The sequence below is a fragment of the Bacillus norwichensis genome (assembly GCF_014836955.1).
Lineage (GTDB): Bacteria > Bacillota > Bacilli > Bacillales > Bacillaceae_C > Siminovitchia > Siminovitchia norwichensis.
Genome location: NZ_JACSPV010000028.1, coordinates 1 through 56258, shown reverse-complemented (window position 1 = coordinate 56258; position 56258 = coordinate 1). Strand labels below are relative to the sequence as shown.

Sequence of the window (56258 nt, the reverse complement as noted above, 5' to 3'; positions counted from 1 at the left end):
GTAACACATGAAATGGACTTTGCCCGAGAAATCTCTGATCGTGTCGTCTTCATCGACAAGGGGAAGATCGTGGAGCAAGGGCCACCAGAGCAGATATTGGAAAATCCGAAGACGGAGAGACTGAATACATTTTTAAAGCATTTTCGCCATGGATATTGAAAGAAAGCATGCAAGGGAAAGTTATAATTTTTCCTTGTATGCTTTTTTGCTGTGAAATTTTTGAGAATATCCACATATTGTTATAACGCACAGGAGAGCATAAAACGTTAATTCATGCTGAATCATAAAGAAATATTATATACTTGTCTAAGGGGATAAAATATCAAAGGTGGTTCCAATGGACAATTTGTCACTTTTAAATGTGATCGGAGAGCTGTTTTCCGATGAAATTTCTATTGCTGTAGCAAATACAAAGGAATATATATACTATCGTCCAAGCAAGCGGATTGATTTGAAAGTCAAGCCGGGCGACCCGATTAAAGAAGGAACGATCACATATAAAGCTCTAACCACTAGGCAGAAGGTTTCTGAATTTATTGATCGAGAGGTATACGGGGTGCCTTATCATGGAATGGCTGTCCCTTTTCAATATGGCGGAAGCCTAGAAGGATGCGTTACAGCTATTTATCCTGTTCTTACAGAGGGACAATCAGCCGTGACGGTTAAGACGCATGATGGGTGGATTCCAGTTTCCTTTGAAAAGGTAAAATATTTGGAGGTAAAAGACAGGAAAACTCACGTTTATGCTGATGGAATTTCTGGAACACACAAAGACACTTTACAGGAATTCGAATATCTATTGCCGAGGGAGTCTTTTATCCGCTGTCATCGATCCTTTATTGTCAATGTCCATCACATTCAGGCGATTTATCCTGATACTCATTCAACATTTGTATTGGAAATGAATAATCAGACAAGGATCCCAGTCAGTCAATCTTATTCCAGTTATTTTCGGAAGCTTCTCGGTTTTTAAAAATGTTCTGTTTTAAACAAATATTTACTTGCTTCAAGCATTGAATCCCCCATTCTAGTCCCTTTTTCTCATTATACCTGCATAGTGATCTAAAATGATTTTTAACTATAGATTCTGAGAAAGAGGGATTATTCATGGGGAAACTATATGATCGCATAAGAGACCCTCGTTTGAAAAATCGTGTCGTATCGGCTGAAGAAGCAGCATCTTGGATAAAAGATGGAATGACGTTGGGACTAAGCGGCTTCACTCGCGCAGGAGATGTGAAAGCGGTTCCCTTTGCGTTGCTTGAAAGGGCAAAAGAAGAACAGATCAAGGTAAATATTTTTACCGGGGCATCTCTGGGATCAGATATAGATAAAGTTTTTGCTGAAGCAGGTATCATTCATAAACGACTACCATTTCAAGCAGATTCTACTATGCGGAAGAAAATTAATGAAGGTGAGCTACTTTTTGTCGATCACCATTTATCCCATACCGCTGAGTATGTACGGGAGAATACGATCAACCCGATTGATATTGCAATCTTGGAAGCGATTTCGATTACAGAGGATGGAATGGTCATCCCTACGACGTCCATTGGAAACTCTTTGTCATTCGCTAAGCATGCTAAGGCAGTCATTATTGAAATTAATATGGCTCAGCCGGAATTGCTGGAAGGGTTACATGATTTATATGACCCGGAAAAACAAGGGGAACGCTTCCCCATACCGTTGACAACTGTGGCTGATCGGATTGGAACGATCGGGATTCCCGTAGATCCGGAAAAAGTGATAGGGATTGTGTTCACGGATCAATTGGATTCTCCGTCCAACATAGTCCCTCCAGATCACGAAACAGAGATCATGGCTCAACATCTAATTTCGTTTTTAAGAAGCGAAGTCAAGAAAGGCAGGCTCACGGAGCGCCTGGCTCCTCTACAGTCGGGCATCGGTTCTGTTGCCAATGCAGTCCTATATGGAATGCTTAATTCGGAATTCAAAGATTTGGAGGTATACTCTGAGGTATTACAAGATGCTGTCTTTGATTTGATCGACGCAGGGAAGGTCAACTTTGCATCGTGCTGTTCTATTACCTTGTCAGAAGAGAAGATGAAGCAGGTCTTCGGCAATTTTGAAATATACCGTGATAAACTGATCATGCGGCCTCAAGAGTTGTCGAACCATCCGGAAATCATTCGGAGGCTTGGTTTGATATCCATCAACACGGCTCTGGAATTTGACATATACGGCAACGTCAATTCGACGCATGTTTCCGGAACCAAAATGATGAACGGAATTGGAGGATCTGGAGATTTTGCTAGAAATGCTCGCCTTGCTATTTTTGTGACAAAGTCGACTGCGAAAAATGGAGATATTTCCAGCATTGTTCCATTCGTATCACATGTGGACCACACTGAACACGATGTAGATATTGTTGTGACGGAACAGGGTTATGCGGATTTAAGGGGGCTGGCCCCAAGAGAGAGGGCACCGCTGATCATCCAAAATTGTGCTCATCCACTGTATCGCGATCAGCTTTTGGCATATTATGAGGAAGCCCTTGAACACGGCGGACAAACACCGCACGTACTGGAAAAAGCTTTCTCTTGGCATGCGAATTACAGCAAGTACGGAACGATGTTAGAAAAGCAGCAGAATTACGACGAACTAAGGCTACAATACTCATTTTAAGTCTACTGATCATCCGCAGCGAACAATGAAATGTGGTTGACACTCCATAAATAAGCGCTTACAATAAAGGAAGTTATTAGTCTTTAGATTCTAGATGAGCGGTAAATGGAAAGAGTTGTTTAGATGACTTTGAATAAAGATCTTCGTATTGGTCGTCACGCCATTCTTCTTTTGCTGTCTGACCACCCATCTGAACAGTTGAAAAAGCTGGAGCTGGCCAATTGGAAGGGCTGCGTTGGAAAAGTTGGTTCAATGGATGCTCATAAAGTCGTTGCTGCGATTGAAACAGCGGCCAAGAAAAATGGAATTATCCAAGCGGATATTTACCGTGAATCGCATGCATTATATCATGCTATTATTGAGGCTTTGCATGGAGTTACACGTGGCCAGGTACAATTAGGGTCTATACTGAGGACGGTTGGCTTGACTTTTGCCGTGTTGCGGGGAAACCCGTATACAAAGGAGGAAGAAGGAGAGTGGATTGCCGTTTCTTTGTATGGGACAATTGGTGCACCTGTCAAGGGTTCCGAGCACGAAACGATTGGTTTAGGAATTAATCACATATGACTTGCCCATAGTTTACTAGTTAATAGGGGGCTATATCATGAAATCATTATTGATTTCATGATATAGCCCCCTTTCTATTGTAGCTTTATTCAACTAAAGGAAAATGAAAGGAGCCAATAAAATGATTAAATTAAATGGTCAATCACTCTCTTTTTCTGAGGTTCGTCAGGTTCTTTTTGACCGGAAGAAGGTGGGATTCACCGAAGAAAGTATAAAACTAGTCCAAAAAAGCCGAGAAGCTGTTGAAAGAATTGTTGCTGAAGAAAAAGTTGTCTATGGTATCAATACAGGCTTTGGAAAGTTTAGTGATGTATTGATTGGCAAAGAGAATGTGGAAGAATTACAGTTGAATTTAATCCGCTCCCATGCCTGTGGGATCGGTGACCCTTTTCCGGAAATGGTCTCACGGGCCATGCTCCTACTCCGAGCAAATGCATTGCTAAAGGGTTTCTCTGGTGTACGCCCTGTTGTTATTGAAAGACTTCTGGATTTAGTCAATGCAGAGATTCATCCTGTAATCCCGCAGCAAGGGTCTCTTGGTGCCAGCGGAGACTTGGCTCCGCTCTCACATTTGGCTCTTGTGTTAATGGGAGAAGGAGAGGTGTTTTATAAGGGTGAAAGAATTTCAGGGATAGATGCCTTGACAAAAGAAGGTATTTTCCCGATTACCCTGACGGCCAAAGAGGGGCTTGCTCTAATAAATGGAACACAGGCGATGACAGCGATGGGAGTGGTTGCATACTTAGAAGCGGAAAAAATGGCCTATCAATCCGAAATCATCTCGGCTGTCACGATAGAAGGGTTGCGGGGAATCAGGGATGCATTTGATGAAGATATTCACTTGGCACGTGGCTATAAAGAACAAGTGGAAGTGGCTGAAAGGTTCCGCGCTTATTTGAAAGGTAGTTATTTAACGACAAGACAAGGAGAGTTGCGCGTCCAGGATGCCTATTCGATCCGATGCATACCACAAGTTCATGGTGCGACATGGCAGGCGTTACATTATGCGAAGGAAAAATTAGAAATTGAAATGAATGCGGCTACTGACAACCCATTAATCTTTGAAAACGGTGAAAAAGTTTTATCAGGCGGCAACTTTCATGGACAGCCGATTGCATTAGCTATGGATTTCATGTCGATTGCGGTGGCGGAATTAGCAAATATCTCAGAAAGAAGGATCGAACGCTTGGTGAATCCGCAATTAAATGATTTACCTCCCTTTTTAAGTCCAGAACCTGGCCTGCAATCAGGAGCAATGATTATGCAGTATGTTGCCGCTTCTTTAGTTTCTGAAAACAAAACACTAGCTCATCCGGCAAGCGTTGACTCAATTCCATCCTCTGCAAATCAGGAGGATCATGTGAGTATGGGAACAATCGGGGCCAGACATGCCTATCAAATTATCACCAATACACGTCGTGTACTGGCCATTGAGGCGATATGCAGTATGCAGGCGGCTGAAATACGGGGAAAAGACAAGATGGCAACTGTTACAAGAAGCTTTTTAGAAAATGGTCGGAAGATTGTACCGTTTATACAGTCAGATCGTGTGTTTTCCAAAGATATTGAAAAGATGGCTGAGTGGTTGAAAAAAGAAGGGATGCAATTTGATGCCAAAGGAGTGGCAGAGCTTCGAACATAAGAAAGCAGATTTCATATCAGGAGGATAAAAGATTGCAAGCTTGCCGCTAATAACATCCATGCTGATGAATCATGGATATCACCTATCATTTTTCAGCCAGCTGTTAAAAGTTTGGCCCAACCCATGAAAGAATCACGCTTTCTAAAGTGATTAAAGCTTACACATCCGGTTCAGCTTACGGGACTTTACGGGAAATCGAGCTGGGAACACTTGAAGAGGGGAAACTGGCTGATATCGTAGTACTGGAGCAAAAATTTTTTGAGATACTAGCCGAGGATATTCAGAACACAGGCGTCGAGTTGACAATAGCTGACGGGAGGCTCCAAGGAAGCAGTACATCCATCATAGAAAAGAACAGGCGAGCTCCTGTTCTTTTTTTATCAATGAATTACTAGCTTACCTCTCATTAAAAATGCCAGTATGAGATTCGACTACAGGAAGTGCAAGCACACGCAGTTTGAGACCCAGCAGGGTGCCCGTCTCCTCAAGCTAAGCCAATAAACAGCTATCCATTGCTTTCTTCACTTAGAAGACCCTCTCTTATGAAATACATCGAATCGCTCCCAGGCCTCTTCTATTTTCTCCAAGCGTGACTCGGCTTCTTTCATGCGTCCTTTCCCGATACTGACTACTAGCGCGTTAATCAGGCTGAGTGGAGCAGTGAATGAATCAATGAATGTCGGCATCTGACTTGTTGCAGTCAACGCAACATCAGAATGAGGCATTAAGGGGGAAAGCAGGCTATCCGTAATGCAAATGGTTCTTGACCCTCTTTCTTTAGCAAAGGCTAGTGTTTGAATTGTGCTGTTCGGATAACGTGGAAAACTGATGCCGATGACCACATCTTTCTCATTGAGGCTATACAATTGTTCAGACAGATTTTCGACAGAACGAACCATCTCCGCATGCCCCAGAATGATGTTCAAATAATATTGAAGGAAAATCCCCAAAGCTGCAGCACTTCGATTGGCTGCGATATATATTTTATCCGCTTCCTGTAAAAGGTCGACTGCCTGATGAAATTGTTCTATATCCAATGTTGCCATAGTCGCCTTGATATTCTCCATGTCATCATAAAAAATATCGTATATCCATTGGGTACGGTCATCATAAACATCTGTTGTCATCTTTAGTCGTTCCGTTGTGGTCAATTGTTTCTGAATGGAGCTTTGCATCCTGGATTGCAGCTCGGGATAGCCCGAATATCCGAGAAAGGAAGCGAACCGTACGACTGTAGCTTCGCTCACATCGGCTTTTTTGGCTAGAGTTGCCACATTAAAAAAAGGAACGACATTTGTGTTGTTCAAAATATAACTGGCAATTTTTTTATGTGATTTGCTCATTTCAGGTATTTTGTCAGCAATATGGTTATATACGTTATAGTTTTCCATTTATTCCACCCTTCAATTCTGTTGAATAAATTTGTTTGTAATGAGGATGCGGCTTAATATGACAATCCGTGTAATACAGTGGATGGTTTTTCAAAACTCCCGAATATGTTCCCTTTAGAGAGCTTACTTCTCTTTTGTAAAAGGCTCTTATCAAAACGCTGAAAAGTGGTTGATTAGAGCGCCCTATGTCATTAAAGATATTACATTTAAGATCTATATGCAATATTTATTACATTTATATTAAAAAAAGAAATTTTTATTTAAAATAGGTGTTTATAGGATATAATGAAATAAATATTTCATAATATGTTTAATAAAGAAATAAAAATTACTCAAAAGAGGTGCTGATCAGTGGCAATCAGTGAAAGAGGAATGGGAATCAAACGCTTCGTAGAAAGAACTCCAAAATCTTTGGAATTTTATAAGGAAGCAAGTAAAGTCATGCCAGGAGGGACGACGGCCAATATTAAATTTTTTTCACCTTATCCCATCATTATGGAAAAAGGGAAGGGGAGCCGCTTGTATGATTTAGATGGAAATGAATATATTGATTATTTGCTTTCCTATGGAGCGTTGGTCCTTGGGCATGGACACCCGAGAATACTCCAGGCGGTACAAGAGCAGTTAAATGATGATGGTACCTACTTATTTGGAACTCCGCACCGGTTGGAAGTTGAAATGGGAAAGAAAATTCAACAGCTTTATCCGAGCATTGAACTGCTGCGATATACAAACTCAGGCACAGAAGCAACTTTGTTGGCGATTCGCTTGGCATGCGCCTACACAGGTAAAAATAAAATTGCAAAATTTGAAGGGCATTACCATGGTGGATACGATCAGGTTTTAGTTAGTGTGAATCCGTCATTAGCAGAAGCCGGAAGTCCTCATCAGCCAAAGTCGGTTGCTGAGTCCAAAGGGATGGATCACTATCATGAAGAGCATACGGTCATTTTGCCGTTCAATGATTTAGATGCAGCTTCAAATATTCTGAGGAAATGGAAAGATGAACTGGCTGCGATTATCGTGGAGCCCATTCAGGGCGGGTTCATTCCGGCCGAGAGAGGTTTTATGGAAGGTCTTCGGAAATTGACGGAGGAATTGGAAATTCTTCTGATATTTGATGAAGTGAAAACGTGTTTCCGGCTGGGAATGGGAGGAGCTCAGGAGCATTACAATATTAAACCGGATTTGACGGCGCTTGGTAAGGCAGTTGGTGGGGGGTACCCGATTGGTGTTACAGGAGGACGAAAAAATGTTATGGAGGTAAGTCTTCCAAAGGCAGCTTCAGATGTGTTTGACAATAGTCAAAGTAAAAATTCCAGGGCTAGGGACGTGCTTTTTCATAGTGGAACGTATAATGGGCATCCCTCTATTCTGGCAGCAGGTCTTGAAACAATAGCCGTTTTGGAGGAGGAGATCAATCGAATCAATGAATCAGCTGAAAAGCTGAAAGCAGGAATCAGCAAGCTTTTCTCCCAACGGGGAATACCGGTACAAACATTGGGTTTAGGCTCCATTTTCAACCTGATTTTCACTGAAAAAGACCGAATTCTGAATTACCGGGACCTGCAAAACGCTGACTTTGAATTAAGAAGAGAATTAGATTTCCAATTAATCAATGAGGGAATCTATACAAAGCCGTTGAACCGTTATAGCATTTCAACTGCACATGGAGAGGAAGAAATTGACCAAACGTTGGATGTCTTTGAAAAAGTGATTAGAAAGCTGTAAATAAAGCTTCGCTTCTCGTTTGCAGAAGCGGCTTTTTTTAATAAAAAGACACCCAACTTTCAAAAAGCCATGCAAATCAGCAATCATTATTCATTTTTGAATAACCTTAGGCATCTTTAATAAAGAAAACGTTATCAGTAACCCCTTTCATTCTTGGCACGAATATTGCATTAGTAAATGATAACGCTTTTTTCATCAGGAGGTTACATAAATTTGAAAAAACAACAAGAACGGCAAGATGTAAAAAAACCTACTTTACTTGTAGCTTTGATTCCAATTGGATTTATGGTGATTGCTCTATTTACAGGGATATTCATATATAAGTCAGACCCTCATATTCCGCTGCTTTTAAGCGCAGGAGTTGCTGCAATCGTTGCGCTGCGGCTCGGATATAAATGGAAAGAAATCGAAGAGGGTATGCTTGATGCAGTCAGGATGGCACTTCAAGCAATCACCATCCTAATGGTAATCGGTGCAATCATCGGTTCCTGGATAGCTGCTGGAATCGTCCCAACGATGATTTATTACGGGTTGGATATTCTGGCACCAGGATATTTCCTTGTTGCTGCTTGTGCTATTTCTTGCATTGTTTCCATTGCCTCGGGGAATGCTTGGACTGCTGCAGGAACTATCGGGATTGCGATTATGGGAATCGGTCAAGGACTTGGTATGAATCCGGCTATGGTAGCAGGAGCTGTTATTTCCGGCGTGTATTTTGGAGATAAAATTTCCCCGCTTTCCGAAACGACAAATTTGGCTCCAGGTATTGTCGGAGTTGAGCTTTTTGAACATATCAAGCACATGCTTTACACGACTATTCCGGCTCTTGTCATTGCGTTGATCATTTATGCAGTGATGGGTATTAAATTCGCGGGGCAAGGCACTGAAATGTCAGAGGTGCAACTGCTTCAGTCCCAGCTCGGAGAAATTTTTACAATATCACCTTGGTTGCTGTTAGTTCCGTCATTTATTATTGTAATGATGATTTTTAAGATTCCAGCTCTTCCTGGATTGACAATTGGCTCGCTTCTTGGAGCAATCTGTGCTGTTGTAGTCCAAAAAGTTCCTGTTGGAGACGCCATAAACATTTTATATTACGGGTATTCTATCAACACAGATATTGAGATTGTGGACAATCTATTGAATAATGGCGGTATAGAATCAGTATTGTATACGGTTTCTTTGATCATTATAGCCATGTGTTTCGGGGGTGTTCTGGAAAGGACGGGAATTTTCGAAGCAATTGTCCAAGGTATCTTAAAATTAGCCAAAAAGACTGGAAGTCTTATTGCTGCAACGGTTGCGACTTGTATATCAGCAAATATCGTCGGCTGTGATCAGTACCTGTCTATCATTGTTCCTGGACGAATGTATGCTGCGGAATATGAAAAGCGTGGACTAAAGGCAAAAAACCTATCCCGTACACTTGAAGATGCTGGGACGATGACATCACCGCTTGTTCCTTGGAATACATGCGGAGCCTTTATGGCGACTACGCTTGGTGTTGCTACATTGAGCTATCTGCCTTTTGCGTTTCTATGTTTGATTAGCCCAATCATTTCCATTATTTATGGGATGATCGGGTTTAAAATAGAATACAAGGATGAAGTAGCTGAAAAAGCCAAAAGCAAGAGAGAGCAACATGCAGTCAGTTAACGTTGTTAACTGCTGCAAGCTCTTTTAACGAGAATTAATTGAAACTTTGGTTTTTTCAAAAATGAAAGCGATTCCTTTGTAAAAAATTGAAAAATCGGTTAAAGAGGGGGAGGATAGTGTTAATGGAAGAAATGATTTTAAGCCCTTGTGACGGAGTACTAGTTAGGTTCCGTATTCAAGAAAACCTTACCCAAAAACGCTGTAATACATTCTTTAAAATTAGGCAAAAGGATGATACCATACTGGAAATCAAAAAGACTTACCAAGGAAAAATATCTTCAGTGGAGGTTCGGGAGGGGGAGGAAGTTGTCAAGGGAATGGTCTTGGCTTATGTGGAGGAATATGCTCTCGAAATCTAAGTGAAATACAATCTAATTTCATTCAGCAGAAGTCTTCCGCTCCTGTAAGCGGTGAGATGAATGCCTATTGGTATTCTATTCAGAGGGGGTTCAAACCCCGCTGAATAAAGTGATAGTCCTCGGCGGATGCCAAAGATTTTCAGAGAAAATTTAGCGAGCGAAAGCTCGATAAAAATCTGTTTGCAAATACGCAAAAGCGCATTTGATTCACAAGCTTTTGGTTGGTATCTCAGGCGAGAAGGTGGATAAAAATTTCTAGCATCTAAAGGAGAATGTCTAAATGAGATTTAAAAGGGCAGGCTTACTTGTATCTGCATTAGTGTTTGTTCTGCTGATCGCTGGATGTGGGGGCACTGGAGCTGACGGCAAGGATGAAAATGTGGTCAACATTCTAAATTGGTCAGAATATTTGCCTGAAGAATTGATTAAGCAATTTGAAGAAGAGACAGGAATTAAAGTCAACTACAGCACAATCTCATCTAATGAAGAGCTTATTGCGAAGTTGAACGTTGGGAATGCTACTTACGATATAGCTGTCCCTTCGACTTATTTTATCGAGGTGCTGATTAATGAGGGGCAGCTTGAGAAAATGAATAAAGACAATATACCGAACTTGAAAAATATCGATGAAAAGTTTATGGGATGGGATTTTGATCCAGAAGATGAATACTCTGTTCCGTACATGTGGGGGACAGAAATCATTGCATATAATGAAGATCTGGTAGACTTTAAGATAAAGAGCTATAAAGATTTGTTTAACCCAAAGCTGAAAGATAGTCTTGTTGTAGTTGATGATCCCCGTACTATGTTAGGAGCCATGCTGGAAATGATGGGATATTCCGTAAATAGTACAAACGAAGATGAGATTATGAAGGCTGGTAAGGAATTGAAAAAGCTGATGCCAAATATTAAAGCATTCGATAGTGACAGTCCGAAAAACTTGCTTGTCAGCGGAGAGGTGAAAGCTGGAGTCGTTTATGGAGCTGAAGCAGCGCTTGCTATGAGAGAAAACCCAAGCATCAAGATGGTTCTTCCTGAAGATCATCTTAGCTTATGGCAAGATAATTTCGTTATCCCTAAGGGGGCACCACACAAAGAAAATGCAGAAAAATTTATTGACTTTATTTTGCGTCCTGAAATAAGCAAAGAAATTACAATGGATTATCCATATCATAACCCGAATAAGGCTGCGCTTGAATTGCTTCCTGATGATGTCAAGCAGGAGCTGGAATTGACGGATGAAGAATTTGAGCGGGGTGTACATGCAAAGGACGTCGGAGAAGCGATTAAGTACTATGATCGTGCATGGTCTGAAGTGAAACAGTAATATGTATAGTGACAGCTGCTAAATTCGAAGGAGTGGGAGCATGAGCAACAAATCGTTGTGGCAAGCAACAGCAAATGATCTGAAGAGAAGACCTGTGCAGCAAGGGGAGGAAACGTGTGACGTTGTTATCATAGGAGGCGGTTTTACTGGGCTTTCCGTAGCCTACCACCTGCAACAGAGAAATGTGAAAACTGTTGTACTGGAGTCCAATACTGTAGGTTCTGGAGCCAGTGGAAGGAACGGAGGAGAAGTACTTATTGGTTATGTTATGTCTATGCAAGCGCTGGCCGAAAAATATGGACATGACACAGCAAAGCAGATGTTTCATATGTCTTTGGACAGCATCGACTTGATTGAAAGCATTATTAAGAAAGAAAATATCCAGTGCGATTTTTTCCGAAATGGTAATATGCTTGCAGCATACAAACCATCACACTTGGATGGAATGAGACGGGAACAGGAATTTTTATATAAAAACTATCAATTTGAGACAAATATTGTGGAAAAACAAGATATGCATACCGAAATGGACTCTGATTTTTACCATGGCGCTCATATTGATGAAAAAAGTGCTATTTTTCATCCATTGAATTATTGTCTTGGCTTGGCCAACGCGGTGGAAAAAAGCGGTGGCACAATCTATGAACACTCGGAAGCTATCAATATTAAGCGGGTATCTCATGATCGAGTGATTGTTGAGACGAACAATGGGCGTATCTCCGCAAAGCAGGTGGGGATGTTTGTTAATGCTTATACGACGGATGTTCATAAACTAATCAAGAAATCAATTGTACCCGTCGAGAGTATTGTTCTTGCTACCGAAACGCTTCCTAAGGAATTGTGCAGTAATCTGATGAAATATAATCGCGCAGCCTGTGACACAAAGAACCTGTTGTATTACTTCAGGCTTTCCGCAGATAACCGTATGGTATTCGGAGGATCGGGACGAACCACGAGCAAACGGGATGCCCGAAGACTCTTCGAGAATTTACAGGCTGGCATGGTAGACGTCTTTCCTGCGTTGAAAGATGTTAAAGTGGATTATAAGTGGAGCGGAAAGGTAGGGTTTACCGTTGAAAGGATTCCATATATTGGTCAGTTGGATGACGGTACCCACTTTGCTTTTGGATACGCGGGGCATGGTGCGGCAATGTCTACGCTTTTAGGGAAAATTGTGGCCATGAATATGCTCAATGAAGGGGATAAAAATAATCCTTTGGATCGTTCAAACCTAAAGCCCATTCCGTTCCATAATATGAACGCCACTGGATTGGGAATTATGAAATATTACTTTAAGTTTTTGGATTATATTTCCTAAAGAGAAAGAAGGAACAACGTCTATGATTAAACAGTTAGATTTGGAAGGAACACCGCGTGAAATAGGTGAAATGCATGGTCGTGAAGGAAAAGAGCAAATTCAAGTCAGCTTGGAAACATATGAGAAGCTTTTCTACGGTTATCATCAAATTAGTTGGAAAGAAGCGTGTAACCTTGGGCTTGACCATTTAAAAGCAATTGAAGCATATGACCCTGAGCTGATAGAGGAAATGGAAGGAGTGGCACGCGGAGCAGGCGTCAGTTTCGAGGATATTTTAGCATTGAATGCACGAAGTGAAATAGCTCTTACTGGGCGAAAGGACAAACTTTTTTCAGATGGATGTACATCCATTGCCGTAACGTCCCCTGCTTGCGATGAAACGATTATAGGACAAAACTGGGATTGGAAAGGCAGTCAGATTGACAGTCTGTTGCTTCTTCGAATGAAACAAAAGGGTAAGCCTGATATTACAATGGTGACTGAAGGTGGGATTATTGGAAAAATCGGCTGTAACTCTGCTGGTGTGGCCGTTTGTCTGAATGCTTTAATTACAGATAAAAAATCCGATGAAGTTCCTATTCACCTAGGTTTAAGGGCTGTTTTGAACTCTTCTTCTTTCCATGAAGCCTTATCAAGAGTCAACAATGGTCAAATGGCTTCTGCTGCCAATTTTATGATTGCAAGCCACGAAGGGGAAGGCATGTCTTTAGCCGCCAACGTTGAAGTGTCACCATTTGGCATCGACATGATTACGGAAGCAAACGGTACAGCTGTTCATTCAAACCATATTCTTTCACAAGAGCTGTTGAAGAACTTAGTAGATTTGAATGAATTTAAATACACAGATTCGATGATTAGAAAACTACGTGCTGAGCAGCTCATCAATACGGCCTTGGCAAAGGGAGAAACGATTAATGAGGGTAGCTTTAAGAGATGGTTTACCGATAAATATAATTATCCGAACTCCATTAATCATTTCCCTAATGAAAAGGCACCGGAGCACCGCCGTTCGGAAACAGTATTCTCTATCATTATGAATCTATCACAAAAGAAAACTCTATTTTGTGCAGGTAAGCCAGCCATTGACGCATATGAAGAGATTTAACTTCATTTAGCAGAAGTCTCCCACATCTGTAAATGGTGAGATGAAAGCATATCAGTATTCCATTCAGTAGGGGTTCAAACCCCGGCTAAATGGTAGATGCCACATTTTCAGAGGGAATTTATCGAGCGAAACTCGAAAAAAACTGGGTGCAAGTAAGCCAAGGCGCATTTGATAAAAGGAGAGAGTATTTCTCTCCTTTTTGTAAAAAAAGAAAGGGAGAGGAGTGTATTTATGAGTGAAGCAGACACTGATAAGTATCAAAATGAAATCATCATCCGCAATATTCGTGAAGAGGACATTGAAGAAGTTGTAAAGGTCGCCAATTTAAGTTTTGGGCTTCCCGAAGTTGCTTTTGAAGCCAAGCATTACAGAAGCCATATTAATATTTTTCCAGAAGGGCAGTTTTGTGTTGAATATGGCGGAAAAATCATAGGGGCATGCTCCAGTATCATTATTAACTTTGAGGATTATGGTGAAGACCACACTATTGATCAAATTTCCGGAAAAGGCTATATTCAAAATCATAACCCAAATGGAAAGAATCTATATGGATTGGATGTCGTAGTGCATCCGGATTACCGGAAATTAAAGATTGGACGCCGGTTGTATGAGGAGCGGCGGAAGCTTTGCCGGAAGTATAATTTGAAGAGTATTTTATTTGGCGGCCGTATGCCTAATTATTACAAGTATGCTGACAAGCTGACGCCAGAAGAATACGTTAACCAAGTCATCACAAAAAAAATATATGATCCTGTTATCGTATTTCAAACAATGAACGGATTTAAATTTAAGAAAGTGCTAAAAAACTATCTCCCCCACGATAATGCCTCGTTAGAAAATGCAACATTAATGGAGTGGGTGAATGAGGATTATGCCCCTCCTTCAGACACGGACTACAGACATTCTTTACCTGTGCGTATTTCTTCCATCCAATATGACTATAAAGAAGTCCGGTCTTTTGAGGAATTTGCTAAGCAATGTGAGTATTACGTTCGAAGTAGTTCCAAGGTAAGGTCGGATTTCGTCTTATTTCCAGAAGCACTTACAATGCAGCTGGCTGCTTTTTCAAATGAAAGGTTTCCGAGCGGGCATGCCCAAGAGGTAACTGCTTATACGGAAAATTATATACAGCTGTTTTCTGATTTAGCTCTAAAATACAGTATTAATATTATTGCCGGATCACATTACGTGGAAGAAGATAACGAGATTTATAATGTATCTTATCTATTTAGGCGTAATGGCACTTTTGACAGGCAACACAAGCTTTATGTCGCCCCCTCAGAGAAAAGCTGGCTTGGTATCAAACCGGGAAAAGATGTAAAGGTATTTGATACGGACTGCGGGAAAATAGCGATATTGATCGGTTACGACATTCTCTTTCCAGAACTTGCCCGTAAAGCAGCCGATCAAGGAGCGCAAATTATATTTACACCATTTGCAGAAGAAAATGATCAAGGCTATTTACGAGTTCGCTATTGTTCTCAAGCAAGGGCTGTAGAAAATCAAGTGTATACAGCTATTTCTGGGTCGTCCGGAAATATGACGAATGTTACCCTTGCAGATGCAAGATGCGGACAGTCAGGCATTTTCTCTCCTATTGATTTTTCCTTCCCGAATGCAGGAGTCGTGGCTGAGAGCCGACCAAATGTGGAAGCTGTTGTTGTCGGGGATGTAGATTTGGAAACATTACGGAAAAATCGCCAGACAGGATCAGTAACGCCATTTCATGACAAAATTCAAGCACAGGAGCCGGAATCCGTCTCCATTATAAGACGCAAGAAAGGGTCTGCAATTGGAACAGGCAACGTATGAAAATAGCTTGTATACCATGATCGCCGTTGCTTTTTCTTTAGGCCGGGCTATTGCTCGGCCTTTTAACTTCATTCAGCAGAAGTCTCCCACACCTGTAAGTGGTGAGATGAAAGTCTATTGGTATTTCATCCAGTGGGGGGGTTAAACCCCGACTGAATAAAGTGAAAACCCACAGTTTTTCGAGGAGCTTGATAAAAACTAGGCGCATTTAATTCAAATATAAAAATCAGGGGGGAATGGCAGTAATGGAGAAACGCTTGAAGAATTGGGCTATTTTTGTAATCGTTATCATGCTAGTTGGTATTGTTTTGACAGGATGTGGCAGCAGCACAGGTGGATCGAAAAAGGAAGTCGTCAATATCATGAACTGGTCTGAATATTTGCCTGAGCATTTAATTGAGCAGTTTGAGGAGGAAACTGGAATTAAAGTGAACTATAGCGAGATATCTTCGAATGAAGAAATGATCGCGAAACTGAACGTCAGCGGTGGAGAATTTGACCTTGCGGTGCCGTCCACTTATTTTATTGAAGTTCTGATCAATCAAGATAAATTGGAAAAAATCAATAAAGAGAATATCCCCAACCTGAAATATATTGGTAAAGATTATCTTGGTTGGGATTTTGACCCGAATGATGACTATTCACTGCCATATATGTGGGGAACGGAAGTTATTGTTGTTAATGAAGAGCTGGTTGATGAGGACATTGAAGTGAAATCTTATAAAGACCTGTTTAATCCATACTTTAAGGATAGCCTAGTCATTTTGGATGACCCGCGTACCATGCTGGGGGCCATGTTGAGCATGCTTGGGTATAGCTCAAACAGTACGAATGAAAAAGAAATTGTAGCAGCAGGAGAAGAATTAAAAAAGCTGAAACCGAATATTAAAGTTTACGACAGTGATAATGCGAAGAATCTTTTGATTAGTAACGAAGTAAAAGCCGGAGTTGTTTATGGTGCCGAAGCAGCCCTTGCTATGAGGGAAAACCCGAACATCAAAGTTATTATTCCTGAAGATTTCCTTAGCCTGTGGCAGGACAACTTCGTCATTCCAAAGGGAGCAAAGAACAAAGAAAATGCAGAAAAGTTCATTAACTTTATTTTTGATCCCAAAGTCAGCAAAGATATCACTCTTGACCATCCTTATGTAAATCCGAATGAGGAAGCAATGACATTACTTCCTGATGAAATTAGGCAAGAAATTGAAATGACTGTCGGTGAAGGAATTGATCATCCAAAAGCAGCACATGCGATTGATGTCGGTGAATCTCTGCAGACATATGACCGTGTCTGGTCTGAGATAAAACAGTAGAGTTGTCAGGTGAATCAATCTCCTTATCCTCTTGCGGGTAGGGAGATTGATTCCTGGGATTGAGTAGACCCAAGGGAGTAAAGAGAAAAATAGCGGTTCAAGGGGGAATGGCGATTGGTCAAAGCAGATATGATCATTCAGGGAAATCGTATTTTTACAGGTAAGGAAATGTTGGAAGGGGGGATAGCTATCAAGGATGGGAAGATTATTGATGCTTGTAAGCAAGGAGGGCTGGAACATTATATAGACAAGCATACACAGATTTACAGATTTGATAATCAAACGATTATGCCTGGTTTTCATGATTTCCACATCCATTTAACACTGGGATGCCTATTTGAGGATTATGTCAATCTTGCTGATGCCCGTACAGCAGAAGAAACGGCTCAAAAGGTGAAAGAATTTGCTGACAGCCGTCCGGATGATGAATGGATTCTTGGTTTTAGTTGGTACCATATTTTCTGGGATAAAAAGGAGATGCCTGACCGGACTGTTCTGGATGAAGTAATTTCTGATCGCCCTGTATTTCTATTAAATGCTGAATGTCATGGGGCATGGCTGAACAGTAAAGCGCTGGAGCTGGCAGGGATTAATGAGGATACGGAAAATCCGCCATTCGGGATGATTATGAAAGATGAAGACGGAAAGCCGACGGGGATTTTATTGGAGACAGCTATGCGGCTTGCGGCTGACCAGGCGTTTAATATTCCGGAAAAGAAGGCAGTCGAATTAATGGAGCGTTTCTTAACCAAAGCCAATCGACTGGGTATTACATCAGTCAGTGATATGCTGCCTCTTCCAGGTTTTGAAGTAGGGGATCTCACCCTTTACCGGAAATTTGAAAAGGAAAATAAGTTGACGGTTAGAACATTTTTCCTCAGCCCGCTAAATGGGGATTTGGCTCAGGCAAGAAAACTGCGTGAGGAATATCAGTCAGATGTATTAAAGTTCTCAGGGTTAAAACAATTTCTGGACGGTGTTGCGACAACATACACAGCGTTGATGGTTGAACCATATTCCGACAATCCGTCGGAAAAAGGAGCGGCATTCCTGCCGCCAGAACTTTTGGATCAATGGGTGACGGAGGCTGACCGTGAAGGTTTTCGTATTCGCTTGCATGCATGTGGAGACGGTGCGGTACGACTTGGGCTGGATTTATATGAGAAAGCTGAAGAGCAAAACGGTCAGCGGGATTCACGGCATACAATTGAGCATATTGAAGTGATTCATCCGGATGATATCCATCGTTTCGCAAAATTTGGCGTGGTTGCTTCCATGCAGCCGGAACATATGGCAATTACTGAGAAGTATGAGGACAATGTCTATTTGTCCCGCATGGGAAAAGTAAGAGATCAATATATGTGGCCGATTAATACTTTGGGGGAATCAGATGCGCCCATGGCCTTTGGGAGTGATTTTCCTGTCGTTGAACTAAATCCGATGTTGGAAATTTACCGTGCGGTTACACGTAGGTTCAACGATGGAGAGCCAGGAGAAGGTTGGAATTCAAAGGAAAAAATCCCTTTGGCAGAAGCTTTGAAGCATTATACTGCGGGCTCCGCATTTGGGAATTTTATGGAGAGCAAGCTGGGAACATTGGAAAAAGGAAAACTGGCAGATGTAATTGTGATGGACAGAGACTTGTTTGCCATAGAGTCTGCGCAATTATTGGAAGCGAAGGTAAAACTCACGGTTATGGATGGAAAAGTCGTTTATCAAGATAGAGGATAAAAAGGAGGAAAGTGATGAGAGTAGAAACTGAATTTAAACAAGTGCTCACCCTGTTTCCTGTTGTACTTTTCGGATTGGCGTATATGGTCCCGATGACTGTTTTTACTACATATGGTATCGTATCGCAGCTTACATTGGGGATGTTGCCGGCGGCGTATATTGCCACTTTATTGACAATGCTGTTTACCGCTTATAGCTATGGAAGAATGGTTAAAGCTTATCCGTATACTGGTTCAGCCTATACTTATGCGCAAAAATCACTTAATTCTCATATCGGATTCTTTACTGGATGGATATTGTTATTGGACTACCTATTTCTTCCAATGATCAATTATTTAGTTATTGGCATCTATTTAAATGCTGAATTTCCTTCAGTGCCGAATTGGGTTTGGGTAATTTTGGCCATTTTAATTGTAACGTTTATTAATATAAGAGGGATAAAAGTTGTTACTAATGTCAATTTCTTTTTGATTGCTTTTCAAATTATCGTGATTGTGTTTTTCTTGATCCTTTCTGTCAAAACGATTTTAAGCGGGAGCGGAACCGGGACTTTATTCTCGACCTTGCCTTTTTTCAATCCTGAAGGGTCGCCTTCTTTAGTTTTTGCAGGAGCGGCCATTTTATGCCTATCCTTTTTGGGGTTTGATGCGGTCACAACATTGTCAGAAGAAACAGTTGATGCAAAAAGAAATATTCCTAAAGCTATTTTTCTAGTAACAATTATCGGAGGAGTGCTATTTATTGTCGTTTCGTACATAGGCCAAATGGTTTATCCGGATTATATGTCATTTAAGAATCCAGACTCGGCTCCCCTTCAGATTGCTGTTTTTATTGGGGGGAATCTATTTAAGGCAATGTTCCTTGCCGGATATGTATTGGGCTGTTTCGCATCAGCGACAAGCTCCCATGCCAGCGTATCCAGGCTTCTGTTCGCTATGGGGCGTGATACGATCCTTCCGAAGAAAGTGTTTGGGTATATTTCTCCAAAGTACAGAACACCGGTGTATAGTACCGTTATCGTAAGCTTGTTGGCACTGTCATCATTGGTATTTTCTCTTGAGACAGTGGCATCCTTTATTAGCTTTGGGGCGCTTGCTGCTTTCACAATAGTACATTTATCCGTTATCACACATTATTTCTTTAAAAATAGAAGAAGGTCGTTGAAGGATTCCTTTCTGTATCTAGTCATTCCTTTGATTGGGGTTATTCTCTGCATTTGGTTATGGACAAGCTTGAATCAGCATGCCTTTATTCTGGGGATCAGCTGGTTTTTTATCGGAGCTATTTATCTGGCATTTTTAACCAAAATGTTCAGGGTAAAACCACCTGAGCTAAGCTTTGATGAAAAAGTTTCTTAAGGGGGTTTGGCAAATGTATAAAAAGTGGTATGTCTTCAACGGGGATAAGCCCATCCAGGCTGTGGTAAAAAACTATACAAAGGATGATTTTCAAGCTCTGATTGACGTACAAAAAGAAAGTTTTCCACCGCCATTTCCGCCAGAGCTTTGGTGGAACGAAGAGCAATTGAAGGAGCATGTCAAGAGGTTCCCGCAAGGCGCTTTATGTGTGGAGATTGAAGGGGAAATAGCAGGTTCGATCACCGGGTTAATGATAGACTTTGACCCTAGCCAACCGGAGCACACGTGGTCGGAGATCACAGATGATGGATATATCCGTAACCATAATCCTGCGGGAAATGCCATTTATATTGTTGATATTTGTGTTAAGCCTACATATCGCAAGCTGGGCTTAGGCAAGTGGTTGATGCAGTCCATGTATGAGGTGGTTGTAAATGAGAGGCTGGAACGCCTTCTGGGTGGAGCAAGGATGCCTTTTTATCATAAGTATGAGAATGATATAAGCGCTCAGGAATATTTGAACCATATCATGGAAGGGGGTATCTGGGACCCTGTAGTAACTTTTTTGCTGCACTGCGGTCGTACCCCCGTCCAGGTTTTGCCAAATTATATTGAAGATGAAGAATCCTGCAATTACGCAGCATTGATGGAGTGGAAAAATCCATTTTTGAATCGTGAGGCGTAGAAGTCTTTCCAACAAAATGCGTCTTTAAGCAGTGGGAACCTGAATACTGCTGAAGCCTTAAGGATGGAGCCAATCACAAGCGGCTATTCATAACTTCATTCAGTAGAAGTCTCCGACTGCTGTAAGGGTGAGATGAATGTATATCGGTATTCCATTCAGTGAGGGACCTCCGGCAGATGCCATAGATTTTAGAGGCAATATACCGAGCGGAGCTCAATAAAATCTGGGATGCAAATCTGCAAGTGCATTTGATTTAAAACCAGTAATGTTTCTATGGAAGAAAAAAATCTGAATCTGTCTGCTTATCAAACAATATGTGTTCTATTAATGTCACGGCTAGGGGGACAGCGAAGCGATAGGATAGATCAAATCAATAAAGAATCATCACTTCGAAGTTTGATCTGACAACTAATCAATCGTTTGATTGGTGAGTTTATCCAGAATTTTTCATCCAATTTATAATACGACTCAAAAAAATCCTAAAGGAAGTGGTTTCTTCCTTTAGGATTTTCAGCATGTTTACTGTTTCACCTCAGACCAGGCGCGGTCATAGTCAAGAACGGCTTCGCCCAGATCCTGCAAGAATTCTCCTTTTTCCAATTCTACTTCAGGTGGATTGACTGCCGGATGGTTCATGATCTCTTCACCGATCAGTTTGTGCGCTGCCTTGTTAGGGTTGGAGTACGGAAAGTCCTCTGTTATTTCTGCGCTAATTTCCGGTCGTAGTACGAAGTCAATAAAGGCCTCTGCCGCACGTTGATTGGGAGCACTCTTTGGTATGATGAAGCAATCGATTCCTAGGTACATACCTTCTTCAGGCAGTACGGTCTCGATAGCAGGATTTTCGCTGTAGGCAAGATAAGCTTCAGCACCCCATACGATACCTGCTTTCGCTTCTCCATTTAGAAGCATGGTTTTTTGTGTATCGCTATCAAAGGCTTTGATGTTGGGCAGTAAATTAATAAGCAGTTCTTTTGATTTCTCAATGACCTTTGGATCGGTTGAGCTCATGGATTCACCCTGCATTTTATTGGCGATGCCAAGCATGATGCGTTGGTCATCCAATACGACCAGGGAATTTTTGAATTCCGGTTTCCACAAATCTTTATAACTTGTAACCTCATTATCTACTGTATCTTTATTATAAGTGATAAATGCACCTCCCCACATATAAGGTACAGAATACTTGTTACCGGGATCGAATGACTTATCCAAAAATTGCTCATCTATGTTATTGAGATTGGTAATGTTATCGAGAGTAATTGGCTCAAGCAGCCCCTCTTTCCGCATGATTTCCACCATATAATCTGTCCCAACAGCTATATCATAACCGGATGCACCAGCATTTATTTTAGCCAACATCTCATCATTGGACGAGTATACACTGTAGTTCACTTTGACCCCATATTCCTCTTCAAATTTCTTAATCACGCTGTCTGGCATGTACTCAGACCAGTTGAATAGATTCAACTCTCCTGTGACTTGATTCTCTTCATTGTCAGTATCACTAGATGCTTTCTGTGATTCAGGAGGGCTTTTTCCACCGCAACCCGCTAAAACCGCACTGATCAGTAATAAAAAAACAGCAGGCCATGCAAAACGTTGATATCGTGTGTTTATCATTTGCCGACTCCTTCCAAATGTTAGATGAGCGGAATATACCATTTATTCAATTTTGAAAATATAGAGGAGGAAACCTCCTCTATGAGTCTAATTATTGCGAACCTTTTGCTTCTGACCAAACACGATCATATAATTGGATCGCTTCTCCAATATCCTTAATATATTCGAGGCGTTCAATTTCTTCTTCAGGCGGATAAATGGCAATATTATTGAGGATTTCTTCGTCAATCAGCTTGCGAGCCTCCTTATTGGGATTGATATAAGGCTGATGCTGTGCGATTTCCGCACTGATTTCAGGCTCTAAAATAAAGTTGATGAACTTCTCAGCCAACTCTTTATTTTTGGCACCTTTTGGTATGACCCAGTTGTCCATTGTAATAAGAAGACCTTCTTCAGGAATAATGGTCTCAAAGTTTGCTCCTTCTCTTTGAGCTAAGGCGATTTCAGGACCCCATACCAATCCTCCAGAAGCTTCCCCATTCACCATCATTTGCTTAGGACTGTCACTGTCAAAGGCTTTGATATTTGGAAGGAGTTCAACCATCTTTTTCTTAGCCTCTTCGAGATGTTTTGGATCAGTATCATTTGCGCTATATCCGAGAGATTTCAGTATCATCCCAATAATCATGCGCTGGTCATCAAGGACAACCAATTTATTTTTCAGCTTTGGATTCCATAGATCAGTATAGCTTTTAATGTTAGAAACATTAACTCCGATTGAGTCGGGATTAACACCAAGGGACAATGTATTTCCCATGAACGGTATGGAGTACTTATTCCCCGGATCAAATTCTTGATCCACATAGTCATCTATCAAATTCTTGAAATTGGATATGCTCTCTAAATTGACCGGTTCGATCATATCCCGTTCTACCATTGAAGGGATAATATAATCACTTGCCATTGTAAGATCATATATGCCTCCGCCTGCAGCAACCTTTGCCAGCATTTCTTCATTAGATGAGAACATGCTGTAATTTACTTTTACATCATATTCTTCCTCGAATTTTTTTATGGTGACTTCAGGGATATACTCTGTCCAGTTAAAGACATTCAACTCTTTCGATTCTTTTCCTCCGGAAGTATTGCTTGATCCGCAGCCTGATAAAAAGGTGCTTACTAGCAGAACGATGATCATCCCTGCAAAAATATGCCTGCCTCGATTCATAAAATTCCTCCTTGTCTGATTGGTTTAAAGATACTTCTATGTTTGTGGTTAGTGCTGACTTATCGTCTTTAGGTCCAAGCAGGCACCTTTTCCTTCCTAAGATAAGTCAAATCGGCTCTCCTTCGGCATCGCCGTGTTTCCTTTATCTCGTCGGATTCCCTCCAGTCTTTACGCCGCTAAACGTCGTCCTCCGCTTTTCTTACTGCTTTATCTCAGACCAGACACGGTCGTATTCCAGAATAGCATCCTCAATGTCTGTAAAAAATTCACTTTTATCCAAAAACTCTTTGGGCGTATAGACCGCTGGATCGTTCAAGATGTCATCGTCAATAAATTCATGGGCTGCAAGGTTCGGGTTTGCATAAGGGAAGTCTTTGGATATTTCGGCACTCGCTTCCGGCTGTAAAATAAAATCGATGAAAGCTTCAGCATTTTTTTGGTTTGGTGCTCCTTTTGGAATCACAAAATTGTCCATCCAAATATTAGTTCCTTCTTCAGGAAGAACAGTTACAATAGATGAATTTTCAGTTGAAGCAAGGTATGCTTCGCCACCCCAGACAATACCGGCTTTGGCTTCGCCGTTTACAAGCATTGTTTTTGGGCTATCGCTGTCATAAGCTTTAATATTCGGCAAAAGATCAATCAGAAGGTCTTTGGATTTTTGGATCACTTTCGAGTCTGTTGAGTTCATTGATTCTCCCTGAAGCTTATTTCCAATTCCAATTAAAATCCTTTGGTCATCCAAAACAACAAGTGAGTTCTTGAACTCAGGGTCCCACAGATCTTCATAGCTGTTGATATCTTTTTTCACAACGTCTTTGTTTATGGCAATAACAACATTCCCCCACATATAAGGAACAGAATGTTCATTGCCTGGATCAAAAGTTGGATTTAAAAACTGTTCATCCAAATTACTCATGTTGGGAATATTGTCTTTATTAATAGATTCAAGTAAATTCTGCTTTTTCATAATCTCAACCATATAGTCACTTGCAACGGAAATATCATACCCTGCCGCGCCAGCACTGATTTTGGCTAACATTTCTTCATTGGATGAGTAAACATTATAATTGACTTTAATTCCGGTCTCATTTTCAAACTGTTTAATTACCCGATCAGGCATGTACTCAGACCAAATGAATAAATTAAGCTCTCCACCATCATTGTCCTTTGAACCAGCTTCCTCACCAGATGAACTGCTTTTGCCACATCCAGCAGCGAAAGTAGCGACAATTAATGTCATAATAAAAAGAACGATATATTTGCCGCTTCTTTTTGTAGGATTCATAATATTTTCTCCCTTCGAATTTTTCTAAATTCCATACTCCTTAAATAGCCGGTACCTTTTAAGTACCAGCTATATTATATTGAATCGGCTAGTTTAATTATTTGTTTAGTCTGAGTTGTGCGAATACAGCGATAGACAGGGTAATCACAAGCATTAATGTGGAAAGGGCATTTATCTCTGGTGATACACCGAACTTCACCATCGAGAAAATCTTCAAAGGCAATGTTGTGCTACTTGGTCCGGCAACGAAGAAACTGATAATCACGTCATCAATGGATAGGGTGAAAGATAAAAGCGCACCAGCCATGATACCTGGTCCGATGATAGGCAGTGTAACCTTTGTAAAAGTGTGCCACTCATTTGCGCCCAGATCCCTTGCGGCTTCTTCCATTGATGGATCAAAGCCTTCCAGCCTCGCCCTGACGATAACGACAACGAATGGAATACAAAATGTTATGTGGGCAATGACCAAGGTTGAAATACCGAGAGGGACGTTGACAAGTGCGAAAAAGGCCAGAAGAGAAATCCCCATGACAATTTCCGGAATGACGATAGGGAGGTACAGCATCCCATCAAGTGCAGTTTTGCCACGGAAATGAAAGCGATACATACCAACGGCGGCGATTGTTCCGATCATTGTGGCAACAATGGTTGAAACGAAAGCGACTGTCAAACTATTTTTGGCCGCAGCTAGAATGTCACTGTTTTGCATGAGTTTCCCATACCATTCAAAGGTGAATCCAGTCCATACAGCATTTAATCTTGATTTGTTAAAAGAGAATACGATCAATATAATAATCGGAATATATAAAAATCCGTAAATTAATAATGCGTATAGAATCGATGGTAATTTTTTCAGTCGGAGATTCATCTACAACACCTCGAGTCCTTTTTTATTACCGCCGATTCTGAGATAGATGAGGATAAAGATTAGTGTCAGCACCATCAAAATCATAGATGCAGCAGAGCCGAACGGCCAATCTCTTGCTGTAAGAAACTGATTTTTTATCAGGTTTCCGATCAAGAGTGACTTGGAGCCCCCCATTAAATCGGGGATGAAGAACAGCCCAAGCGTTGGGATGAATGTAAGTAGGGCGCCGGCAACCACTCCAGGCATTGTGAGTGGGAGGGTGATCCTTATAAATGTTTGCCAAGGTTTCGCACCTAAATCGCTTGAGGCTTCCAACAATGACTTATCCAGTTGTTCAATGGATGCATAAAGCGGTAAAACCATGAAAGGAAATAGTGTGTAGGTCAATCCGACCATGACAGCGCCGTGGTTGTACAACATGGCCAATGGCTCGGAGATAATGCCGATCTTCATCAGTACTATATTAATAACTCCTTCTGTACGCAAAAGGACAATCCATGCATATGTTCTAACAAGTGAATTTGTCCAGAATGGCACCATGACAAGCATGACTAAAAATGCCCGGTATTTCTTTGGTGCTCTTGCAATAATATAAGCAAAGGGGTAGCCAAAGACTAGACATAGGATAGTTGTAAAACCAGCTATGACCAATGAGTCCCATAAAATTTTCAGATAGAGGGGGTCGAAAAAGCGGGTATAGTTTTCTAATGTAAAGCTATACTCCACTCCGCCATATAATCCCCTTGTGGCAAAACTGATAATTAGTATGAAGAGAAGTGGAAAAATAAAAAACAGTACAAGCCAAAACGTAACAGGTGAGAGTGTCCAGGCCATTCCGAACAATCGACCGCTTTGGTGTTTCTTTTTCTTGGTCACCCCCGGCGTTTTATCGGCTGGTGCAACATTGGTTTCCATCATGCAATGATCACCGCCTTGTCAGGCTCCCAATTCACATATACGTCTTGATCAACAGCGAATGAATGAGCCACTTCCGGTGTCTTGTTGATAGTCACTTGATCTCCCCCGGGAAGGGATACGACTGTTTTAATGATGGATCCTACATAAATGTGTTCTACGACTTTGCCTGGAATGGCGAAGCCGGCTCCGTTCAGCTCATTATGCAGCTGTACTCGCTCGGGGCGAATGGCCATTGACACTTCTTCATCCAACGATACTTTGGTTGTTGGAATGATGGGTACTTTATGCCCGGAAAGGTCGAGGTATGCATGTTGTTCGTCTAATCCGATAACTTTTCCTTCAAACAAGTTCGTTTCACCAATAAAATCTGCCACAAAGCGAGAAACTGGACGTTCGTAAATTTCATCAGGTGTACCAAGCTGTTCAATAATACCGCCGTTCATAACGGCAATCCTATCAGACATCGTCAAGGCTTCTTCTTGGTCATGTGTTACATAAATGAAGGTGATGCCTAGTTTTTGTTGCAAATGTTTCAGCTCAACCTGCATTTGCTTGCGGAGCTTTAAATCCAGTGCCCCAAGAGGCTCATCAAGAAGCAGAACCTTTGGGCTGTTGACCAAGGCGCGCGCGATAGCGACACGCTGTTTTTGTCCTCCACTTAGCTGATCAGGCTTGCGTTTGGCGAAGCCTTCAAGCTGGACTAATTTAAGCGCTTCCATTACACGGCGCTTAATATCTTTCTTGTTTATCTTTTTCATCTTAAGTCCAAAAGCGACATTATCAGAAACATTCATATGAGGAAATAAAGCGTAACTCTGGAAAACAGTATTAACATCTCTCTTATGAGGGGGAATATTGCTGACTTCTTTTCCGTCTATTATGACTTCTCCATCAGTGGGCTGTTCAAATCCAGCAATCATACGAAGAGTTGTGGTTTTTCCACACCCTGACGGTCCTAAAAGGGTGAGAAACTCTCCGCTTTTGATATCCATATTAATATTTTTTACCACAACGTTGTCATCGAAGCTTTTGACTACATTGTTCAATGTGACCATCAATTCACTCACAATAATACCACTCCTTTAGTCTTGGTTGCGATTTTTAGTCAGAATATTAACTTTAGACAAAACTTATGAAATATTAATGCAAATTACATGCCAAAAGTTATATGTCCAATCTATTTAAATTAATAGGCAAAATTCTATGAAAAGGAAAGAAAATTATGATGTTTTGCATAGTTTATTCGAAATAGAATAAAAGGGCGGATTTTTTTAGTCCTTTTTGAAAAATATTTACACGAAAAAAATTATGCAGAAAATACCTTGATAATTCATTTCTGAATATAAAATGAAAAAATTCATAGATGAATGTGTTTTTTCTGCTATAATGAACAATATAGAAGCGACAAAAACTGACAAAAGCGGAAGGGGGAGAGCGGTGTGTTTTTAATTTCGAGAGATATTATCCAATCAATAGTCAAGCTTTCTGTGGATCAGCCTCAGCGAGATTGGCGAACCCTTTTGTCGGATAAAAAGAACCGATTTATATTTTTGGAGGAAGGCGGAACAATCACTTCCTATATTTATTTGAAGGAGCTTCCTGTAAGTGAGCGTGAACATGGGGAGTTAGAGCTTGAGCAAATTAAGGAATATGCTTTGCCTATTACCGAATTGAGCACACTATCTGAAAATCTGTCTTTTTCTTCAATATTTCAAGTGCTTGGAAAGGAATTATCTTTAATTAAAAATGAAAGCGATTCAATTACTGGCTATGTATTACGTGAGGATTTGATTGTTGAGCTTTTTAGGCAGGAAAATGAAAATGCCAATATATTGAAGATTCTTCTGATGTCCATCCCGATGGGGATATTCATTATTGACAATCACGGAATGATTATTGACTGCAATGAATCGGCCTTGGAAATGACCCGCTTTAAAGCAGGGCAGGTATTAAAATATCCAGCTGAAACAATATTTAATGCTGATCATCTGAAGCATGTTTTTCAGACTGGTGAAACCGTTTTAAATCAACTTCAAGTCACAAATGAATCGGGGATTCTCGTAGACTACAGTCCGATTATCAATGATGAAAAAAATGTTGAGGGAATTATAATCATTGTTCAAGATATTCCGATGGTCGAGCAGATGGCTATGGAACTTGAATCGGTCAAGAATTTGAACAAGGATCTGAATGCTATCCTGTCCAGTATTTATGATGAAATTCTAGTAGTGAACGCTAAAGGGGAATTAATTCGTTATAGTGAGAACGCTATCCCGGAATTTTGGGGAGTAGACCTGAAAGACTTGGTCGGTAAAAATATTATCGAACTCGAAAAGCAGGGGCGGTTCATGCCTTCGGTGACACGGCTTGTCATTGAGAAAAAGAAAAAAGTGTCTGTTGTGCAGGAAACCCCAGTTGGCAAGAAGGTTTTGGCTGTGGGCAATCCGGTGCTTGATGACAATGGCGAGATTGAAAGAATTATCGTAGCCTCCCGGGATATCACAGAAGCGACTCGTCTGCGTGATGAACTCCGTGAGATGAAGAAAATATCCGCTCAGTATAAACAAGAGCTTGATGAGATGAAGATGCAAGAACAATTAAGCCGGAAGCTGATATATCGCAGTCAAAAGATGGAAGATATTATGGGGCAGATTCATAAAGTAGCGAAATTTTCGTCCACTGTACTGATCCAAGGGGAATCTGGCGTCGGTAAAGAAGTGATTGCTCATGCGATTCATCAACTAGGTAGCCGAAAGGAGCAGCCATTTTTAAAGGTGAATTGTGGAGCCATTCCAGAAGCACTCTTGGAAAGTGAACTTTTTGGCTATGTGAAGGGTGCCTTCACTGGTGCGGACCCAGGTGGTAAAGATGGTTACTTTAAGCAAGCTGACCAAGGGGTGTTGTTCCTTGATGAGATTGGAGAATTACCACTCAGACTTCAGGTGAAGCTTCTTCGTGTCCTTCAGGAGAGAGAGGTTGCTCCTGTTGGCAGCACTCAAACTTTCTCGGTTGATGTTCAAATAATAGCGGCGACCAATACAAATCTAAGAGAAATGGTGGCGGATGGGTCGTTTCGTGAGGATCTCTTCTATCGTTTGAATGTTATTCCAATTCATGTTCCGCCATTAAGAGAAAGACATGAGGATATTCCGTTAATTGCTTTTCATTTCCTAAAACAATTTAATGAAAGGCATAATAGCAGCTACCATTTAACGCCGGATGCTCTTAATCTATTAGAAGCATACACTTGGCCTGGAAATATTCGGGAACTGCAGAATATCGTTGAGCGTTTAGTAGTCACGGCTGATGAAGAGATGATTGATGCCAGCGTGGTTGGGCAAGTGTTGAAATTGAATGAGCCGATGACGAAGGTGAAACCGATTATCACCAATATCATGCCATTACAAGAAGCCTTTGAGGCAGTAGAAGAACAGCTTATTACACAGGCGATGAATCTATATAAAACCACAACAAAAGCGGCGGTAGCGCTAGGAATCAGTCAATCCTCCGTCAGTAGGAAATATCAAAAAATTGTCAGTAGGAAACAAGGGGTAGGAGGATAAAAGGTTTGATATGTTCGTAATGTGGTAATTTATGCATTTTTGAATAAAACTATTGAAGATAGAATAGATTTGTTGTTAAAATGAAAGGGCTTTAATCTATTAAACGCTCTAAAATGACGGCGTTTTCAAAAGGATAGTATTATTTTAAAGTTGGCATGGTAATTGCATAATAATATTGAGTGACTGACTTCGATTCGGAACAGCTTTTTCGAACAAATGAGTTAATCATTGAGACTAAATCATTTAATCTAATTTAATTTGTCTGAAGGGGGATTTTCCATGTACTACATTAACGGAGAGTGGCATGAATCTGATCAAAAAGAACAAATTACTAACCCAGCAACGTTGGAAGTAATTGATACAATCTCGGTTTGTGGAGGAGAAGAAACAAAAGCGGCAATCGCAGCTGCAAAAGAAGCTTTTAAAACTTGGAAGAAGACCACAGGAAATAAAAGAAGTGCCTATCTTTTCAAAACAGTCAATTTAATGAAAGAAAGAGTGGACGAGCTTGCACAGATTATCACGCTGGAAAATGGGAAACCGCTTCCGGATGCAAAAAGAGAAGTGCTCAGCGCAATCAGCTATCTTGACTGGTACGCAGAAGAAGCGAAAAGAATATACGGAGAAGTGCTTCCTGCTTCCCACCAAGATAAAAGCCTTATGGTCATTAAACAGCCGGTCGGAGTCTGCGGAGCCATTACTCCATGGAACTTCCCACTTTCAATGATTACTAGGAAAATTGCTCCTGCACTTGCAGCAGGCTGTACAATCGTCCTTAAGCCTGCATTGCAGACACCATTATCTGCAATTAAAGTGTTCGAATGCTTCCATGAAGCAGGACTTCCAAAAGGTGTTGTAAACCTTGTTGTTGGACCTGCCGAAGAAATTGGAAAAGCATTGACATCCAGCCCGGATGTGCGCAAGCTGACATTCACAGGTTCCACATTTATTGGGAAAAAGCTCGTTCGCGATTCAGCTGATACGATGAAAAAAGTATCAATGGAATTGGGTGGACATGCTCCATACATCGTTTTTGATGATGCGGACATAGACTTGGCTGTTGAAGGTGTTATGCTGTCTAAGTTTAAAAACTCAGGTCAAACATGTATCAGTACAAACCGTGTGTATGCACATCAAAGCGTTGCAAAGGAATTTGCAGAAAAACTTGCTAAACGAACTGCAGAGCTGAAAATTGGTGACGGGCTGGAAGAAGGAACTGACGTTGGCCCTCTAATCAATGAAAAAGCACTTGAAACAATGAAAAACCAAGTAGCAGACGCTGTTAAGAACAATGCAGAAGTCGTTGCAGGAGGAAAAGTTTTCAATTACGAAAATGGTGACGGATACTTCTTTGAACCAACGGTTCTCTTAAACGCTACAGACGACATGGTCATTGCAACAGAAGAGACATTTGGTCCAATCGCACCAGTATTCACATTTGAAAGCGAAGAAGAGATCATCGAAAAAGCGAATAGTACATTATATGGACTTGCCGCATATTGCTATACAAAAGACTTAGGCCGTGGATTAAGAATGATGAAAGAGCTTGAGTTTGGAATCATTGGAATCAATGACCCGGCTCCAATTGTCATTCAAGCTCCATTCGGCGGGATAAAAGAAAGTGGAATGGGTAAAGAGGGCGGAAAGTTCGGTCTGGAAGAGTATTTGGAAGAGAAATTTGTATCTATTTACGAAAATTAATAAGAAAAGCGCAAGGTGCCCGTCTAGCGATGGCAAACTGAACAGAATGGCGGACGCCTTGATCAGCCTAACCAAGATAAGAAGCGATGTAGACTGATCGTAGTGCTTTGAGCCGCTTCGCTATAAAAAATCCACGCAGAAAATGGTGAGATTATTCATAGTGAATCAAGTTTGCTAGTTGTTGAGCATCGGGGCTAACAGTATATAGAGGATTGTGCGTGATTCTTTTACGCACAATCCCATAAAAAAGGAGGGGCTGTCTATGAGAACCCAGTTTCTTAAAACTATAGAAGCAGCAGGAGCAAGACTAATGACATTAGACGACATCTATAAGGTGAATGAGATGGCAGCCATCGGATTCGGAGACCCAGATATTCCATTTAAGCCTGAGCACTTGGCCAGCCAAATTGAGATTTTCCCTGAAGGTCAAGTCGTCATAGAACATGAGGATGGAAATATCGTAGGTTCTTGTTCAAGTGTCATTGTTAACTTTGAAGATTATGGTGTATATCACAATTTTGATGATATATCCGACAATGGATATATTAAAAATCACAAACCTGAAGGTAAAAACCTTTATGGAACAGAAGTGGTTGTACACCCTGAGTATAGGGGCCTAAAGATAGGGAAACGTTTATATCAAGCTAGAAGAGCGATTGCACAAGAATTCAATCTGGAAAGTATCCTTTTCGGAGGACGTATTCCAAACTATCACAAGTATGCAAACGAACTGACTCCAGAACAGTATGCAGCGAAGGTAGTCAGTGGAGAACTCTATGATCCAGTCATGACATTCCAATTGAAAAATGGATTTGAATTCAAGGCAGTCATGCCCAACTACTTGCCAACTGATGCAGAATCATTGAAATATGGAGCTTTAATGGAGTGGAAAAATCCGGATTACAAATTGATGTAACCGTTTAACTTTGTTTAGTAGCTGTGTAAGTGGTGAGATGAAAGCATATTGGTATTCCATTCAGTGGGGTTTAACCCGCTGAATCAAGTTAAAGCCTCTGACGGATGCCACAGATTTTCAAGGGAAATTTATCGAGCGGATATTGATAAAATCTGGGCGCAAATACGCCAAGGCGAATTTGATCAAAAAGTGATAAATTGATATTTTCGGATTAGCACAATGCTAATTCGAAAATATCGGCTTTTCTCTATATGGTACTTAAGAATCGCGAATAAGGAACTATAAAATTAGAAAGACTGAGGAGGCTGTTACATGGGGACAAACACATCTTTGAAAAGATCACTGGGATTATGGGCAATTGTTGCTCTAGGGTTAGGTTACATGACACCTACGGTTGTATTTGATACATTTGGAATCGTTTCCAAGCAAACAGGCGGGCTTGTCCCCTTGGCTTATGTCGTAGGTTTAATCGTTATGCTTTTTACAGCTATCAGCTATGGAAAAATGGTAAAGGTCTTTCCAAGTGCCGGTTCAGCTTACACATATACTCGAGAAACAATGGGACCCCGTCTAGGATTTCTTGTCGGGTGGGCTTCACTGCTTGACTATTTACTTCTGCCTCTTGTAAACGCTGTCATCATCAGGTTGTATATGGAATCGCTTTTCCCAGATGCATCCGCGTGGATATGGGTGTTGATATATGTCGCCTTTGTAACAGTCATCAATGCAATCAGTATGAAATCAACATCAGGTGTCAACGTTATTTTAGTTGTTTTCACTTTAGTTTTAATGGCCGTGTTCGTTGTATTAGGTTCAATCCAGCTATATAAAGGAATGGGAACAGGAACCTTAATGACGATCCAGCCATTGTTCCAGGAGAATATGCATATTACACATGTTTTAACTGGGGCAACAGTGGTTTGCTTCTCCTTCATCGGTTTTGATGCGATCACCATGTACACGGAAGAAGCTAAGGACATTAATATCATGCCTAAAGCAATAGCTTTCACAGTCCTGATTGGAGGAGCTGTTTTCTTCGTAGGTGCTTACTTCGCACAAACATTATTCCCAGACGTCTCAGTTTTTAATGTTGTTGATGATACGCTTCCTGAGATTGCGTTATATGTCGGTGGAGTTGTATTCCAATTAATCTTCCTATCCGGAGCATTCGCTGCGACTATCGCGTCCGGGCTGGCTTCGCACTCCAGTGTTTCTAGACTTCTATTCGTTATGGGAAGAAATGGTGTATTACCGAAAAGGCTGTTTGGATATGTACATCCGAAATTCAGAACACCATTTTTTAATGTCATTTTCGTAGGGATTGTTAGTCTGTTAGCGATGGGGCCGAGTCTTGAGCTGATCTCCGCTGTTATTAACTTTGGTGCTTTGATAGCGTTCACATTCGTTAACCTATCTGTTATTGCATACTTTGTATTTAAAAAGAAACAATACCAAACTCCAAAGCAGGTATTCTCTTACATTGTCATGCCAACGCTTGGTGCAGCTTTTACAGGTGTTTTATGGGCTCACTTGCATGCCGATGCATTCATCGGAGGGATTGTATGGGTAATCATCGGGATTATTTACATGTTCATCATGTCAAAAGTATTCAAGAGAGATATTACTGATCTTGGAATGGATGAAGCAGATCAAATGACTGGGAGCTAACCGAATAAGGGTATTAAACAAGAGGAACAGCTGAAAATGGCTGTTCTTCTTGTTTTATAGCTAGTCAAATATGCAGTGTTTTAGTATGATGGAAAAAAATATTTTCTGGGAAAGTTCAAAAAGTCAAAATAAAAAAAGGCAAATCTTTTCGCTGCCTCGCCATTTTGGCTACTCAATGCGTAACTTTTTGAACATGAACTGTTATGGAGATCGATATGGTTTCATATGAAAATTTTTTCTTATTTATCTTAATCAGTATTTTAGGGCCTGTGATTGGTGTACTTATCTTAATCATATTCAATACGTTTGAAAAACAAATATATTTGCTGGAGGTGGAAAACTCAAAGGTTCTTTTGGAAAAAGAACTGGAAACTACCAAGTATGTTAGGCTTAATCAACAGATACAACCTCATTTTTTATTTAATGCTTTGAATTCCATGTTCAGTTTAATAAGGCTAAAAAGATACGATCATTTAGCAGAAGTATTTGAACATATGGTCCTTTATTTGCGCTCAAAATATGATCAGGAACAAACACTTCATTTATTAAAAGAGGAGATTGAGTACACGAACCATTTTTTAGCTATACAGCAACTTCGTTTTGGTGAACGATTGCGTGTAGAATGGCACGTTGAAGAGGGGATGGAGAAAATACTCGTTATTCCTTATTTAATACAGACACTTGTTGAAAATGCATTTAAGCATGGAATTGAAAACCTCGAAGGGTCGGGAGTTGTTAAGATTATTATACAAACGACCGAACAACGGCTTATTATCACTGTTAAGGATAATGGGCCAGGCTTTGCAGTAAATCCGTTAGAGGAGGATTCGGGTGTCGGTATTGGATTAAAAAATATCTCTAAACGATTGCATCTATTGTTTGGCGATGAGGCGCAGATGACATTTTCTTTGGATCATCGACATGAAGAACAAGGAGGAAAAGTCATTGTGTCGATGCCAAAGGTGATGGAAGAGATGGACTTGGAGGTGAAATAAATGAACATTCTAATATTAGACGATGAACCTTTAGAATTAGAGCAATTAGAGTTTCTGATACACTTGCATTTTCCTACTTGGAAAATTTATAAAGCTCTTTACGGTACAGAGGCAATCGAATTAGCCGAAAGTATGCTTGAAAAGGATTCTTTTCAATTGGCACTGATGGATATCAAACTTCCTGGGAGAAATGGCCTAGAAGTGGCCACAAAAATGAAGGCTTTAATGCCAAATTTAGAAATTATTATCATTTCAGCATTTCAAAACTTTGATTATGCTAAACAGTCCATACATTTAAAAGTTTTAGATTATCTTGTTAAACCAGTTATTGAAAGCGAATTAGTGGAGGTTTTGCAAACTTTTCTAAAAACACGTCCTGAGTACGAGAGTTACACAGAAGTTGTCCGGTCAGTCATTCAGGTCGTAAAGGAGCAATATAGAGAACCTCTGAGACTATCTTTGATTGCTGAAAGCTTTCATATTAATGTAAGTTACCTAAGTCGGCTTTTTAGAGAAGAGGTAGGTGTAAACTTCTCTGACTTTTTGCTGAATTACCGGATCGAACATGCAAAGAGACTGCTGATACAAAATAGGAATTGGTCCATACTTCGGGTAGCGGAAGAATGTGGCTTTAACAGCCAGCACTATTTTAGTAATGCCTTTAAAAAGATTGTCAGATGCACACCGAAAGAATATCGAAACAGGAAAGTGGTTTAAGTCAAGATGAAACCCTTAAAACCTTTAAACATCACCTATTTAATTTCAAGCTGGGTATCCATCAGCATGATTTTTATCATTGGAGAAGTCGTCACTCGATTTGGTGTTTTTTCTAGTCTAGTGATTGTTTCTGCCTTTTTATTAGCTTTTGCTGTTTTTTTTGCATTGCAAAGGTCGTCATTAAGAATAAATAAAAACTCCTTTTTAGGAAGATGTATTACAATAATAAGATTCCTTGAAATTTATATTCTTCATCTTTTTATCTGTGGATTGATTTTCCATACAGCGTTTCAAGTAAATATGTACTTCTCGGTTTTTGCCACTGCTTTTATTTTAATGATATGTGCTGTTTATCTCCCGAAGGGGAAGAAATTCAGGCAAAGTATAAAAGATACAAGATTTATATTGATTAGCGGCCTAGCGATACTTCTTCCCACTTATATTTATTTGCAAAAAGGCCTCGAGTCCTTATATCATAACCTTCTGTACTATCAGCCTCAGGTCCTGAATCATGATTCAAGAAGTTTGTGGCTGTTATTCCTGATTGCCTTTATTATCTTTTTTTCAAAGCTATTGCTTCAACGGGAGGTTATTGATAAGTACAACAGCCCAAGTATTTATAAAGTAGTTTTTAAATTATTAATGGCAGTTTTTATCTATTGTACTTTTATACTGGCTTTTGCAACAATGAATGTTGTGGCCATCACACAAAATTTAGACTACAGTCAAACGAACGAATTGTTCATCTTGCTTGTAGAGAAGCTCTCTCTATCAGTAATCTTTAAATTTTTCTGTATAGTCCTTTATTTCAGCTCTCTAATCATATTAATTGATGCGCTCCCGCCAATTCTAAATGAAAAGAAAGAAAATAGATTCTTTAACGGTTCATTTGTATTCATTTTAATAGCTGCCTGTCTAACAGTCCTTATTTTTTTTCATTATAGTCTGCTGTCTATCTATGTGTTTTTTGGCTGCTTAATCAGCCTCCTTGTAATGATAGCGATTATCATACAAATGATGAGAAATTTGAAAGCAAGGATGTCAATATAGTTAAAAAAGTCCTAACAATAATGCAAAACTATTGTTGGGACTTTTTTTATAATACAGTCAATAGGATTACGAGAGTCAATTACAAGTAGCAGATTAATATGAAAGGGCTATCATTCTAGCTATCAAAACAATCGACAAAAAGGAGGGGAATTAGTTTGAAAATATATATAGCACAAAGGCTGCTCTCTCTTATACCAGTGATGCTTGTAGTGGCAATTGTTGTTTTTTTCTTAATACATCTGACACCTGGTGATCCGGCCTCCATCATACTGGGACCTGAAGCCTTGCCAGAAGATATTAAGGCGCTACAGGCAGAGCTTGGCCTAGACTTACCGATTTATCAGCAGTTTCTCAATTGGTTTAGCGGAATTTTAGTAGGTGATTTAGGGGACTCTCTTTATCTGGATATGCCAGTTTTGACAGCGTTTTCAAGTCATTTAGGTCCTACTTTATCCTTGGCTATTTTAGCACAGCTCATCTCAATTATCATTGCTATTCCATTTGGTATTATGGCAGCCACGAAGAGAGGAACTGCAGTTGATCAGTTTTTCATGGTGTTCGCGTTACTTGGCATTTCTATCCCAAGTTTTTTGCTTGGTCTTCTGCTAATTCTTTTATTCGCTGTAGAACTACATTGGCTTCCGGCTGCGGGATACCAACCGTTAAGCGCAGGATTATGGAATCATTTGAGGTTTCTCATTTTACCGGCAATTACCCTTGGAGCTATTCAAGCCGCATTAATTGCCCGTATGACCAGATCCTCCATGCTGGATATATTAAACATGAATTATATTAAAACAGCCCATGCAAAAGGTTTGAAAGAAAGAGTCATTATTTACAAACATGCTTTTAGAAATGCACTAATCCCAATTTTAACTGTAGTTGGTCAGGCTTTTGGTACTTTAGTAGCCGGTGCGGTAGTGACTGAGGTCGTTTTTAATATACCAGGAATAGGACAACTCATTGTAAACGCTATACAACGCAGAGATTACGTTTTGATTCAAGGTACGGTTCTTCTTATCGCGGCAACTTATGTAATCATTAATCTATTAGTTGATTTATTATATGGAGTCGTAGATCCGAGGGTTCGGCTGAATAAAAAGTAGGGGGTGAGAATATGATTTCAAACGCAATAGAACAGAACATGGAAGGGCAGAAAAAAGAAATTGCAAAGGAGAGACGAGCTTTATTTCTCAGGCGAGTTTGGGCTAACAAGATGGTTGTAATTGGTGGGGGAATTATTTTTCTCATCACCCTGCTAGCACTTCTTGCTCCACTGATTGCTCAATTTACTCCATATGATTTGGAAGCTGTAAATCGTTTAAAAGCACCAAATGCAACGCATTGGTTTGGCACAGATAACTTTGGCCGGGATATTTTCAGCCGTGTGGTTTATGGGGCTAGAGTTTCTCTTGCTGTAGGGATTTCCGTAGCAATTATTACCGGTTTCCTTGGCCTCTTTATTGGCATGTATTCCTCTTACTACCGGATACTCGATCATGTTTTGATGAGAATTGCTGATGGTTTGATGGCATTTCCATCCATTCTACTGGCTATTGCCATTATGGCAGTTATGGGGCCAAAACCAATAAATGTTGTGATTGCCATTGTCATTGTTGAAACACCAGGAGTAGCCAGAATTGTTCGCTCCGCAGCATTAGTGATAAAGGAACAGACATATATTGAGGCTGCGAGAGCCCAAGGAGCAAGTTCGCGGAAGATTATTTGGTCACATATTGCGCCCAATGTTTTAACTCCACTGATTGTTCAAATTACTTATGTCTTCTCAGTTTCTATGATTATAGAGGCAGCTTTAAGCTTTTTGGGAGCTGGAATACCAGCACCCGAACCGAGCTGGGGTAACATTTTATTTGATGGGAAAAGCGTGATTCAGAGCGCTTGGTGGATGACCGTGTTTCCGGGGATATTCCTTTTATTGGCTGTTTTAGGTTCTAATCTGCTCGGAGATGGAATACGTGACTTGATAGATCCTCAGTCAAATAAAGCAAAAAAATAATGAAGAATGAGGAGGGTAGCAGGATGTCCAATTACTCACTTTTAAAGGTTAATCATTTAAGAACCACTTTTGCTTCTGAAGAGGGACCAGTTACAGCTGTTGATGATGTAAGCTTTACAGTGAATAAAGGGGAAACCATCGGAGTTGTAGGGGAGTCTGGATGTGGGAAAAGTGTCACCTCCGAGTCAATCATGAGATTACTGAATGAAAAGACAACAAAATATGAGGGGGAGGTTCTTTTTGAGGGCAAGAATTTACTACAACTAAGCAAAGCAGACATGCGAGAAATTCGCGGCAATCAGATTTCAATGGTTTTTCAAGATCCCATGACTTCCTTAAATCCGGTGCAAACGATCGGGGATCAAATAGCTGAAGTAATCATTATCCATCAAAAAGTCAGTAAACGCGAGGCATTTAAACAAGCCGAAGAAATGTTAAGGCTTACGGGTATACCTGCACCGGAGAAAAGAATAAATGAATATCCTCATGAGCTATCTGGCGGAATGAGGCAAAGAGTGTTTATTGCTATGGCTTTGGCATGCAGACCCAAAGTGTTGATTGCAGATGAGCCGACTACCGCTCTTGATGTCACCATTCAAGCTCAAATCTTAGACCTGATTAATCATTTGAAATCAGAGCTGGAAATGGGCGTCATGATGATCACTCACGATCTTGGTGTCGTAGCTGAAGTTTGTCAGAGAGTGGTGGTTATGTACCTTGGACAAGTGATCGAAGAAGGGGAGGTTGGAACGCTGTTTTCCCGCCCGCTTCATCCTTATACGAAAGGGCTGTTGAAATCGATTCCACAGCTTGACGGAGACCGCACGGAAAAACTGCATGTAATTAAGGGAGTTGTTCCCTCTCTAACTGCTGTTCCAACTGGGTGCCGTTTTGCACCGAGATGCGAATTTGCTGATGAACAATGCATTGGACAAGCACCTGATTTAACAGAAATTGACACAGCTCAAAAAGTTAGATGTTGGAAAGCTGATAAGTTCTTAAAAGAGGAGGGCCATACACATCATGCAGCAAGCGTATGAGAAACAAGAACCTCTCTTGCAGGTCAAAAACTTACAGAAACATTTTGCAATAACGAATCCGCTTGGTAAGGTAACGGGTCAGGTCAAGGCTGTTAATAATGTAACGTTCGATTTATACGAAAAAGAAACCTTAGGGCTTGTTGGAGAATCAGGCTGTGGAAAAAGTACAACGGGCAGAACGATATTACGGTTGACGGAGCCTACTTCTGGGACAGCCTTATACAAGGGTAAGGATATTTTTCAATTAAAAGACAAGCAATTCATGCCGATTAGAAAAGAAATGCAAATGGTTTTTCAAGATCCGCATTCTTCGCTTAATCCTAAAAAAAGAATTGGATATAGTGTTGAGGAGCCAATGAAGATTCAGGGCATTGGAACAAGAGTTGAAAGAATGGAAAAGGCGATGGACCTATTAAATAAGGTTGGATTACGGAGTGATCAATACTATCGGTATCCTCATGAGTTTTCAGGAGGACAAAGACAACGGATTGGCCTCGCGCGGGCATTGGCTGTTACTCCAAAGGTCATTATATGTGATGAGCCGGTTTCTGCTTTGGATGTTTCTATACAGTCGCAGGTAATTAATCTGTTGCAGGAGTTACAGGATGAATTCGAACAGGCTTATTTATTTATAGCACATGATTTAAGTGTCGTCCGTCATATTTCTGATCGAATCGGGGTCATGTATCTTGGGAGCATAGTAGAACTAGCGCCAACTGACGAACTGTTTAAAAATCCGTTGCACCCATATACTCAAGCTTTGTTGTCTGCCATTCCGATTGCAAACCCACATAGAAAAAAAGAAAGAATAGTAATAAAAGGAGATGTACCCTCTCCGACAAATTTGCCTTCAGGATGTGTTTTTCATACTCGGTGTCCACATGCAATGGAACGTTGTAAAACTGAAGTTCCAACCGTAACGCACGGTGCTGGCAGACATCAGGTTGCTTGCCACTTGTATGCCTAGTTTTTAAAATTTAGTCAGCAGAAGTCTCCCACTTTTGTAAGTGGTGAGATGAATGCATATTGGTATTCCATTCAGTGGGGGGCTGAATGAAGTGAAAGCTTCTGGCCGATACCACAAATTTTTAAGGGAGACCTGTTGAGCTTAAGCTCAACAAAATATGGAGCAAATACCAAGGCGAATTTGATAATTGAAAGGGAGGAATAGAATATACAATGATCAAAACATTACATCTTCAAGGCTCTGCAAAAGAAGTAGGGGTCTGCCATGGAAGCCAGGGGAAACAGGAAGTTATGAATAGTCTTAAAACATATGAAAGGCTATTTTATGTTGCCAAAAACATGAGTTGGAAAGAAGCTAGGGAGCAGGCTTTGCTTCATTTAAACGCAATTGAAAAATATGACCTTCAAATGATTGAAGAAATGGAAGGGATTGCAAAAGGTGCTGGAGTAGAGTTTGAAGATATTTTGGCTTTAAATGCCCGAAGTGAAATCGCTTTGACGAATCAAGGAGAGGTTTTTTCGGACGGCTGTACGTCAATGGCTGTTGCCAGTCCGACGATTAAAGACACAATTATTGGTCAGACCTGGGATTGGACTTCCTCTCAAAAAGACAGCTTGCTACTACTTGATATACAAGCTGAATCTAAACCTCGTATCACAATGGTGACAGAAGGTGGGATCATAGGGAAAATTGGCTTCAATTCAGCTGGAGTCGGACTATGTTTAAATGCTTTGATTACGGATAAGAGAACAAATGAAATACCATTGCATTTAGGGTTAAGGGCTGTTTTAAATTCATATTCGCAAGCAGAAGCCATGTCTAAAATTTCAAATGGACAAATAGCTGCGTCTGGAAATTTCTTAATTGGCTATGATGACGGCAATGGAAATGGAATGGTAGTTAATGCGGAAGTTTCCCCTTTTGGTATTGATTATGTTGGCGGAGAAGATGGGTGGTTAACACATACAAACCATATTTGCTCTAATGTTATTAAACAATATGTAAATGACATGAATGAAGTTCGATTTGAAGATTCAATCATTCGAAAGAAAAGGGCTGATCAACTAATTAAAGCAAGTATAGCCGCTAAAGAACCAATCAATGAACAAACGTTTGAGAGATGGTTGTCCGATACATTTAATAAACCGAGCTCTATTCATCATTTCGAAAACGAAAACGCTCCGGAATATCGAAAGGTAGAAACTGTTTTCTCTATTATTATGAATTTATCGAAGAGGAAGGCATTATTGCGAATAGGACTGGAAGGAGAATTTGAGGAGATCGATACCATGACAAAAACAGCATTGTAATGGAAAAAACATAAAAATAACGGGGGTAACAGAATGAAAAAAATACTTATATCATTTTTAATCATCTTTTTGCTGGTAGGATGTTCTTCTTCATCTGAGGATGCAGGAAAAAAAGAAGGGGGCGATGAAAAAGGCGGGACATTGAATGTCGCATATATGGCACAGCCGCCTACCTTAGATCCGCATGTGACTGTTTCTGTAGCCACTACTGAAATTGGACGCAATATTTTCGAGTCGCTTTTGGCCTTTAATGCAAGGAATGAGGCAGCTCCATTGTTGGCAGAAACATTTGAATCTAGTGAAGACCTCAAAAGCATTACTTTTAAATTAAGAAAGGGAGTTAAGTTCCACAATGGTAAGGAAATGACAGCAGATGATGTTGTAGCATCTATGGAGCGCTGGAGAGAATTAAATGGTAAGGCAAACACCTATTTTTCCAAGTCTGAATTTGTAAAAGAAGATGATTATACTGTTGTATTAAAAATGGACAGGCCATTTACAATTGCGAAATATATATTGGCTACCAATATCAATTTTGCGGCTATTATGCCAAAAGAAATTGTTGAAAATGCGCCAAATTCCGGAGTTAAAGAGTATATTGGAACAGGGCCTTTTAAGCTAGATGAATGGAAAAAAGACCAATATATTAAGCTTGTCAAAAATGAAGATTATCAATCGCCACGAAGTGAACCAGATGGATTAGTCGGTAAAAAAGAGCCAATGATTGATGAGTTGTATTTCCGAATGGTTCCGGATACATCTACCAGAACGGCTGGTATTCAGACTGGAGAGTATGATGTAGCACTTCAAATTCCTTACGATAATGTTCCAGCAATAGAAAGTGATGCGAACATAGAAGCAATTACTCATCCGGAAGGATTCAGCACAGTTGTATTTAACAAACGTAATGGAATATTTTCCAGTGAAAAAGCTCGACAAGCGTTAAATTTGGCAGTGGATAAAAATGAGGTAATGATGGCGGCATTCACGGATGAAAAGTTTTATAGACAAGAACATGGATTGTTATCTAAGGAGTATGTAAGCTGGTACAGTGAAAAGGGGAAAGACAAGTATGATGAATATGACCCGGAAACGGCTAAAAAGTTGTTTAAAGAAGCCGGTTATAATGGGGAGGAACTCACAATTTTAACTACAAGGGATTATGAGGACCAATATCAAATAGGTGTTGTCATCCAGGAAAATCTTAAAAAGGTTGGAGTTAAATCTAAATTAGAGGTATATGACTGGGCTACTTTAATGGAAGTCAGAGAAGATGATAAATTTTATGATTTAATGCCAATGGGGTATAACCCGGTCACTGATCCAACACAAATTAACTTTCTAGATTCCAGAATTAAATATACTGGCTGGTCTAATAGTCCAGAAATTGATAAACTATTAGATCAATTAATGGTTGCTCCTTCTGATGAAGAGGCGAAAGAGATATTTGGCGAGCTTCAGGAGGAAGCCTGGAACTATCTGCCTGCTATAAAATTTGGGGATTATGATGGGGTCGCTGCTGTACGAACAAATGTTAAAAATTTTGAGATGTTCCAGGGACCTGTCTTTTGGAACACTACAGTCTCTAATTAAAGAAGCACAGGCTTATAAAGACTGGCTGCCCTGAAAAGGGGTTGGCCAGTTTTTCTGCATTCTTATCTGTACCAAAACTGTCAAAATATATAAAAAGGTGCCCATTCAATAAGAACTGATGAAAGGGCACCATTACAGCAGAAGTCTATTTAGTGTATTGGTTCTTTTTCATTAATTCAGCAATTTGCTGGTCGTTTTCGCTATTTCCTTTGGCCAATTGAGAAATAACTCGATTTTGTCTTTCGGATGAATGATTTTGACTTAATTTTGCTTTTCCTTCAATATTTGAAATATGGATTTTAAACGCTTGGACGCCTTTATTCAAGTTGGAAATGATTTTGGGATCTACATCTTCCACTTGATACTGTCCCTCTTTTGTTTCATATATATCTATCATTTGACGAAAATCAGACATTATCTCCTTTTCATTATCGATTAGCTTCATTTCACCATATACATGAACTGCGACGTAATTCCAAGTCGGAACGGTTTGATTTGTTTCGTACCAAGATGGAGAAATATAACTATGCGGCCCTTGGAATACCGCTAAAACCGTTTGCTTTTCAATGTCTGTCCATTGTGGATTCTGTCGAGCAAAATGCCCTGACAAATGACTGCCATCTTCACTCAATATTAAAGGCAGGTGTGTGGCAAAAGGCATGCCTTGGTGCATGGAAAATATTGTGGCAAAGCTATGTTGTCTTATTACCTCGAAAATACTCGCTTTATCGGTCATTTTGAAATGTTTAGGTATATACATATTCAACTCCCTTTCATCAAGGTATAGCTTGTTTTTTGGATATGGAGAAAAATTTTTGACTCGTTTTGTTGAATTGTACTTTTAGTGATTATTTGTTAAATTCATTGCCTTTGCAATACTATAGTAATGTAAGTTCTGACATGTTAAAAGATACAATTTTAATCTTTTTTACATGTCAAAGGAGTGAAAAAAGTGAAAGAGATTATTTTCGCTTTGAATGATAAGCGTCCTAAATATAAACAAATCTATGAAAAGCTAAAATTATATATTGAAAAAGGGGATATTCAAACAAATGAGCAGCTGCCATCCATCAGGAGGCTAGCGGAGTCATTGGGAGTAAGTCGAAATACAACACTTACTGCCTATGATCAACTTGTAGCAGAAGGCTATATTCGTGGAGAGGGAAGAAGAGGGTATTTCGTTAACCTCTTAGAACCGCTATTGTTAAACCATCCTTTTATAGAGAAGAGGGAAGGGGTTTCAAAGACCTCGCCTGAAATACTTGTAGACTTCCGAGCGGGTGCAGTGGATCCCTCCCATTTCCCAGTAAAAATATGGAGGAAAATGGCTAATCAAACATTAGCAATGCCAGCGAGCTATACGTATGGTGATCCTTTTGGAGAAGAGCAACTGAGATCAGAGATTGTCCGCTATTTATTTCAATCACGAGGCCTTGAGACGAATTCGGATGCTGTCATTATTGGTAGTAACACTCAGCAAATGCTTCTTAATCTTGGTCATATATTAAAGCCGAAATATAATAGTATTATTGTTGAAAACCCGGGTTATGATGGTGCCCGTGAGGTATTTAGTCTGCATAGGTTCCAGCTTGAAACTATCCCAATTAAAAGAAATGGTGCTGATTTTTCACATTTGGACCAATTACAATCAAAACTTATTTATGTTACACCATCACATCAATGTCCGTTGGGTGTCACGATGCCGATTCAACAAAGGCAGGCACTCATTCAGTGGGCAAACAACCGTGATGGCTATATTATTGAAGATGATTACGATAGTGAGTTTCGCTATACGCAGAAGCCATTTCCAGCGCTCTCATCCATTGATGCAACGAGGGTTCTATATATTGGAAATTTCTCAAAAGCTTTTCTTCCAGGACTTCGTATGTGCTATATAGTGCTGCCAGAACCTATATTAAGTCAATATAAAAAAACCTTTGGTATGTTTCAACATACAGCTTCAAAACTTCATCAACTCACAATGGCTAAATTGATGGAAGAGGGGGAATGGTTTCGTCACATTAAAAGGATGCGGCTGATTTACCAGCGTAAAATGCAATTATTGGCTTCAGAACTTCGTAGGACATTCGAAGATAAAATAATTATTATTGGTGAGCAATCGGGATTGTACCTATTGATGCAAGCTCACTTTGGCAAATCGGAAAGTTGGTTAATAGAACAGGCTCAAAAACAAGGTGTTAAAATCTACTCGACCTTGCCTCACTTTATTGCCGAATATCCAAACGAACCTTTAATAAAGCTGGGCTTTAGCAATCTATCTGCGGCTGAAATCGTAAAAGGGGTTTCACTTTTAAACGCGGCTTGGACATAATAAAATGAACAGCTTCTCTTGATTCACATCATTGACTTGTGATTGAAAGTGATTTGTTTTAATTCTGTATAATGGTGGAAACAGTAATGAAAAGGAGAATTGCGGTGAAAGTATGGGACGTATTGGAAATTGCACAAGCCTTGGATGGCAGTTTATCAGCAGGATATAAGGGTTTAAAGCAGGAAGTTCGATTTATTGAAGTAATGGAAGTTCCTGAAGTAGAGGCGTGGGCCACAGAAGGGCTCCTTGTTATAACTACTTTTTATGCAGTGAAGGATGACCCTGAAAGACAGTTGGATATTATCTCGGCTTTAATTGATAAAAAAGCTGCTGGACTTGTGATTAAAGTCGGAAGATTTGTTGAAAAACTGCCGGATGAATTGATTGAGTTAGCTGATAAACATGATTTTCCAATCATTGCAATTCCCAAATGGGTCGCATACATTGATCTGCTTACACCTCTGTATGGACTGTTGCACCAGGAAGGAGATACCTCTGCAGATAACGATGCTCTTCATTCATTTAAGGACATAATATTTAATAGTGTAGAGGAAGCGTTGGAGTTTCTATCCGTGAATTTGAACGGTGGAGCTGTTTATATAGAAGACGTGCAAGGGCTTCTATTATATTCAAGTGGTCGATTCTATCGGGATCCGTGGAGAAAAACAGGTCTTGTTTTTTCCCCTCCTACTCATTCTGAGTATCAAGATAACTTGAGGAGATGGAAAGATCGTATCTTGAAGGATGGTCATTTCTACATATACTTGCCGGGAAAGTTGAGTAGGTTGATCATCCCGCTCTATACACGGCAGGAAATATTTGCTTTTATCCATTTGCCATTCCACAATCAGACCTTGATGAATTCATTGAGTAAAAAATCCATTGAGGCGATTCAGCACAAACTCTATGAAATTGTCATGTCCGAATTAGTTGAAATGCAAAAGCATTGCATGTCGCAAGTGGATGAGTTCAAAAGAGCCATTTCCAACCATTCCAATCTAAAAGCAAAAGTAGTTCTTTATTTTAAGGAAGATCAAAAACTTCCTTTAGGATCCTCCAGAGTGGTTGATTATGATTGTATGCGTCAAAAAAAATGGCTGGATCTGCTGGAGCAGATACCGAATGTGGAGCAATCCTTTATTTTTGAACAAAAAGAAGAGATATATGTTCTCCTGATCCTCTCAGTATTAAAATCGGTGGAGGAGATAGTTGAAGAAGTATCCAATATTGCAGACCATTTTCCTGTTCCTGACACATGTGTAGGAATCAGTCCAGTTTTCTACCATTTTAACGAATTGGATGCAAAAGTGAAGGCTGTTACAAATATGATGGAATTCGGTCGTGAATATTATCCCGATAATAAAATATATTCCTATTATCAACTGGGTATTTACGAATTCTTTATCAAATTAAGCCAAGATTCCTCAGCATGGGAATACGCTCGACAAATACTAGGACCGCTCGAAAGCGAGGGGGATCCAGAGTTGCTGGAAACGCTGATCATGTATCTACAGGAAAATGGGAATGCATCTAGAGCAGCTGAAAAATTATATGTTCATCGGAGAACGATGACAAATCGCCTGGTAAAGATAAAGTCGCTTTTGAACATGGATTTGGACAACTCCGAGCATATATTTATATTGCAATTCTGTTTAAAAATAAAAAGGATCAACGAGCAATAGGCTTGTTGGTCCTTTTTTGCTGTTTAGTAAACTTTAACTCATTTAGCAGAAGTCTCTCACTTCTGTACATGGTTAGATGAATGCGTATTGGTATCCATTGTGGGAGTTCAACCCCTGGCGGATGCCATGATTTTCAGAGGAAATGTATCGAGCGGAGCTCGACTAAAATCTGGGCGCAAATACGCCAAGCCGCATTTGATAAGTTAGGAGTGAATAACATATTTATCGAAATTCACGTTCAGCTTCAGTGTCTATCCCCTCGAGGTCATAAGCGACTTTCCAGTGGTGGCTGAAGTGTGCCCGCGCTGACCAAAGCGCTTACGCTTCTTATTTGCACAAGATGGGAAGGGAAACGCAGGTATGTTTTCCCACTTTGGGCATATACAGCACAATGCTCAAAATTTATAATTTTTTTACATAGCTTAAAAATAGACAGAATTTTTAGATGGAGGATGATGTCTGATGTCTTTGAAATATACGATGGAAATGATGGAGCTGTTGGATGAAGCTTATATAAATGGAGAAAAGGTTGTCAATATTTTTAAGGGTTTGCCTCATTGTGAATCATCTTATGAAACCGTTATCGGAGAGACTGGGGCCTCGACTGATTTTATCAAAATTTTAATCAAAGGATCTAATGGAAAAAGTGATGGGGGATCGGCGCCAACAATAGGGATTGTCGGGAGACTCGGAGGACTCGGAGCACGTCCATCCAGAATCGGCTCCGTTTCTGACGGGGATGGTGCAATCGCTGCCATTACTGTTGCGTTCAAATTAGCGAATATGGCCGCAACTGGGGATCGGCTTCCTGGGGATGTGTATATAACGACACATATTTGTCCTGATGCTCCGATTGAACCGCATGAACCGGTTGATTTTATGGGTTCACCCGTTGACATGATGGAGATGAATCGTCATGAAGTACTCGAGGAAATGGAAGCCATTCTATCAATTGATACTACCAAAGGAAATAAAATTGTAAACCATTTGGGGATAGCCATTTCTCCTACTGTAAAGGAAGGTTATATATTACGTTTTAGTGATGATCTTTTGCGAATCATGGAAATGACGACGGGGGATTTTCCGGTAACATTTGGCGTGACGATGCAGGATATTACTCCATATGGGAACGGACTTTACCATTTAAACAGTATTTTACAACCTTCTGTGGCAACGGACGTCCCTGTAGTCGGAGTGGCTATAACGGCTAAATCAGTTGTGCCGGGATGCGGAACAGGAGCGAGTCGCGAAGTTGATATCGCGGAGGCAGTCCGCTTTTCCATCGAGGTGGCTAAAGAATATACCAGAGGAAAATGCGAATTTTATAATAAGGATGAGTTTGCAAAGCTGAACGAATTGTATGGTTCAATGAAAAAACTGCAGACCTTTGGCAGACAGCCCGAACAAGTTTGAAAGGAGTCCTGAAAAATGAACAGCAGGAGAGTCAATATTGGCATCATCCAGTTTGACAGTAAGCTCGGTGACGTTGAGTACAATGTAAAAAAAGCTGCTGAGAAAATCACGCTGGCAGCTGAAAAGGGAGCCAATATTGTTTGTCTTCCTGAGCTTTTTTCCACAGGCTATAATTTAGATCTGCTTGGTGATGATATAAGTTTATTGGCACTTCATTACTATGACGATACTGTTGAAAAGATGGCGGAAGCAGCTCGAGAAAACAATGTATATATAGTTGCACCTTTTGGAGAAAAGCGGGATTTGGAAGGGATTTTGTATAATTCAGCACTTGTTTTTGATGATGAAGGAAATTTGCTTGGAAGCTTTGCCAAGACACATTTATGGGCAAAAGAAAGGATGTATTTTAAAGAAGGCTCGGATTACCCCATTTTTGACACAAAATATGGAAAATTTGGAATCGCCATTTGTTATGATATTGGTTTTCCTGAAGCTTGTCGCTCTTTATGCCTGAATGGTGCCGAGTTTGTGTTTATGCCGTCAGCATGGAGAGTTCAAGATAAAGATATGTGGGAATTAAATGTCCCTCAGCGTGCATTGGAGAATATCTTTTTCACGATCGGTGTAAACCGTTTCGGGCACGAAGGGGATTTGTATTTATTTGGTGGGAGTAAAGTGTGTAATCCAAGAGGACAAGTGATTGCGCAACTTCCTGAGGGCGAGGAAACGGTGGAGGTAGTGACAATTGATTTGAATGAAATTAACACATTTAGAACCCAAATTTCTTATTTACGGGATAGAAAGCCTGATATTTACAACTAAAAAAGAAGGGTGGAGAAAGGCGTGAAAAAGGAAGAAGAAGTAACAATCGGAGAAAAATATGATGATTATGCATTATCCCGGGTTCCAAAAAGTGAGAGAAAACACTGGTTTGGGATTGCGACGATGCGCTTTGGACAAATCTCTGCTCTCTCCCAATTTTTATTGGGGGCTGCACTTGGTTATGGTATGGATTTTTGGACTGCTTTTTGGGCTATTACATTAGGAGCGGTCATTTTGGAAGTCGTGTCCATTTTTGTGGGAATTGCGGGTATGAGAGAAGGGCTAAGTACTACTTTGTTAGTTCGATGGGCGGGCTTTGGAAAATTGGGATCTTTCTTGTTGAGTCTTGTGATCGCTATCTCTATGATTGGATGGTTTGGAATTCAAAATGAGGTATTTGCCAATGGAATCCATCAAATTGTGGGCGGTCCAATCTGGCTTTGGTCTATTGTTACAGGGGTGTCCGTCACGCTGATTGTATTGTTCGGCATTTTGTCTTTGGGCTTTACCGCATATGTAACAGTTCCGCTATTCTTGCTTGTTGTCTTTTATTCAATTAGCAACGTATTGACACAGTTTTCATTCGGAGAGCTGATTGCTTTGCCGGTGCCGGGTCCTGAAATTCCTCTGGCTGTTGGTGCAAGTATGGTTGCGGGTGGATTTATCGCTGGTGCCATCATTACACCTGACATGAGCCGCTTTAACCGTTCTGTTGGTGACGTAATTAAACAAACAGTCATTGGCATTACTTTCGGGGAATATATTATTGGTTTGGTAGGTGTACTTCTTGCTCATGCAGCAAAGACATCTGATGTCATTTCAATCGTTATGGGTACGAGCGGTATTATTGGAACGATCATATTAATTACGGCCACATTGAAAATTAATGACTGGAACTTATACTCTTCTTCTCTCGGTGTCGTCAATTTGATTGATCTCGGCTTTGGTAAGCGAGTAAACAGGACGCTTATTACAATCATTCTTGGCTTGATTGGTACGCTATTTTCTGTACTAGGCATTTTAGGAGCGTTCGAAAGCTTCCTTGTATTGCTGGGTGTAGCATTGCCGCCTGTAGGAGGCATTATGACTGTGGAGTACTTTATTGTTAAACGCTATGCGAAAGAATTAAAAGAATCCCGTGAAAAAGGTGTATTGCCGGAAACGTATGAGGCATGGAATCCAATCACACTGATAGCTTGGATTGCATCTATTATCATTGGTTTGACCGTTCATTGGGGGATACCTTCTGTCAACTCACTTGTTGCAGGCGGCTTCCTATACTGGTTGCTAAGTGTTATAGTCCACCGCGGTAAGAAAGTAACGTATGGTGAAGTGAAAACCTATCAATAATATGAGAATTTGGACAGGCCATCCTTTTAACTTCACAAAGGATGAGACGGCTTCTATTTAGGAGAGTCTGAAAAAACTAAAAAAGAGGGATCAACATATGAGGTTTATTGGAAAAGAAGAGATTGAGGATATTGCTGTTGGTGCAGCGTTGCTTGGAACTGGAGGGGGAGGTGACCCTCATATTGGAAAGTTGATGGCTTTACAGGCAGTTGAAGAAAATGGTCCGATTAAACTCCTATCCATAGACGAAATCGGCGATGATGATTTAATTGTGCCGACGGGCATGATGGGAGCGCCGACAGTGATGGTGGAAAAAGCTCCAAGCGGTACAGAGGCATTGGCAACGTTTAAAACCCTTGAATCTTATCTCGGGGAAAAAATTGTTGCTACCATTCCTATAGAAGCCGGGGGCATTAATTCCATGCTTCCTTTGGCACTCGCGGCAACACTGAAATTGCCAGTCGTAGATGTTGATGGAATGGGACGAGCTTTTCCGGAGTTACAAATGACAACCTTTTATTTGGATGGAGTTTCAGCAACCCCTATGGTGATTGCTGATGAAAAAGGCAACGCCTCATTGCTGAATACGATTGATAATTTATGGGCCGAAAGAATCGCAAGAAACGCGACCATTCAAATGGGCGGGTCTGTTATGATGGCCATTTATCCTATGAGAGGAAAAAATTTAAAGAAAAGCGGCATCCATAATATTTTACAGCTGGAAGAAGAGATAGGACGTTCCATTCGCCTTGCCAAAGCTAGGGGCTATGATCCAATTGAGAAAGTGCTCGAATTGACAAAGGGATTTGAACTGTTTCAGGGAAAAGTAACAGATATTAACCGCAAAACGGAGACTGGTTTTACACGAGGAATGGCTGCCATCGAAGGATTAGCGGATTATAAAGGTGAAACTCTTGAGCTTCGGTTCCAAAATGAGCATTTGATTGCGAAAACGAAAGATCGCTTGTTATGTGTAACACCTGATTTAATTGCGGTGTTGGATGCGGAGACTGGACTTCCAATCACTACGGAAGGATTAAGATATGGAGCTCGCTGTGTTGTCATTGGTATACCGTGTGATCCGAAATGGAGAACGAAAAAAGGAATTGATACATGCGGCCCAGCTTATTTTGGTTACGATGTGGACTATGTTCCTGTTGAGAAGTTAATGGTAGAAGGAGCTGGACAATAATGGGCATTTATCGAATAGGAATTGATGTTGGTGGGACGAATACGGATGCCGTTATTTTGGATGAGGATTTTAATGTCATCGCAGAAACGAAAACACCGACAACTGAGGACGTCAGTTCGGGAATTTACAAGGCGATGAAGGAAGTCATCAATTCTTCTAATGTTCCGCTCTCAGACATTAAGTATGCTATGCTTGGGACCACTCATGCAACGAATGCTATTGTCGAAAGGAAAAGATTAAATTCGATCGCGGTGATCCGTTTAGGCGCTCCCGCAACGCTTGCGGTCAAACCGCTAATAGGGGTGCCAGATGACTTACGAGAAAAGCTAGGGAAATATGTTTATATTGTGCAAGGCGGACATGAATTTGACGGGCGGGAAATTATGCCGCTTGATGAACAAGAGCTATATCTTATTGCTGAAGAAGTGAAGGGGAAGGTTGATTCCGTTGCCATCACGTCCGTGTTTTCGCCAGTTTCTCGGAGCCACGAGGAACGAGCGGCTGAGATCATCAAAGAAGTATTGGGAGAAGAACTACCTGTTTCGCTTTCATGTGAGATTGGCAGTGTCGGCCTTCTTGAACGAGAAAATGCGACAATTTTAAATGCTTCGGTTGTGAATGTAGCCAAAACAACCATTAACGGGTTTGTCAATGCATTAAGGGAAGAAGGCATCCAGGATGCCCGCGTATTTTTAGGTCAAAATGACGGAACCCTTATGTCTGTGGACTATGCATTAAAATATCCAATCCTAACTGTTGCCTGCGGTCCGACGAACAGTTTGCGCGGCGCATCTTATTTATCTGGCCATGACAATGCGATTGTTGTTGATGTGGGAGGAACAACTACAGACGTCGGAGTCCTTGTGGGCTCTTTCCCTAGAGAATCGTCTCTCGCCGTTGAAATTGGAGGTGCTCGGACGAACTTCCGTATGCCGGATTTGGTTTCTGTCGGACTAGGTGGGGGAACGATTGTCCGAATTCAAGAGAATGGAGAATTTACGGTTGGTCCAGACAGCGTTGGTTACCGTTTAACGGAGAAGGCGCTCGTTTTTGGCGGCGATACGTTAACGACCACAGATGTCATCGTGGCTCTTGGTAAAGCTGAAATTGGAGATTCGGAAAAGGTCCGTCACTTGGACCGGGCATTATTGGAGACCATTTACGAGGAAATGACTTCCATGGTGGAATTAGCTGTGGACCGCATGAAAACCAGTGCCGATCCTGTTCCAGTCATTTTGGTCGGTGGTGGAAGTATACTTGTACCCGCAACATTGGAAGGAGCCTCGGAAGTCATTCGTCCGAAAAACCATGGAGTTGCTAACGCTATTGGTTCTGCCATAGCTCAGGTAAGCGGTCAAGTCGAAAGAGTATTCTCTTTGGATGAGCTTGGCCGGGAAAAAACCTTGGAGCTGGCAAAGCAAATGGCGGTAAATGAAGCCGTTGAGGCAGGAGCTGATCCCGATACATGCGAAATAGTGGATATTGAGGATGTTCCACTTGCTTACCTGCCTGGGAATGCGACACGTGTTAGAGTCAAGGCGGCAGGTGAGTTGGCAAGGTAGCAATATATAAACATTAGTAGCACAGGCCAAAATCATGGTTTGTGCTACTATTTTTGAAAAAATCTCTCATGGATTCGAAATGGGTCTATTTAATTTTTTAAAAGGTTGAGAAGATGACACAAAGAAATAAACTACGGCGAACATTAATACAAAAAAGAATAAAAGATAAAGCAAATAATGATATGGCTATATTAATTGTTGACTGTATATAGGCTCCCTCTTTTTACCTAACCAAGAAACTTTTTTCATTTGATACACTTTTTAAGTAATTAAACATTCTCCTATTCTATATTTTTAAAATCCTCATTGAATGGAAAAAAATTAATAAGATCTCCACTTACGGCTACTCTGTTTTCTGGTTCGCTGGGTATATCGCAAGTTATCAAGGTGATCTCGTCTTTTCCATTTTCCTCCATGATCGTTGTTTCATTTTCTTTAATGATCTGCTTGTGAACTACTTGATATTCATAGATTTTTTTCTTATCCGTAACGTATACTTTGTCACCGTTATTTAGACGAACTACATCATGAAATAACAATCCTTTTTTCTTCATTCGGTGTCCGGCCAAAACATAGTTACCCTTTCCTAACTTGTCGTATTCCTTCATTTCCCCTGCACCATGTAATAGATTTTGCTTTGTGACAGTTTTATATATAGGCAGTTTCAAGCCTGTACTTGGAATATACATAAAGGCAACTGGTTCACCCTTATAGCTCAACCCTTTTAATACATCTAGTTCACTGGGCAGCTCATTAACTTCTTCTACTTCTTCAACTTTTTTTCTGTTTCCCTCTAACGCTACATTATCCATGGTATCTATTTGTTCCATCAGGCTATGTACTTTTTTATCCAGAATTGTATTTTTTAAAATTGGACTAAAAGTAAGTACTAAACCCAATATAAGTACAAAAATAGCTAAAAAAAATTTCAATTGCTTCAAGCTAGATCCTCCTATTATCGAAAGGGGCTGTCCAGAAAGTCAGTGAAAACTGATTTTCTGTGGCAGCTCTTTTCTGCTTATATCGAAAGATGCATTTTAAAAAAAATCGCCCAATCTAGTAAAATGAAAGTGACCAAACCTCATTCAAAAAGGACGATTTTTATGAGTAATCCGAAGAATACTACTAATGAGTATAACACGCAACTATTTCTCCCTCTAGAGGTAAAAGAGGAGATTCCTGCTTCAAAAAGATAGTCTACTTCCATATTTAATCCATATAGTAACCATTAAAGCTTTGCTATCTTGGATGTAGAGGGGCCCACTCCTCAAATGTTCCCATGTGGTGGATGAGATGATTGAATCCATCCAGGATGAACAGCCTCTCTTCCACCCCAAATAGATGCTTAAAGTGCTTTTTTCAGCTAATTTGCAAAAGATCTACTCCTCCTAGGAATCGAAAAGCTAATTGGGGAAAACTCTCCAGCTATATGGCTGGCCACCATGCTAAAGCTAGATTCCTGTACACTCAATGATTCCAGGAGTATGAAAAGCCTGATAGATGAATTGTTTGGGGCGATGACTCTCTGGCTGATGGGAAGCCAATGTCAAATTTCTTTTGCAGTAGATTTAGTTGTTACTTTTTTACCCTCCAACTTAAAGGAGCTAATTTTAACCCTGATTCAATTGTGATTTCAATGAGTTTTTGTACGATTTTGCCCTGCCGAGGTATAACTTTTTATTAATATTGCATAATTTTAATTTCTATTTCTCAAGATATTTTTCACAAAAAGCTAGCTGCTAATTTATTGTATTTTTGTGAAATTAAAGTATACATATACCATCACTAGCGTTGCATAAACGATGTTTTAATATTCTGTAAGTATACCTTCCTGAAAAACGCTAAAAAAAGCAAAGCCT

The 56258-nt window shown here is 40.4% G+C and carries 45 protein-coding genes and 1 pseudogene; 37 read left to right on the top strand and 9 right to left on the bottom strand.

Annotated elements, in window-relative coordinates; translation table 11 throughout:
- From H9631_RS22405 to H9631_RS14845, 6 genes and pseudogenes are all read left to right on the top strand, one after another.
- Positions 1 to 159 (top strand): annotated as a pseudogene (locus H9631_RS22405) (ectoine/hydroxyectoine ABC transporter ATP-binding protein EhuA); the annotation flags it as partial.
- 178 nt (positions 160 to 337) lie between these two features.
- Positions 338 to 973 carry a LytTR family DNA-binding domain-containing protein gene (locus H9631_RS14865; protein ID WP_191814124.1) on the top strand — a complete coding sequence of 212 codons (636 nt, stop codon included), beginning with the start codon at positions 338 to 340 and terminating at the stop codon, positions 971 to 973.
- A gap of 134 nt (positions 974 to 1107) precedes the next feature.
- A complete protein-coding gene (locus H9631_RS14860; protein WP_191814122.1) occupies positions 1108 to 2646 on the top strand; it encodes an acetyl-CoA hydrolase/transferase family protein in 1539 nt (512 codons plus the stop codon).
- Between the two features lie 123 nt (positions 2647 to 2769).
- Positions 2770 to 3213 carry a hut operon transcriptional regulator HutP gene (gene hutP, locus H9631_RS14855; RefSeq protein WP_191814120.1) on the top strand — a complete coding sequence of 148 codons (444 nt, stop codon included), beginning with the start codon at positions 2770 to 2772 and terminating at the stop codon, positions 3211 to 3213.
- Between the two features lie 121 nt (positions 3214 to 3334).
- A complete protein-coding gene (hutH, locus tag H9631_RS14850; RefSeq protein ID WP_191814118.1) occupies positions 3335 to 4855 on the top strand; it encodes a histidine ammonia-lyase in 1521 nt (506 codons plus the stop codon).
- A gap of 131 nt (positions 4856 to 4986) precedes the next feature.
- Positions 4987 to 5250 (top strand): amidohydrolase family protein, encoded by a 264-nt coding sequence (locus tag H9631_RS14845; protein WP_191814133.1) that lies wholly within the window; start codon positions 4987 to 4989, stop codon positions 5248 to 5250.
- Between the two features lie 126 nt (positions 5251 to 5376).
- Here H9631_RS14845 and H9631_RS14840 read toward each other — a convergent pair whose 3' ends face one another.
- Positions 5377 to 6246: a MurR/RpiR family transcriptional regulator gene (locus tag H9631_RS14840; RefSeq protein WP_191814116.1), complete on the bottom strand. Its 870-nt coding sequence runs from the start codon at positions 6244 to 6246 to the stop codon at positions 5377 to 5379.
- 351 nt (positions 6247 to 6597) lie between these two features.
- On the opposite strand from H9631_RS14840, the gene H9631_RS14835 reads away from it, so the two are divergent.
- The 11 genes from H9631_RS14835 (at position 6598) to H9631_RS14785 (ending at position 20641) form a co-directional block, all read left to right on the top strand.
- Entirely contained in the window at positions 6598 to 7977 is a 1380-nt protein-coding gene (locus H9631_RS14835; RefSeq protein WP_318246817.1) for an aspartate aminotransferase family protein, read from the top strand.
- 213 nt (positions 7978 to 8190) lie between these two features.
- On the top strand, positions 8191 to 9633 hold the full coding sequence (gene nhaC, locus H9631_RS14830; protein ID WP_225221066.1) for a Na+/H+ antiporter NhaC: 1443 nt from the start codon (positions 8191 to 8193) through the stop codon (positions 9631 to 9633).
- Between the two features lie 122 nt (positions 9634 to 9755).
- A complete protein-coding gene (locus tag H9631_RS14825) occupies positions 9756 to 9992 on the top strand; it encodes a hypothetical protein (protein WP_191814112.1) in 237 nt (78 codons plus the stop codon).
- 280 nt (positions 9993 to 10272) lie between these two features.
- The gene (locus tag H9631_RS14820; RefSeq protein WP_191814110.1) at positions 10273 to 11319 is read left to right on the top strand and encodes an ABC transporter substrate-binding protein; all 1047 of its coding nucleotides are present in this window, start codon (positions 10273 to 10275) and stop codon (positions 11317 to 11319) included.
- A gap of 40 nt (positions 11320 to 11359) precedes the next feature.
- Complete coding sequence (locus H9631_RS14815; protein ID WP_191814108.1) at positions 11360 to 12637, top strand: NAD(P)/FAD-dependent oxidoreductase; 1278 nt, start codon at positions 11360 to 11362, stop codon at positions 12635 to 12637.
- 22 nt (positions 12638 to 12659) lie between these two features.
- Positions 12660 to 13742, top strand: coding sequence for a C45 family autoproteolytic acyltransferase/hydolase (locus tag H9631_RS14810; protein ID WP_191814106.1), 1083 nt, complete (start codon positions 12660 to 12662; stop codon positions 13740 to 13742).
- 231 nt (positions 13743 to 13973) lie between these two features.
- Positions 13974 to 15554, top strand: coding sequence for a bifunctional GNAT family N-acetyltransferase/carbon-nitrogen hydrolase family protein (locus tag H9631_RS14805; RefSeq protein ID WP_191814104.1), 1581 nt, complete (start codon positions 13974 to 13976; stop codon positions 15552 to 15554).
- Positions 15555 to 15799: 245 nt separating this feature from the next.
- The gene (locus tag H9631_RS14800; protein WP_225221065.1) at positions 15800 to 16867 is read left to right on the top strand and encodes an ABC transporter substrate-binding protein; all 1068 of its coding nucleotides are present in this window, start codon (positions 15800 to 15802) and stop codon (positions 16865 to 16867) included.
- A 114-nt stretch (positions 16868 to 16981) separates the two neighbouring features.
- Entirely contained in the window at positions 16982 to 18598 is a 1617-nt protein-coding gene (locus H9631_RS14795) for an amidohydrolase (protein ID WP_191814100.1), read from the top strand.
- Between the two features lie 14 nt (positions 18599 to 18612).
- On the top strand, positions 18613 to 19956 hold the full coding sequence (locus H9631_RS14790; RefSeq protein ID WP_191814098.1) for an APC family permease: 1344 nt from the start codon (positions 18613 to 18615) through the stop codon (positions 19954 to 19956).
- 13 nt (positions 19957 to 19969) lie between these two features.
- On the top strand, positions 19970 to 20641 hold the full coding sequence (locus tag H9631_RS14785; protein WP_191814096.1) for a GNAT family N-acetyltransferase: 672 nt from the start codon (positions 19970 to 19972) through the stop codon (positions 20639 to 20641).
- Positions 20642 to 21160: 519 nt separating this feature from the next.
- Here the strand turns inward: H9631_RS14785 and H9631_RS14780 are convergent.
- The 6 genes from H9631_RS14780 to H9631_RS14755 all read right to left on the bottom strand — a co-directional run bounded on the left by H9631_RS14780 (position 21161) and on the right by H9631_RS14755 (position 27576).
- Positions 21161 to 22264 (bottom strand): polyamine ABC transporter substrate-binding protein, encoded by a 1104-nt coding sequence (locus H9631_RS14780; protein ID WP_191814095.1) that lies wholly within the window; start codon positions 22262 to 22264, stop codon positions 21161 to 21163.
- A 91-nt stretch (positions 22265 to 22355) separates the two neighbouring features.
- On the bottom strand, positions 22356 to 23432 hold the full coding sequence (locus H9631_RS14775; RefSeq protein ID WP_191814093.1) for an ABC transporter substrate-binding protein: 1077 nt from the start codon (positions 23430 to 23432) through the stop codon (positions 22356 to 22358).
- A 199-nt stretch (positions 23433 to 23631) separates the two neighbouring features.
- Entirely contained in the window at positions 23632 to 24720 is a 1089-nt protein-coding gene (locus tag H9631_RS14770; protein ID WP_191814091.1) for an ABC transporter substrate-binding protein, read from the bottom strand.
- A 97-nt stretch (positions 24721 to 24817) separates the two neighbouring features.
- A complete protein-coding gene (gene potC, locus H9631_RS14765; protein ID WP_191814129.1) occupies positions 24818 to 25579 on the bottom strand; it encodes a spermidine/putrescine ABC transporter permease PotC in 762 nt (253 codons plus the stop codon).
- 12 nt (positions 25580 to 25591) lie between these two features.
- Positions 25592 to 26425, bottom strand: a complete 834-nt coding sequence (locus H9631_RS14760; RefSeq protein ID WP_191814126.1) for an ABC transporter permease — start codon at positions 26423 to 26425, stop codon at positions 25592 to 25594.
- An 80-nt stretch (positions 26426 to 26505) separates the two neighbouring features.
- Positions 26506 to 27576: an ABC transporter ATP-binding protein gene (locus H9631_RS14755; protein ID WP_191814089.1), complete on the bottom strand. Its 1071-nt coding sequence runs from the start codon at positions 27574 to 27576 to the stop codon at positions 26506 to 26508.
- A 372-nt stretch (positions 27577 to 27948) separates the two neighbouring features.
- On the opposite strand from H9631_RS14755, the gene H9631_RS14750 reads away from it, so the two are divergent.
- The 13 genes from H9631_RS14750 to H9631_RS14690 all read left to right on the top strand — a co-directional run bounded on the left by H9631_RS14750 (position 27949) and on the right by H9631_RS14690 (position 44046).
- Complete coding sequence (locus H9631_RS14750) at positions 27949 to 30072, top strand: sigma 54-interacting transcriptional regulator (protein WP_191814087.1); 2124 nt, start codon at positions 27949 to 27951, stop codon at positions 30070 to 30072.
- Between the two features lie 279 nt (positions 30073 to 30351).
- Positions 30352 to 31773, top strand: coding sequence for an NAD-dependent succinate-semialdehyde dehydrogenase (locus H9631_RS14745; protein ID WP_191814085.1), 1422 nt, complete (start codon positions 30352 to 30354; stop codon positions 31771 to 31773).
- Positions 31774 to 32035: 262 nt separating this feature from the next.
- Positions 32036 to 32689, top strand: coding sequence for a GNAT family N-acetyltransferase (locus H9631_RS14740; protein ID WP_191814083.1), 654 nt, complete (start codon positions 32036 to 32038; stop codon positions 32687 to 32689).
- Positions 32690 to 33001: 312 nt separating this feature from the next.
- On the top strand, positions 33002 to 34357 hold the full coding sequence (locus H9631_RS14735; RefSeq protein WP_191814082.1) for an APC family permease: 1356 nt from the start codon (positions 33002 to 33004) through the stop codon (positions 34355 to 34357).
- Positions 34358 to 34572: 215 nt separating this feature from the next.
- The gene (locus H9631_RS14730; protein ID WP_191814080.1) at positions 34573 to 35352 is read left to right on the top strand and encodes a sensor histidine kinase; all 780 of its coding nucleotides are present in this window, start codon (positions 34573 to 34575) and stop codon (positions 35350 to 35352) included.
- Positions 35353 to 36069, top strand: coding sequence for a response regulator transcription factor (locus H9631_RS14725; RefSeq protein ID WP_191814078.1), 717 nt, complete (start codon positions 35353 to 35355; stop codon positions 36067 to 36069).
- A gap of 6 nt (positions 36070 to 36075) precedes the next feature.
- Positions 36076 to 37119: a hypothetical protein gene (locus H9631_RS14720; protein WP_191814076.1), complete on the top strand. Its 1044-nt coding sequence runs from the start codon at positions 36076 to 36078 to the stop codon at positions 37117 to 37119.
- A 155-nt stretch (positions 37120 to 37274) separates the two neighbouring features.
- Positions 37275 to 38225, top strand: a complete 951-nt coding sequence (locus tag H9631_RS14715) for an ABC transporter permease (RefSeq protein ID WP_191814074.1) — start codon at positions 37275 to 37277, stop codon at positions 38223 to 38225.
- 11 nt (positions 38226 to 38236) lie between these two features.
- On the top strand, positions 38237 to 39136 hold the full coding sequence (locus H9631_RS14710) for an ABC transporter permease (RefSeq protein ID WP_191814072.1): 900 nt from the start codon (positions 38237 to 38239) through the stop codon (positions 39134 to 39136).
- Positions 39137 to 39159: 23 nt separating this feature from the next.
- Positions 39160 to 40176 carry an ABC transporter ATP-binding protein gene (locus tag H9631_RS14705; protein ID WP_191814070.1) on the top strand — a complete coding sequence of 339 codons (1017 nt, stop codon included), beginning with the start codon at positions 39160 to 39162 and terminating at the stop codon, positions 40174 to 40176.
- A complete protein-coding gene (locus tag H9631_RS14700; RefSeq protein WP_191814068.1) occupies positions 40160 to 41143 on the top strand; it encodes an ABC transporter ATP-binding protein in 984 nt (327 codons plus the stop codon). The genes H9631_RS14705 and H9631_RS14700 overlap by 17 nt, the downstream gene beginning before the upstream one ends.
- 212 nt (positions 41144 to 41355) lie before the next feature.
- The gene (locus H9631_RS14695) at positions 41356 to 42453 is read left to right on the top strand and encodes a C45 family autoproteolytic acyltransferase/hydolase (RefSeq protein ID WP_191814066.1); all 1098 of its coding nucleotides are present in this window, start codon (positions 41356 to 41358) and stop codon (positions 42451 to 42453) included.
- A gap of 33 nt (positions 42454 to 42486) precedes the next feature.
- A complete protein-coding gene (locus tag H9631_RS14690; RefSeq protein WP_191814064.1) occupies positions 42487 to 44046 on the top strand; it encodes an ABC transporter substrate-binding protein in 1560 nt (519 codons plus the stop codon).
- Between the two features lie 145 nt (positions 44047 to 44191).
- Here the strand turns inward: H9631_RS14690 and H9631_RS14685 are convergent, their stop codons facing one another.
- Complete coding sequence (locus tag H9631_RS14685; protein ID WP_191814062.1) at positions 44192 to 44806, bottom strand: FMN-binding negative transcriptional regulator; 615 nt, start codon at positions 44804 to 44806, stop codon at positions 44192 to 44194.
- Between the two features lie 192 nt (positions 44807 to 44998).
- Between H9631_RS14685 and pdxR the strand changes: the two genes are divergently transcribed.
- The 7 genes from pdxR (at position 44999) to H9631_RS14650 (ending at position 54399) form a co-directional block, all read left to right on the top strand.
- On the top strand, positions 44999 to 46378 hold the full coding sequence (gene pdxR, locus H9631_RS14680) for a MocR-like pyridoxine biosynthesis transcription factor PdxR (RefSeq protein WP_191814060.1): 1380 nt from the start codon (positions 44999 to 45001) through the stop codon (positions 46376 to 46378).
- An 86-nt stretch (positions 46379 to 46464) separates the two neighbouring features.
- On the top strand, positions 46465 to 48060 hold the full coding sequence (locus H9631_RS14675) for a PucR family transcriptional regulator (RefSeq protein ID WP_191814058.1): 1596 nt from the start codon (positions 46465 to 46467) through the stop codon (positions 48058 to 48060).
- Between the two features lie 462 nt (positions 48061 to 48522).
- On the top strand, positions 48523 to 49473 hold the full coding sequence (locus tag H9631_RS14670; RefSeq protein ID WP_191814056.1) for a DUF1177 domain-containing protein: 951 nt from the start codon (positions 48523 to 48525) through the stop codon (positions 49471 to 49473).
- 15 nt (positions 49474 to 49488) lie between these two features.
- Positions 49489 to 50295 carry a nitrilase-related carbon-nitrogen hydrolase gene (locus H9631_RS14665; RefSeq protein ID WP_191814054.1) on the top strand — a complete coding sequence of 269 codons (807 nt, stop codon included), beginning with the start codon at positions 49489 to 49491 and terminating at the stop codon, positions 50293 to 50295.
- A gap of 21 nt (positions 50296 to 50316) precedes the next feature.
- Positions 50317 to 51645 carry a purine-cytosine permease family protein gene (locus H9631_RS14660; RefSeq protein WP_191814052.1) on the top strand — a complete coding sequence of 443 codons (1329 nt, stop codon included), beginning with the start codon at positions 50317 to 50319 and terminating at the stop codon, positions 51643 to 51645.
- Between the two features lie 97 nt (positions 51646 to 51742).
- Positions 51743 to 52837, top strand: a complete 1095-nt coding sequence (locus H9631_RS14655; RefSeq protein ID WP_191814050.1) for a DUF917 domain-containing protein — start codon at positions 51743 to 51745, stop codon at positions 52835 to 52837.
- The gene (locus H9631_RS14650; protein ID WP_191814047.1) at positions 52837 to 54399 is read left to right on the top strand and encodes a hydantoinase/oxoprolinase N-terminal domain-containing protein; all 1563 of its coding nucleotides are present in this window, start codon (positions 52837 to 52839) and stop codon (positions 54397 to 54399) included. The genes H9631_RS14655 and H9631_RS14650 overlap by 1 nt, the downstream gene beginning before the upstream one ends.
- A gap of 281 nt (positions 54400 to 54680) precedes the next feature.
- Here the strand turns inward: H9631_RS14650 and H9631_RS14645 are convergent, their stop codons facing one another.
- The gene (locus tag H9631_RS14645; protein WP_191814045.1) at positions 54681 to 55340 is read right to left on the bottom strand and encodes a class A sortase; all 660 of its coding nucleotides are present in this window, start codon (positions 55338 to 55340) and stop codon (positions 54681 to 54683) included.
- Positions 55341 to 56258 lie beyond the last annotated feature (918 nt).

Bases quoted from the DNA above. Each gene is read 5' to 3' on its own strand.
- H9631_RS14865 (WP_191814124.1), top strand. From the start codon at position 338: ATGGACAATTTGTCACTTTTAAATGTGATCGGAGAGCTGTTTTCCGAT.
- H9631_RS14860 (WP_191814122.1), top strand. From the start codon at position 1,108: ATGGGGAAACTATATGATCGCATAAGAGACCCTCGTTTGAAAAATCGT.
- hutP (WP_191814120.1), top strand. From the start codon at position 2,770: ATGACTTTGAATAAAGATCTTCGTATTGGTCGTCACGCCATTCTTCTT.
- hutH (WP_191814118.1), top strand. From the start codon at position 3,335: ATGATTAAATTAAATGGTCAATCACTCTCTTTTTCTGAGGTTCGTCAG.
- H9631_RS14840 (WP_191814116.1), bottom strand. From the start codon at position 6,246: ATGGAAAACTATAACGTATATAACCATATTGCTGACAAAATACCTGAA.
- H9631_RS14825 (WP_191814112.1), top strand. From the start codon at position 9,756: ATGGAAGAAATGATTTTAAGCCCTTGTGACGGAGTACTAGTTAGGTTC.
- H9631_RS14820 (WP_191814110.1), top strand. From the start codon at position 10,273: ATGAGATTTAAAAGGGCAGGCTTACTTGTATCTGCATTAGTGTTTGTT.
- H9631_RS14815 (WP_191814108.1), top strand. From the start codon at position 11,360: ATGAGCAACAAATCGTTGTGGCAAGCAACAGCAAATGATCTGAAGAGA.
- H9631_RS14810 (WP_191814106.1), top strand. From the start codon at position 12,660: ATGATTAAACAGTTAGATTTGGAAGGAACACCGCGTGAAATAGGTGAA.
- H9631_RS14805 (WP_191814104.1), top strand. From the start codon at position 13,974: ATGAGTGAAGCAGACACTGATAAGTATCAAAATGAAATCATCATCCGC.
- H9631_RS14800 (WP_225221065.1), top strand. From the start codon at position 15,800: ATGGAGAAACGCTTGAAGAATTGGGCTATTTTTGTAATCGTTATCATG.
- H9631_RS14790 (WP_191814098.1), top strand. From the start codon at position 18,613: ATGAGAGTAGAAACTGAATTTAAACAAGTGCTCACCCTGTTTCCTGTT.
- H9631_RS14785 (WP_191814096.1), top strand. From the start codon at position 19,970: ATGTATAAAAAGTGGTATGTCTTCAACGGGGATAAGCCCATCCAGGCT.
- H9631_RS14780 (WP_191814095.1), bottom strand. From the start codon at position 22,264: ATGATAAACACACGATATCAACGTTTTGCATGGCCTGCTGTTTTTTTA.
- H9631_RS14775 (WP_191814093.1), bottom strand. From the start codon at position 23,432: ATGAATCGAGGCAGGCATATTTTTGCAGGGATGATCATCGTTCTGCTA.
- H9631_RS14770 (WP_191814091.1), bottom strand. From the start codon at position 24,720: ATGAATCCTACAAAAAGAAGCGGCAAATATATCGTTCTTTTTATTATG.
- H9631_RS14760 (WP_191814126.1), bottom strand. From the start codon at position 26,425: ATGGCCTGGACACTCTCACCTGTTACGTTTTGGCTTGTACTGTTTTTT.
- H9631_RS14745 (WP_191814085.1), top strand. From the start codon at position 30,352: ATGTACTACATTAACGGAGAGTGGCATGAATCTGATCAAAAAGAACAA.
- H9631_RS14740 (WP_191814083.1), top strand. From the start codon at position 32,036: ATGAGAACCCAGTTTCTTAAAACTATAGAAGCAGCAGGAGCAAGACTA.
- H9631_RS14735 (WP_191814082.1), top strand. From the start codon at position 33,002: ATGGGGACAAACACATCTTTGAAAAGATCACTGGGATTATGGGCAATT.
- H9631_RS14730 (WP_191814080.1), top strand. From the start codon at position 34,573: ATGGTTTCATATGAAAATTTTTTCTTATTTATCTTAATCAGTATTTTA.
- H9631_RS14725 (WP_191814078.1), top strand. From the start codon at position 35,353: ATGAACATTCTAATATTAGACGATGAACCTTTAGAATTAGAGCAATTA.
- H9631_RS14720 (WP_191814076.1), top strand. From the start codon at position 36,076: ATGAAACCCTTAAAACCTTTAAACATCACCTATTTAATTTCAAGCTGG.
- H9631_RS14710 (WP_191814072.1), top strand. From the start codon at position 38,237: ATGATTTCAAACGCAATAGAACAGAACATGGAAGGGCAGAAAAAAGAA.
- H9631_RS14705 (WP_191814070.1), top strand. From the start codon at position 39,160: ATGTCCAATTACTCACTTTTAAAGGTTAATCATTTAAGAACCACTTTT.
- H9631_RS14700 (WP_191814068.1), top strand. From the start codon at position 40,160: ATGCAGCAAGCGTATGAGAAACAAGAACCTCTCTTGCAGGTCAAAAAC.
- H9631_RS14695 (WP_191814066.1), top strand. From the start codon at position 41,356: ATGATCAAAACATTACATCTTCAAGGCTCTGCAAAAGAAGTAGGGGTC.
- H9631_RS14690 (WP_191814064.1), top strand. From the start codon at position 42,487: ATGAAAAAAATACTTATATCATTTTTAATCATCTTTTTGCTGGTAGGA.
- H9631_RS14685 (WP_191814062.1), bottom strand. From the start codon at position 44,806: ATGTATATACCTAAACATTTCAAAATGACCGATAAAGCGAGTATTTTC.
- H9631_RS14675 (WP_191814058.1), top strand. From the start codon at position 46,465: ATGAAAAGGAGAATTGCGGTGAAAGTATGGGACGTATTGGAAATTGCA.
- H9631_RS14670 (WP_191814056.1), top strand. From the start codon at position 48,523: ATGTCTTTGAAATATACGATGGAAATGATGGAGCTGTTGGATGAAGCT.
- H9631_RS14665 (WP_191814054.1), top strand. From the start codon at position 49,489: ATGAACAGCAGGAGAGTCAATATTGGCATCATCCAGTTTGACAGTAAG.
- H9631_RS14655 (WP_191814050.1), top strand. From the start codon at position 51,743: ATGAGGTTTATTGGAAAAGAAGAGATTGAGGATATTGCTGTTGGTGCA.
- H9631_RS14650 (WP_191814047.1), top strand. From the start codon at position 52,837: ATGGGCATTTATCGAATAGGAATTGATGTTGGTGGGACGAATACGGAT.